This is a genomic window from Allobosea sp. P1_B10 (genome assembly GCF_056406735.1).
This window is the reverse complement of the sequence record NZ_JBFTZP010000010.1, coordinates 109,604-165,665: the sequence shown is the minus strand read 5'-3', so window position 1 is coordinate 165,665 and position 56,062 is coordinate 109,604. Positions and strand designations below refer to the sequence as shown.

Annotated in this window: 51 protein-coding genes and 1 pseudogene (1 of these 52 only partly in view); 26 read left to right on the top strand and 26 right to left on the bottom strand. The window is 65.3% G+C overall.

The features are described 5' to 3' along the window. The first annotated feature begins 20 nt into the window (after positions 1 to 20). From AC1D2L_RS20150 to AC1D2L_RS20120, 7 genes and pseudogenes are all read left to right on the top strand, one after another. Positions 21 to 789: pseudogene (locus AC1D2L_RS20150) on the top strand (IS5 family transposase). Positions 790 to 869: 80 nt separating this feature from the next. Continuing rightward, positions 870 to 1,112, top strand: a complete 243-nt coding sequence (locus AC1D2L_RS20145) for a hypothetical protein (protein ID WP_476847683.1) — start codon at positions 870 to 872, stop codon at positions 1,110 to 1,112. Beyond that, positions 1,040 to 1,528, top strand: coding sequence for a DEAD/DEAH box helicase (locus AC1D2L_RS20140; protein WP_476847678.1), 489 nt, complete (start codon positions 1,040 to 1,042; stop codon positions 1,526 to 1,528). The genes AC1D2L_RS20145 and AC1D2L_RS20140 overlap by 73 nt, the downstream gene beginning before the upstream one ends. Positions 1,529 to 1,673: 145 nt before the next feature. Beyond that, positions 1,674 to 2,195: a hypothetical protein gene (locus AC1D2L_RS20135; RefSeq protein WP_476847677.1), complete on the top strand. Its 522-nt coding sequence runs from the start codon at positions 1,674 to 1,676 to the stop codon at positions 2,193 to 2,195. Positions 2,196 to 2,210: 15 nt separating this feature from the next. Then, the gene (locus tag AC1D2L_RS20130) at positions 2,211 to 3,677 is read left to right on the top strand and encodes a hypothetical protein (RefSeq protein WP_476847682.1); all 1,467 of its coding nucleotides are present in this window, start codon (positions 2,211 to 2,213) and stop codon (positions 3,675 to 3,677) included. A 540-nt stretch (positions 3,678 to 4,217) separates the two neighbouring features. Further along, positions 4,218 to 5,246 carry a DmpA family aminopeptidase gene (locus AC1D2L_RS20125; protein ID WP_476847676.1) on the top strand — a complete coding sequence of 343 codons (1,029 nt, stop codon included), beginning with the start codon at positions 4,218 to 4,220 and terminating at the stop codon, positions 5,244 to 5,246. Between the two features lie 101 nt (positions 5,247 to 5,347). Continuing rightward, positions 5,348 to 6,640: an MFS transporter gene (locus AC1D2L_RS20120; protein WP_476847675.1), complete on the top strand. Its 1,293-nt coding sequence runs from the start codon at positions 5,348 to 5,350 to the stop codon at positions 6,638 to 6,640. Positions 6,641 to 6,817: 177 nt separating this feature from the next. Here AC1D2L_RS20120 and cckA read toward each other — a convergent pair whose 3' ends face one another. The 7 genes from cckA to flgB form a co-directional block, all read right to left on the bottom strand. After that, positions 6,818 to 9,325, bottom strand: a complete 2,508-nt coding sequence (gene cckA, locus AC1D2L_RS20115) for a cell cycle histidine kinase CckA (protein WP_476847674.1) — start codon at positions 9,323 to 9,325, stop codon at positions 6,818 to 6,820. A 77-nt stretch (positions 9,326 to 9,402) separates the two neighbouring features. Further along, a complete protein-coding gene (flhB, locus tag AC1D2L_RS20110) occupies positions 9,403 to 10,470 on the bottom strand; it encodes a flagellar biosynthesis protein FlhB (protein ID WP_476847673.1) in 1,068 nt (355 codons plus the stop codon). Between the two features lie 7 nt (positions 10,471 to 10,477). Beyond that, the gene (fliR, locus tag AC1D2L_RS20105; protein WP_476847681.1) at positions 10,478 to 11,236 is read right to left on the bottom strand and encodes a flagellar biosynthetic protein FliR; all 759 of its coding nucleotides are present in this window, start codon (positions 11,234 to 11,236) and stop codon (positions 10,478 to 10,480) included. An 80-nt stretch (positions 11,237 to 11,316) separates the two neighbouring features. After that, a complete protein-coding gene (gene fliQ, locus AC1D2L_RS20100) occupies positions 11,317 to 11,583 on the bottom strand; it encodes a flagellar biosynthesis protein FliQ (RefSeq protein ID WP_476847672.1) in 267 nt (88 codons plus the stop codon). Positions 11,584 to 11,620: 37 nt separating this feature from the next. Beyond that, positions 11,621 to 11,938 (bottom strand): flagellar hook-basal body complex protein FliE, encoded by a 318-nt coding sequence (fliE, locus tag AC1D2L_RS20095; protein WP_476847671.1) that lies wholly within the window; start codon positions 11,936 to 11,938, stop codon positions 11,621 to 11,623. 35 nt (positions 11,939 to 11,973) lie between these two features. Further along, positions 11,974 to 12,384, bottom strand: a complete 411-nt coding sequence (flgC, locus tag AC1D2L_RS20090) for a flagellar basal body rod protein FlgC (RefSeq protein ID WP_476847670.1) — start codon at positions 12,382 to 12,384, stop codon at positions 11,974 to 11,976. Positions 12,385 to 12,410: 26 nt separating this feature from the next. Beyond that, positions 12,411 to 12,809 (bottom strand): flagellar basal body rod protein FlgB, encoded by a 399-nt coding sequence (flgB, locus tag AC1D2L_RS20085; RefSeq protein ID WP_476847669.1) that lies wholly within the window; start codon positions 12,807 to 12,809, stop codon positions 12,411 to 12,413. 257 nt (positions 12,810 to 13,066) lie between these two features. Here flgB and AC1D2L_RS20080 point away from each other — a divergent pair, with 257 nt between their 5' ends. Both AC1D2L_RS20080 and fliP read left to right on the top strand, forming a co-directional pair. Further along, on the top strand, positions 13,067 to 14,437 hold the full coding sequence (locus AC1D2L_RS20080; RefSeq protein WP_476847668.1) for a hypothetical protein: 1,371 nt from the start codon (positions 13,067 to 13,069) through the stop codon (positions 14,435 to 14,437). A 225-nt stretch (positions 14,438 to 14,662) separates the two neighbouring features. Beyond that, positions 14,663 to 15,364 (top strand): flagellar type III secretion system pore protein FliP, encoded by a 702-nt coding sequence (gene fliP, locus AC1D2L_RS20075; RefSeq protein ID WP_476847667.1) that lies wholly within the window; start codon positions 14,663 to 14,665, stop codon positions 15,362 to 15,364. Between the two features lie 9 nt (positions 15,365 to 15,373). Here fliP and AC1D2L_RS20070 read toward each other — a convergent pair whose 3' ends face one another. Beyond that, a complete protein-coding gene (locus tag AC1D2L_RS20070; RefSeq protein WP_476847666.1) occupies positions 15,374 to 18,802 on the bottom strand; it encodes a tetratricopeptide repeat protein in 3,429 nt (1,142 codons plus the stop codon). Positions 18,803 to 19,072: 270 nt separating this feature from the next. Here AC1D2L_RS20070 and AC1D2L_RS20065 point away from each other — a divergent pair, with 270 nt between their 5' ends. Both AC1D2L_RS20065 and AC1D2L_RS20060 read left to right on the top strand, forming a co-directional pair. Further along, positions 19,073 to 20,479 carry a DUF1254 domain-containing protein gene (locus AC1D2L_RS20065; RefSeq protein WP_476847665.1) on the top strand — a complete coding sequence of 469 codons (1,407 nt, stop codon included), beginning with the start codon at positions 19,073 to 19,075 and terminating at the stop codon, positions 20,477 to 20,479. Positions 20,480 to 20,490: 11 nt separating this feature from the next. Further along, positions 20,491 to 21,528 carry a DUF1254 domain-containing protein gene (locus AC1D2L_RS20060; protein WP_476847664.1) on the top strand — a complete coding sequence of 346 codons (1,038 nt, stop codon included), beginning with the start codon at positions 20,491 to 20,493 and terminating at the stop codon, positions 21,526 to 21,528. Positions 21,529 to 21,624: 96 nt separating this feature from the next. Here the strand turns inward: AC1D2L_RS20060 and AC1D2L_RS20055 are convergent, their stop codons facing one another. Genes AC1D2L_RS20055 through fliL form a run of 4 tightly spaced genes read right to left on the bottom strand, consistent with a single transcriptional unit; the run spans position 21,625 to position 24,604 of the window. Beyond that, positions 21,625 to 22,440: a MotE family protein gene (locus AC1D2L_RS20055; RefSeq protein WP_476847663.1), complete on the bottom strand. Its 816-nt coding sequence runs from the start codon at positions 22,438 to 22,440 to the stop codon at positions 21,625 to 21,627. Next, entirely contained in the window at positions 22,437 to 22,889 is a 453-nt protein-coding gene (locus AC1D2L_RS20050) for a DUF6468 domain-containing protein (protein ID WP_476847662.1), read from the bottom strand. Before AC1D2L_RS20050 ends, AC1D2L_RS20055 begins: the two co-directional genes overlap by 4 nt. A gap of 20 nt (positions 22,890 to 22,909) precedes the next feature. Next, positions 22,910 to 24,046, bottom strand: a complete 1,137-nt coding sequence (gene fliM, locus AC1D2L_RS20045; RefSeq protein WP_476847661.1) for a flagellar motor switch protein FliM — start codon at positions 24,044 to 24,046, stop codon at positions 22,910 to 22,912. 54 nt (positions 24,047 to 24,100) lie between these two features. Next, on the bottom strand, positions 24,101 to 24,604 hold the full coding sequence (gene fliL / locus AC1D2L_RS20040) for a flagellar basal body-associated protein FliL (RefSeq protein WP_476847660.1): 504 nt from the start codon (positions 24,602 to 24,604) through the stop codon (positions 24,101 to 24,103). A 292-nt stretch (positions 24,605 to 24,896) separates the two neighbouring features. Between fliL and flgF the strand changes: the two genes are divergently transcribed. The 4 genes from flgF to flgH are packed head-to-tail and all read left to right on the top strand — an operon-like array spanning position 24,897 to position 28,292. After that, a complete protein-coding gene (gene flgF, locus AC1D2L_RS20035; RefSeq protein WP_476847659.1) occupies positions 24,897 to 25,640 on the top strand; it encodes a flagellar basal-body rod protein FlgF in 744 nt (247 codons plus the stop codon). A 20-nt stretch (positions 25,641 to 25,660) separates the two neighbouring features. After that, positions 25,661 to 26,449 (top strand): flagellar basal-body rod protein FlgG, encoded by a 789-nt coding sequence (flgG, locus tag AC1D2L_RS20030; RefSeq protein WP_476847658.1) that lies wholly within the window; start codon positions 25,661 to 25,663, stop codon positions 26,447 to 26,449. Positions 26,450 to 26,465: 16 nt separating this feature from the next. Further along, on the top strand, positions 26,466 to 27,518 hold the full coding sequence (gene flgA, locus AC1D2L_RS20025; protein WP_476847657.1) for a flagellar basal body P-ring formation chaperone FlgA: 1,053 nt from the start codon (positions 26,466 to 26,468) through the stop codon (positions 27,516 to 27,518). 21 nt (positions 27,519 to 27,539) lie between these two features. Further along, positions 27,540 to 28,292, top strand: coding sequence for a flagellar basal body L-ring protein FlgH (gene flgH / locus AC1D2L_RS20020; RefSeq protein ID WP_476847656.1), 753 nt, complete (start codon positions 27,540 to 27,542; stop codon positions 28,290 to 28,292). Between the two features lie 270 nt (positions 28,293 to 28,562). Here flgH and dksA read toward each other — a convergent pair whose 3' ends face one another. The 7 genes from dksA to AC1D2L_RS19985 form a co-directional block, all read right to left on the bottom strand. Further along, complete coding sequence (gene dksA / locus AC1D2L_RS20015; protein ID WP_476847655.1) at positions 28,563 to 28,985, bottom strand: RNA polymerase-binding protein DksA; 423 nt, start codon at positions 28,983 to 28,985, stop codon at positions 28,563 to 28,565. A 344-nt stretch (positions 28,986 to 29,329) separates the two neighbouring features. Then, the gene (locus AC1D2L_RS20010) at positions 29,330 to 30,703 is read right to left on the bottom strand and encodes an MBOAT family O-acyltransferase (RefSeq protein WP_476847654.1); all 1,374 of its coding nucleotides are present in this window, start codon (positions 30,701 to 30,703) and stop codon (positions 29,330 to 29,332) included. A 142-nt stretch (positions 30,704 to 30,845) separates the two neighbouring features. Continuing rightward, the gene (locus AC1D2L_RS20005; protein ID WP_476847653.1) at positions 30,846 to 31,895 is read right to left on the bottom strand and encodes a DUF1254 domain-containing protein; all 1,050 of its coding nucleotides are present in this window, start codon (positions 31,893 to 31,895) and stop codon (positions 30,846 to 30,848) included. A 175-nt stretch (positions 31,896 to 32,070) separates the two neighbouring features. Further along, positions 32,071 to 33,600: an acyl-CoA carboxylase subunit beta gene (locus AC1D2L_RS20000; RefSeq protein WP_476847652.1), complete on the bottom strand. Its 1,530-nt coding sequence runs from the start codon at positions 33,598 to 33,600 to the stop codon at positions 32,071 to 32,073. Positions 33,601 to 33,699: 99 nt separating this feature from the next. Then, positions 33,700 to 34,488, bottom strand: coding sequence for an ATP12 family chaperone protein (locus AC1D2L_RS19995; protein ID WP_476847651.1), 789 nt, complete (start codon positions 34,486 to 34,488; stop codon positions 33,700 to 33,702). 48 nt (positions 34,489 to 34,536) lie between these two features. Continuing rightward, positions 34,537 to 35,997, bottom strand: a complete 1,461-nt coding sequence (locus AC1D2L_RS19990) for a methyl-accepting chemotaxis protein (RefSeq protein ID WP_476847650.1) — start codon at positions 35,995 to 35,997, stop codon at positions 34,537 to 34,539. Then, positions 35,994 to 36,308: a hypothetical protein gene (locus AC1D2L_RS19985; protein WP_476847649.1), complete on the bottom strand. Its 315-nt coding sequence runs from the start codon at positions 36,306 to 36,308 to the stop codon at positions 35,994 to 35,996. Before AC1D2L_RS19985 ends, AC1D2L_RS19990 begins: the two co-directional genes overlap by 4 nt. A 339-nt stretch (positions 36,309 to 36,647) precedes the next feature. Here AC1D2L_RS19985 and AC1D2L_RS19980 point away from each other — a divergent pair, with 339 nt between their 5' ends. The 4 genes from AC1D2L_RS19980 to AC1D2L_RS19965 all read left to right on the top strand — a co-directional run bounded on the left by AC1D2L_RS19980 (position 36,648) and on the right by AC1D2L_RS19965 (position 39,354). Further along, positions 36,648 to 37,295, top strand: a complete 648-nt coding sequence (locus tag AC1D2L_RS19980; protein WP_476847648.1) for a hypothetical protein — start codon at positions 36,648 to 36,650, stop codon at positions 37,293 to 37,295. Between the two features lie 222 nt (positions 37,296 to 37,517). Then, entirely contained in the window at positions 37,518 to 37,670 is a 153-nt protein-coding gene (locus AC1D2L_RS19975; protein WP_476847647.1) for a hypothetical protein, read from the top strand. Positions 37,671 to 37,881: 211 nt separating this feature from the next. Next, positions 37,882 to 38,946 carry a DUF6538 domain-containing protein gene (locus AC1D2L_RS19970; protein WP_476847646.1) on the top strand — a complete coding sequence of 355 codons (1,065 nt, stop codon included), beginning with the start codon at positions 37,882 to 37,884 and terminating at the stop codon, positions 38,944 to 38,946. Positions 38,947 to 39,027: 81 nt separating this feature from the next. Beyond that, positions 39,028 to 39,354, top strand: a complete 327-nt coding sequence (locus AC1D2L_RS19965; RefSeq protein ID WP_476847645.1) for a hypothetical protein — start codon at positions 39,028 to 39,030, stop codon at positions 39,352 to 39,354. Positions 39,355 to 39,595: 241 nt separating this feature from the next. On the opposite strand, the gene AC1D2L_RS19960 is transcribed toward AC1D2L_RS19965, so the two are convergent. From AC1D2L_RS19960 to murI, 3 genes are all read right to left on the bottom strand, one after another. Further along, positions 39,596 to 40,528: a serine protease family protein gene (locus AC1D2L_RS19960; protein WP_476847644.1), complete on the bottom strand. Its 933-nt coding sequence runs from the start codon at positions 40,526 to 40,528 to the stop codon at positions 39,596 to 39,598. A gap of 640 nt (positions 40,529 to 41,168) precedes the next feature. Beyond that, positions 41,169 to 41,786, bottom strand: a complete 618-nt coding sequence (rpsD, locus tag AC1D2L_RS19955; protein WP_476847643.1) for a 30S ribosomal protein S4 — start codon at positions 41,784 to 41,786, stop codon at positions 41,169 to 41,171. Between the two features lie 223 nt (positions 41,787 to 42,009). Further along, positions 42,010 to 42,879, bottom strand: coding sequence for a glutamate racemase (murI, locus tag AC1D2L_RS19950; protein ID WP_476847642.1), 870 nt, complete (start codon positions 42,877 to 42,879; stop codon positions 42,010 to 42,012). 139 nt (positions 42,880 to 43,018) lie between these two features. Between murI and AC1D2L_RS19945 the strand changes: the two genes are divergently transcribed. Then, on the top strand, positions 43,019 to 43,948 hold the full coding sequence (locus AC1D2L_RS19945; protein WP_476847641.1) for a bifunctional helix-turn-helix transcriptional regulator/GNAT family N-acetyltransferase: 930 nt from the start codon (positions 43,019 to 43,021) through the stop codon (positions 43,946 to 43,948). A 30-nt stretch (positions 43,949 to 43,978) separates the two neighbouring features. On the opposite strand, the gene AC1D2L_RS19940 is transcribed toward AC1D2L_RS19945, so the two are convergent. Continuing rightward, positions 43,979 to 45,295: a flavin monoamine oxidase family protein gene (locus AC1D2L_RS19940; RefSeq protein WP_476847640.1), complete on the bottom strand. Its 1,317-nt coding sequence runs from the start codon at positions 45,293 to 45,295 to the stop codon at positions 43,979 to 43,981. Between the two features lie 307 nt (positions 45,296 to 45,602). Between AC1D2L_RS19940 and AC1D2L_RS19935 the strand changes: the two genes are divergently transcribed. Next, the gene (locus tag AC1D2L_RS19935) at positions 45,603 to 47,828 is read left to right on the top strand and encodes a TonB-dependent hemoglobin/transferrin/lactoferrin family receptor (protein ID WP_476847639.1); all 2,226 of its coding nucleotides are present in this window, start codon (positions 45,603 to 45,605) and stop codon (positions 47,826 to 47,828) included. 159 nt (positions 47,829 to 47,987) lie between these two features. On the opposite strand, the gene AC1D2L_RS19930 is transcribed toward AC1D2L_RS19935, so the two are convergent. The 3 genes from AC1D2L_RS19930 to AC1D2L_RS19920 all read right to left on the bottom strand — a co-directional run bounded on the left by AC1D2L_RS19930 (position 47,988) and on the right by AC1D2L_RS19920 (position 51,578). Further along, complete coding sequence (locus AC1D2L_RS19930; protein ID WP_476847638.1) at positions 47,988 to 48,797, bottom strand: RNA methyltransferase; 810 nt, start codon at positions 48,795 to 48,797, stop codon at positions 47,988 to 47,990. Between the two features lie 191 nt (positions 48,798 to 48,988). Continuing rightward, a complete protein-coding gene (locus tag AC1D2L_RS19925; protein ID WP_476847637.1) occupies positions 48,989 to 50,125 on the bottom strand; it encodes a dipeptidase in 1,137 nt (378 codons plus the stop codon). A 205-nt stretch (positions 50,126 to 50,330) separates the two neighbouring features. Further along, complete coding sequence (locus AC1D2L_RS19920; RefSeq protein WP_476847636.1) at positions 50,331 to 51,578, bottom strand: NAD(P)/FAD-dependent oxidoreductase; 1,248 nt, start codon at positions 51,576 to 51,578, stop codon at positions 50,331 to 50,333. A 260-nt stretch (positions 51,579 to 51,838) separates the two neighbouring features. Here AC1D2L_RS19920 and AC1D2L_RS19915 point away from each other — a divergent pair, with 260 nt between their 5' ends. From AC1D2L_RS19915 to AC1D2L_RS19895, 5 genes are all read left to right on the top strand, one after another. Continuing rightward, on the top strand, positions 51,839 to 52,816 hold the full coding sequence (locus AC1D2L_RS19915; RefSeq protein WP_476847635.1) for a hypothetical protein: 978 nt from the start codon (positions 51,839 to 51,841) through the stop codon (positions 52,814 to 52,816). A gap of 45 nt (positions 52,817 to 52,861) precedes the next feature. Next, positions 52,862 to 53,551, top strand: coding sequence for a glutathione S-transferase family protein (locus AC1D2L_RS19910; protein ID WP_476847634.1), 690 nt, complete (start codon positions 52,862 to 52,864; stop codon positions 53,549 to 53,551). 40 nt (positions 53,552 to 53,591) lie between these two features. After that, positions 53,592 to 54,275 (top strand): ribulose-phosphate 3-epimerase, encoded by a 684-nt coding sequence (gene rpe, locus AC1D2L_RS19905; RefSeq protein ID WP_476847633.1) that lies wholly within the window; start codon positions 53,592 to 53,594, stop codon positions 54,273 to 54,275. A 167-nt stretch (positions 54,276 to 54,442) separates the two neighbouring features. Then, positions 54,443 to 55,750, top strand: coding sequence for an adenylosuccinate lyase (gene purB / locus AC1D2L_RS19900; protein ID WP_476847632.1), 1,308 nt, complete (start codon positions 54,443 to 54,445; stop codon positions 55,748 to 55,750). Positions 55,751 to 55,793: 43 nt separating this feature from the next. Next, a protein-coding gene (locus tag AC1D2L_RS19895) for an RBBP9/YdeN family alpha/beta hydrolase (RefSeq protein WP_476847631.1) crosses the window boundary here: on the top strand, positions 55,794 to 56,062 show its 5' end (the start). It continues 286 nt past the right edge of the window; only the first 269 of its 555 coding nucleotides appear in the window; the start codon lies at positions 55,794 to 55,796; its stop codon lies beyond the right edge, outside the window.

Sequence of the window (56,062 nt, the reverse complement as noted above, 5' to 3'; positions counted from 1 at the left end):
TCTGAAAGGGGAGCTTGGCGATGGGACGCTACGAACTCAGTGATTTCGAATGGACTGCGATCGAGCCGCATCTTCCCAACAAGCCGCGCGGCGTGCCCSGTGTCGATGACCGCCGGGTTCTGAACGGCATCTTCTGGGTGCTGCGGTCGGGTGCGCCCTGGGCGGATGTGCCGGCTCGCTACGGCCCCCCGACGACGATCTACAATCGCTTCAACCGCTGGCGCAAAGCTGGCGTTTGGGATCGCTTGATGGACGCGATCACAAAGGCTTACGACGGCGGCGTCCAAATGATCGACACCTCGGTCGTACGGGTCCACCAACAGGGCGCGACCGGAAAAAAAGGGGGGGTCGAGATCGTTGTCTTGGTCGCTCGCGAGGCGGGCTCACCACCAAAATCCATGCCCTCGTCGATGCGCAGGCGTGCCCGATCCAGCTCAAGCTGACGGCGGGACAGGCCAGCGACATCGCTAGCGCCGCCGACCTGATCGGCCATCTCGCTCCCGGCGCGATGCTGATGGCCGCCAAAGGCTACGACGCCAACGCCTTGCGCGCCCTCGTCGGTGAACGCGGAGCCTGGTCCAACATCCCGCCCAAACGCAATCGGAACGACCCGATCTGCTTCAGCCGGCACCTCTACAGGACAGGAGCCTGATCGAGCGCTTCTTCAACAAGATCAAACAGCTCCGACGCGTCGCCACACGCTACGACAAGCTCGCGGAGAACTTCCTGGCAAGCCTTAAGCTCGCATGCGTCAGAATCTGGCTACGCGGTAATGAGTCGACGGCCTAGATAACGAATTTTCCCTGCTGTGCGCGGCGGCTTCCTACATCGCCGGGAATGTCGGCAGCGCAACCGTGATCATTCGGCACATGGCGGAGCCCAACCTCGACCTCGCGGGCGGGCTTGGTCACCTCGTTTTCAGCATCCTCAAAAACAGCGTCGCTCCCATTGAGGGGCCTCACGCTCATCAGACGATGACCAGCGAGCTTCTGCAGGCATTGGGCGGTTACCTCGGCTTTGAAGCTGACGCATTGCCGAGGTGTGCGGCGCACTCCGTAGGTATTTCCATCGATCTGGTTCGCCGCGCGAATTGCTCTATGCCGACATTGTGAGCGCTTTATGTGCGCTAAAGCTTAGAAATGCGGCACGGACCATCCTGCCAGCAGCATCAGGCTTGGAGCCTCACGTTTGGCGCCAAGCGCTCGCAAAGCCACATTTTCCGATTGAGCTTTGGCCCGCCCAGCAACGGATCGCGGATGCCGGCGTGTTCGCTGGACGCTCCATGGCCATCCAGATGCCGACGAGCGCGGGCAAGACCCGCGCCACCGAAATCATCATTCGATCGGCATTTCTATCGGGTCGAGCGCATCTTGCCGTCATCGTCGCCCCCTATCGTTCGCTCTGCCACGATGTCCGGGGCGACCTGGTGACTGCCTTTGCCGGCGAAAATGTGCGACTGGACGAGCATCGGACGCCTATCAATTCGATCTCGCTCTCGATGCGCTGTTCGCTGAAGATTCGGTGCTGATCGTCACGCCCAAAAAGCTTCTCTACATGCTGCGCCGGGCTCCAGACCTCGCCGAGCGGATCGGTCTGGTGATCTACGACGAGGGGCATCAATTTGACGGGATGACACGGGGCCCACCTATGAGCACCTTCTCACCTCGCTGCGCATGTCGCTCCCCGCCGAGACCCAGATCATTCTCATCTCTGCCGTGATCGGCAACGCGTCCGATGTCGCCGGATGGCTGATCGGCGATGCCGATGCGGTTGTCGGCGCCGCGGGCCTACTGCCGACGACCAAAAGCATCGCCTTCGCGAGCCGGCAAGACCAGCGTGGACGACTCGATTACGTGAAGCCCGAGGATCCGGCCGAGCGAGAATATTTCGTGCCTCGCATCATCGGCGATATCGCTCTGCCGCTCCGCGGCAAGGAAACTGCCCAGCGCAGATTTCCCGAGAAAGCCGGCGGTGACGTCGGTCTGTTCCTCGGCCTGCACGTCGTGCGCAACGGCAGCGTTGCGATCTTCTGCGGCCGAAAAGACAGCGTGACGAAGATCTGTTCGCGCGCCGTCGAAATCGTCGATCGCGGCGTCGCGCTCGAATGGCCGATCGCAACCTCGGACGCTGCCGAGGTGGAAAAGATCCGCGCGCTTTGCGAATTCGAGCTCGGAGCCGGCGCCTCGGCGACCTGAGCGGCGGCGCTTGGAATATTCGCCCATCACGCCGACACGCCGCATGGCATCCGGCTCGCGATCGAACACGCCATGAAAGAGGGATTGGCGAAATTCGTCGTTTGCACCTCGACCCTGGCACAAGGTGTTAACTCCCCGCTCAAATATCTGATCATCACATCGACGCGCCAAGGAGGCGAACAGATCCTGGTGCGCGACTTCCACAATCTGATGGGCCGTGCCGGTCGCGCTGTGATGCACACTGAGGGCAGTGTCATCTTCTCGACCCCGTCCATCTACTTTCAGCGGCAGCAGTTTCGCGGCCGATGGGCGTGGGACCGCGCAACAGAACTCCTTGACGCTCAAAACTCCGAGGCGTCTCGCAGCTCGATCCTTGCGCTGTTCGATGCGTATGAGCAGCGCAAGCCGCCGATCGTCCAAGAGATTAAGCCTGAGTGGCTCGATCTCGCCTTCGCCGATGCCGCCCGGATCGATGAGATAGTGGCCGCAGCGCTCGCAGCGCAACCTAATATCAGCGAACGAGAATTCCGCCGGTTCATCGAAGGCCGCGCCCGCGCTGTCGAGAATATCGCCGCCTTCCTCGTTGCCAACATGACCTTTGCCGAGGGAGAGGACGCCGCAGCGCGGACCGGTGAACTCGCGGCTAATACATTGGCTCATCACCTCGCTGACGAGGAGACCCGGGTTCGTCTCGTTGAAGTGTTTCAGTCGATCGGGGAGTCGATCGCAGCCAACACGGATGGCGACCAGCGCGCGCTCATTCGACTGTCGCCCCTACCACCGGCGGCGGTTGCCGAACTCAAAACCTGGCTGACCGAGAATCTTGCGACCCTGCAAACTGCAGTGCAGGAGAACAGATTGTTCGCCGAAATATCTCCGTTGGCGCTCCGTTTCACCACGTCTCGCGCGATCCAGGCGATCAGCGATCAGAATTTAGTTCCGCGCGCTCTTGAGGAGTGGGTTACTGGCAGATCCTATGCCGCGATCTTCGACACGTTGGCTGAGGCCAAAGTTCGGGTCGAGCGTGATCATGTCACCGTCGAAGATGCTGTTGCGCTGTGCGAGAGCGGCTTCGGCTACGATGTTGCGATGATCGCGGCATCGATAGCGGACCTGACCGAGGAACTGGACGACGCACTGCACATGGGCGTCAGCTTGCTGCAGAAGCAGATCAAGTACGGTTTGACCGATCCCGCAGCGATTGCGTTTTACGAGGCGGGTTCGCGGATCGGCATGTCGCCAGGCTTCTCGGTCTCGTCTGGGGAGATGTCGCCGACCGGGGCGGCGCACGCGCAGCCTGCCGGCAAGAGGATGTCGTACGCGCGGTGCTCGCGCATATTCCAAGCTATTTCGTCGAGGTTGCTGCCGAGCTTGGAGGATGGGCTAAGCCGCTGCAGAACAACTTCGTCGATTCCTGAGCGACCGCTTCCACGACGACAGCCTCGGCGCGCAAAGGCAAGCTGCAGACCTTCCGTGAGCTGATCGATGGACAGAGCACGGCTAAAGCGCATGGGCCGTGACCTGGAACCTTTTCTCCATGGGTTTTCTCAAGCTGCATCCTGGCGAGGATACAACCTTCGGCAATGGCGCAAGCCCCTCGTTAAGCTGCGGTCAGAATTGGCTCATAGCGTCCAGCTTCACTATACACCTTTTTGTTCTCACAGGCGTCTCGCGGTAGCAGGAGTACCTGACCTCTTCCGACCAACGTTGGCGCCGACCTGTTTGCCTGTCTTTCGGCATCGCAACCAGCCGCCGCTTCCGGCGCTTCGCCGGTGGCCAAGTGCATGGCGACGCGCGCTTCGGCTGCAGTCAGGCCGAATACGGCTTTGAGCTTTTCAGCAGAAGGAGCCGATTCTGCTCCAGGTCGCTCACGGTCGCACATTGCCGATCAGCAATCGTCAAGATTGGCCCATAAAGCCTGCTGACGCCATCCTCCGTCCTCCTCTCGTAAAAAGCACCTGTCCGCGCGCGCTGGAGATGGTAGCAGGAGCCATGCCTTCCAAACCAGCGAGACCTGTCGCAATGAGCAAGCGAGCACGTGATTTCGGCCTGACCTGCGGCACGCTGCCGACGGGGCCGCTCAATGCGATTACCGATGTCGCGGGCGTCCGGGTCGGGCATTTCAGCCTGCATAAGGGCGACCTGCTGACCGGCTTCACGGCGGTGCTTCCGCATGAGGGAGACCTGTTCCGGGAGAAGCTGCGGGCGGGAGCCGACGTGATCAACGGTTTTGGCAAGAGCGCGGGGCTCGTGCAGCTTTCCGAGCTCGGGCAGATCGAGACGCCGATCCTCCTCGGCAACACGCTCTCGGTGGGCACGGGATTCAATGCGCTGGTGAGCCGTGCGTTGGCTGCGAATGCCGATATCGGGCGGCAGACCGGTACGGTGAACCCGCTCGTGCTGGAGTGCAATGACGGCTATCTCTCCGATATCCGGGCGCGCGCGCTCAGCGAGGCTGATGCCGGGGCGGCGCTGGATGCGGCTGCCGGCGGGCTCGTGACGGAAGGGGCCGTGGGCGCAGGCTCCGGCATGAGCGCGTTCGGGTTCAAGGGTGGGATCGGCACGGCCTCGCGCCGGATCGTGCTGGACGGTGCCGAGTTCACGCTCGGGGTGCTCGTGCTCGCCAATTTCGGGAATGCGGGCGACCTCGTCCTGCCCGATGGGCGCAGGCCCGTGCCGCCTGCGGCCGGCCATGGCGTACCCGAGCGCGGCTCGGTGATCATCGTGCTGGCGACCGATATTCCGCTGGAATCGCGCCAGCTTGGACGGGTGGCCCGGCGCTGCGGTGCGGGACTGGCACGGCTCGGCGCATTCTGGGGAAATGGAAGTGGGGACATCGCGGTCGCGTTCAGTACGGCGGGACGCATCGCGCATCACGAGACCAGCGACCTGCTGCCGATGACGATGCTCAACGAGAACAGGATCGACCTGCCGTTCCGGGCCGCGGCGGAGGCGACCCAAGAGGCTGTTCTCAACGCCATGCTGGCCGCGCCCGCGGTAACGGGGCGAGATGGGCATTGGCGGCCCTCTCTCGCGGATGTACTGGCTTGAGGCTTGAGGCCCACTACCAAGTACCGGTGGGCGCTGTGGCTGCGCCCAGCAGCCCTTGAAACGAGCGCGGTCGCCAGTGTTGCGCCGCCAGGGACATCATCATGAGCCATCCGAGCCAGCCAGGGCCAAACGGAAATTCACCGGGCCGGATCCTGTTCGCCAGCCTTGTCGGAACGACAATCGAGTTCTTCGACTTCTATATCTACGCGACCGCTGCGGTCATCGTGTTCCCTCGGCTGTTCTTTCCCAGTGCCGATCCGGCATCGGCATTGCTGCAGTCATTCGCGACTTTCGCGATCGCATTCTTCGCGCGTCCGATCGGCGCGGCGTTGTTTGGCCATTTTGGCGATCGGATCGGCCGGAAGGCCACGCTCGTCGCGGCGCTCATGACCATGGGCCTGTCGACGATCGCGATCGGTCTGCTGCCGACCTATGCGACGGTCGGCGTTGCGGCGCCGCTCCTGCTGGCGTTGTGCCGGCTCGGACAGGGGCTCGGGCTCGGTGGCGAGTGGGGCGGGGCGGTGCTGCTCGCCACGGAGAACGCACCGCCGGGCAAGGAAGCCTGGTACGGCATGTTCCCGCAGTTGGGAGCGCCGATCGGCTTCATCTGCGCGACGGGGAGCTTCCTGCTCCTGACCGACATCCTCAGCGACGCCCAGTTCTTCGATTTCGGCTGGCGCATCCCCTTCATCGCCAGCGCGCTGCTGGTGTTCGTCGGGCTCTATGTCCGGCTGAAGATCAGCGAGACGCCCGCATTCAAGAAGACGCTCGACAAGCAGGAACGTGTGCGGCTGCCGCTTGCCTCCGTTCTGGCTGGCCACAAATGGGTCCTGCTGCTGGGCACGATCGCTGCGCTCGCGACATTCGTGCTGTTCTACATCATGACCGTATTCTCGCTGAGCTGGGGCACCACCGCGCTCGGCTTCGCGCGCGGCACATTCCTGCCGTTCCAGATGATCGGCGTCCTGTTCTTCGCCGCGACGATTCCGCTATCGGCCATTCTGGCCGACCGCTACGGGCGCCGTCTCACGCTGCTCTGGACGACGGCGGCGATCGCTGTCTTCGGCTTCATGCTGGCCCCGCTGTTCGGATCGGGCCATTCAGGGCTGGTGCTGCTCTTCCTCGTGCTCGGCTTTTCGCTGATGGGCTTCACCTACGGGCCGCTGGGCACGGCCTTGGCCGAGCTGTTTCCCACCGAGGTGCGCTACACCGGCGCGTCGCTGACCTTCAATCTCGGCGGGATCGTGGGCGCGTCGCTGGCACCCTACATCGCGATCTGGCTCGCCAGCCATCACGGCCTCGCCTATGTCGGCGGCTATCTGAGCGTCGCGGCCGTGCTGACATTCTTCGCGCTGCTGGCCATTCGTGCCGATGATATCGGCGGGGGCCGATAGGACGGTGTGAATTTTCACCGAAACTCGCCGTCATCCTGGGCGTCCAACGGGCGTCCCGGGATCCATCGGAGAGCTCGGCACCCTTGCGATCGATACTGGACCTGCGCCGCTTCGCCGCTTGTTCGGGCTGACGCAAGGCTTCTGTGAAAACGCGGCGCGCTCTGCGGCGCGGCGCCTTCAGCCCATCGCGGCTTTCACTGTCTCGACCAGCTGCTTCATCGTGAAGGGTTTTGGCAGGAACTGGAAATCCTCGCCTTCGGGCAGGTTCTTGCGGAAGGCTTCCTCGGCATAGCCGGAGACGAAGACGACCTTGGTGTTGGGGTTGCGCTGGCGCAATTCGCCCAGCAGCGTCGGGCCGTCCATCTCCGGCATCACCACGTCGGAGACGACGAGGTCGATCTTGCCGTCGTGGCGCAGGAAGGTGTCGAGCGCCTCGACGCCCGATGCCGCCTCATGGACCGTATAGCCGCGCGAGATCAGCATGCGGGCATTGAGCGCGCGCACCGCGTCCTCGTCCTCGACCAGCAGGATCACGCCGGCGCCGGTATGGTCTGCTGCGAGCTTCTTGGGCGCTTCCTTGGCGGCGGCTTCGGCGGCAATCTCCTCCGGAGTCGGGACATGGCGCGGCAGGAAGATGCGGAAGGTCGTGCCCTGGCCAATGACGGAGTCGCAGAAGACGAAGCCGCCTGTCTGCTTGACGATGCCATAGACCATGGAGAGGCCCAGGCCCGTGCCCTTGCCGACTTCCTTGGTGGTGAAGAAGGGCTCGAAGATCTTGTCGAGATGCTCTGCCGAGATGCCCGTGCCGGTGTCCTCGACATCGAGCAGGACATAGTCGTCGACCGGCAAGGCGGGGTAGGTGAAGCCCGCGCAGTCCTCGGCCGCGACATTGCGGGTGCGCACCGTCAGCGTGCCGCCATTGGGCATGGCGTCGCGCGCGTTCACCGCGAGATTGACGATGACCTGCTCGAGCTGGCCCAGATCGGCCTTGACCGGCCAGAGATCGCGGCCCTGGCGGACATCGAGCCCGACCTTGTCTGCGACGACGCGCTTCAGCATCAGCGAGAGGTCGGAGAGGACGTCGCCGAGTTCCAGCACCTGCGGGCGCAGTGTCTGGCGGCGCGAGAAGGCGAGCAATTGCCGCACCAGCGCCGCGGCGCGGTAGGCGTTCTGCTTGATCTGCATGATGTCGGGGAAGGACGGATCGGTTGGGCGATGGCTCGCCAGCAGGAATTCCGAGGCGTTGATGATGACCTGCAGCACGTTGTTGAAATCGTGCGCGATACCGCCTGCGAGCTGGCCGACGGCCTGCATCTTGCCGGCCTGGTCCATGTTGTCCTTGAGCTTGCGCTCGGCGGTGGTCTCGAGCGCATAGATGATGGCGCGCTCGCCATCGCTGTCCTCACCCGCCGCGACCGGTGAGAGATAGAGCCGGGCTGAACGGCCGTCCTCGCCGCTCAGAGCGACGTCGAGCGGGGCGACATCGGCACGGCCGTCCATTGCGGCGCCGAGGACGTGGTCGAGATCCGCCACGCCGGGCGCGACCAGGTCCTGGATCGCCGAGGGCTGCGGCCCCGACGGGGTGAGCCGGGTGAAGGCGGCGTTCGAGCGCAGGATTGTGCCGGTCTTGTCGACGGTCGCGATCGCCATCGGTGTCGAGTGGAAGAACCGCGCGAAGCGAGCCTCGGCGTCGCTGCGGCCATCGGAGCCCGCGGCGCCGGAGGTGCGGTTCAGGACGAGCGTGCGCGAAGGGCCGGCGCGGCCGTCGCTGCCGAAGGCGACCTGGTGGTGCAGCCTGACGGGCAGGGGCGCGCCGTTGCGCCGCTTCAGGTCGACATCGAGCACCTCGACGCGGACATCGCCGGGTTGGCCGCGAATGGCCTGGACCAGGGCGGCGGCGTTGGGCGTGGCGATGTCGTCGAGATGCAGCCCGCCCGAGCCGAAGCGCGCAAGGTCGAAATCGAGCCAGCCCGAGAGCGTAGCGTTGAGGTAGGAGACCTCGCCATCGGCGTCGATCGAGACGAAGCCGGCAGGCGCATGGTCGAGATAGTCTATCGCGTGCTGGAGTTCCTGGAAGGCGTTCTCCTGGCGCTCGCGCTCGGGCGTCACGTCCGAAACCGTCCAGAGCGTCGCAGGCTTGCCGTCGCGCTGCAGGCCGGAGACGCGGATGCGGTACCAGCCGACGGCGCCGCGCCCGTTGAGGGCCGGCTCGAGCCGGATCTCCTCGACCAGGCGGCGCCCTTCGCGTGCGGCGGTGGCAAGGCGGTAGATTGCTTCGGAGACCTCGGCACGGCCGGTGAAGAGCCGCTCGACGGGACGCATGTCGGTCGCGCCGCGCGCGCCGGCCAAGGCGAGATAGGCCTCGTTGGCGTAGACGATGCGGTTCTCGCTTTCGGTGACGACGACGCCGTCCTCGGCGCTGTCGACCACCGCCTTGGTGAGGTCGTTGCGGGCGGCGCGGCCCGAGAACTGGATCAGCCCGATCGCGAAGGCGAAGAGCCCGAAGACGCCGACCACCGAGAGCAGTGCCAGCAGTCCCAGGATCAGCGGCTGGGCCCATTCATGCGCGATGAAGCCGAGCGCGATCGCGGCGCCGACGAGCAGGCCCGCAACGAGCAGGATGATGCCGATATGGCCCGGCTTGTCCGAGCGGTCGATCGCGGTGGTCACCGTGGTTCCGCTCATTGTGGGTCGGGTCCGTTCCATTGGCCTCGTGCAAGCTCTCCCGGCGTAGTCCGGGATGCTTAAAAGATCCCTGCGAGTTAGGCGCGGCGGCCCTTCAGGCGCAAGACGTATCCGATCACTTCGGCCACTGCCTGATAGTGTTCGACAGGAATTTCTTCGTCGATGTCGACCGTGGCGTAAAGCGCACGCGCCAGAGGCCTGTTCTCGATGATCGGGACATCGTGCTGGCCGGCGACTTCGCGGATCTTCAGCGCGACCGCATCGACGCCCTTGGCCAGGCAGAGCGGAGCGCCCATGCCGGGTTCGTATTGCAGCGCGACGGCAAAGTGCGTCGGGTTGGTGATGATGACCGTGGCCTTTGGGACGGCCGCCATCATCCGGCGACGCACGCGCTGGGCGCGGATCTGGCGAAGCTTGGCCTTGACCTCGGGATTGCCTTCCGAGTTCTTGTGCTCGTCCTTTAGTTCCTGCTTGGTCATCTTCTGGCGCTGGTACCAGGAATAGCGCTGGTAGCCGAAATCGCCTATCGCGATCACCGCAAAGAGCGCCAGCGCGCTCCCCATCAGCTTGATCGACAGCGACAGCGCGGCGGGCAGCATCGCCGAGACGTTCATCTGGGCAAAGCTTTCCAGCCGGTCATGCTCGTTCCAGAGCGTGATCCAGAGCACGATGCCGACCAGTATCGTCTTGGCGAGGCCCTTGGCGAAATTGACCCAGGCCTCCTTGCCGAACATGCGCTTTGCGCCGGCCATCGGCGAGATCCGGCTGAACTTCGGCATCATCGGCTCGAAGGTCCAGAGCGGCTTGTGCTGGATCAGCGCGCCCACGAGGCCGGCGCAGAGGATGAAGCCCAGCGGCATGGCCATGGTGGCAAAGCCCGTCAGGATGCCCTGGCGGGTGATGGTGGTGAAGGCCGCGCCATCCGATGGCACCTGATGTGCGTTCATCAGGAAGCTGCGCAGCGAGAGCGCGGCCTCCTGCGCCGACCAGCCGGCGCCGACCAGCAAGGCCATGGTGAAGCCGCAGAGCACGAAGAAGGTGCCGATCTCCTGCGATTTGGGGACGTCGCCCTTCTCGATCGCCTGGTCGAGCTTTCGTTGGGTCGGGTCCTCTGTCCTGTCGTCCTTCTCGACATCGTCAGACATGGGCGGCTCAGCCTCCCGCCATTTGGCGCAGGAAAGCGCCGAGCTGGTCGATGAAGACGCTCATCATGACGCCGACGACGGCAAGCAGGATGAGGATGCCGCCCAGGATCGAGGCCGGCACCGCGAGGAAGAAGACCTGGAGCTGGGGCATCATGCGGGCGAGCACGCCCAGCCCCAGGTTGAAGAGCAGGCCGAAGACGATGAAGGGTGCCGAGATCTGCACCGCCAGCGAGAAGCCCTGCGAGGTTGCGCGCACGGCCAGTGCCAGCATGTCACCCATCGCGGGCAGGTTGCCGGGCGGCAGCATGCTGTAGCTCTCATGGATCCCGACGATCGCGATGTGATGCAGGTCGCTGGTCAGGATCAGCGTTATCCCGAGCATGGTCAGGAGGTTGCCGATCGAGGGGTTCTGCGCGCCTCCCGTCGGATCGACCGTCATCGCAAAGCCCAGCCCCATGCTCTGCGCAACGATGGTACCGGCGGTTTGCAGGCAGGCCATGACGAAGCGGGCACAGATGCCCAGGCCCAGGCCGATCAGGACCTCGCCGAGCAGCAGGCCGACGATACCAGCCGTATCCGCCGGGATCCGCAGCAGCGGGCGCATCAGAGGCGTCAGCAGCAGGGCGATGAAGAAGGCGAGCGACAGCCGGGCCCGCGAGAACACGAAGCGCTCGCCGATGCCCGGCATCAGCATCACCATCGTGCCGACCCGCGCGAAGACGAGCACGAAGACAGCGCTGATCTCTGGCAGGATAGCGATCTGCATTGTCCGGGCGGGGACCTTGCGCCAGTCGGGGCCGCGCCAGACACCGCCACGAGCCGTGGCGGGATGCTGGAGCGTCAGGCTCATTCGCCCGTGGCGATTCGGACGGCGACCCGTCCCATATAGCCTGCCAGGGCATCGCCCATGAACGGGAGAAACAGCATCAGCGCCACAAAGACCGCGACGATCTTGGGCACGAAGACGAGCGTCTGCTCCTGGATCTGCGTCAGCGCCTGAACCAGCGAGACGGCAAGGCCCACGGCGAGGGCCACGAGCATGACCGGGCCGCCGGCCTTGAGGAAGACGATGATGCCGTCGCGCGCGACGTCGATGACCGCTCCCGACGTCATGGCCGGCGCTCCGGTGCGCTTGTGAGGAGGAACTGCATCAGACCGGCATCCGCATGATTTCTTCGTACGCCGCGATGACGCGGTCGCGCACGGCCACCAGCGTCTCGATCGCGGCCTCGCTCTCGGCAACCGCCGTGACGACATCGACGACATCGGAGCGGCCGGTGGCGACGCTGGCTGTCTGCGCATCGGCCTTGCGGCCGGCGTCGGCGGTGTTCTCGAGCGCCTTCCCGATCAGGGCGGAGAAATCGGTGCCGCTGCCGCTGGCCGTGCCGAGCGGCTTCTTCATCAGCGTGCCGGCGCCCATCCCCTGGATGGATGCATAGGCTCCTGCGGCGAAACTCGGTGTGGCCATGGCGCGGACTTTCTGTCGTTGTCTGGTTCGCGCGCTCAGGCGCGCAGGATGTCGATGGTGCGCTGGATCATCCGGCGCGTGGACGAGATCAGGTTGAGGTTGGCCTCGTAGCTGCGCTGGGCCTCGCGCATGTCCATGGTCTCGATCAGCGAGTTGACGTTGGGCATGCGGACATTGCCCGAGGCGTCGGCGACCGGGTTGCCCGGCTCGAACTTGGTGCGGAAGGCGCTCGAGTCGCGCTGTACCCGGCCGAGGCCCACGACCTGGGCGTCGAGCTCGCGGTCGAACTTCTGCTGGAAGGTCGGGATCTTGCGACGATAAGGGTCGGCTCCGGCACGACTCGGGCCCGAATCGGCGTTGGCGAGGTTTTCCGCGATCACGCGCATGCGGCCGGACTGGCTGCGCAGTCCCGACGCCGCGACGGCGATGCTCTTGAGTAGATCCATGAGGTGCTCCTGCCGTGTTGTGACCGTCAGCGGCCCTTGCCGATGGCGATCTTCATCAGGCCGAGGCCCTTGCTGTAGAGCGATGCTGCCAGCTGGTAGTCGCTCTGGTTCTGGGCAACCTTGAGCATCTCGTCCTCGAGGTTGACCGCGTTGCCGTTGGGCGTGACCTCGAAGCGCTGCGCCTTGGTCGGGTCGAAGCCGCCTCGCTGGCCGCCGGCGCCCATATGGCCCGCGCTGGTCTGCGCCAGGGCGACGCCCTGTCCGGTGCCGATCGCAGGAGCCTTGAGGTCGCTGGGCTTGAAGCCGGGGCTGTCGGCGTTGGCGACGTTCTCGGCCAGCAGCTTCTGGCGCGACTGGTGCCACTGCATGCGCGTCTTCAGCGCCTGCATCAGGTTGCCGCCGCTGCCTAAGGCATTGCTGGACATGGCTCTTATCCCATCCGATCGGCCGCGCTTCGCATCTGTTCGCTCAACTGGCGACAGTCCGGCGAGACTCACTCGCTGGGCAATTATTGCCGGGTTCAGGGTTAATGACTGGTTAAGAACGGCGTCATTGATGAATGCGGTTAACCACGCGTTCACCATATCTCCCGAATGATGAGGCGCTATGCTATGACCACCGTGTTGAACCTTGGGCGGATACATCGGCCGCCGAAGGCTGGCGTCGCGCATGAGGCACAACTTTGCAGACTTTGTTCGGCTTGGATCTCTCGACCGCGCAGAAGGTGATCATCGCCTCTGTCGTGATTCTCATCCTCCTGGTCCTCCTCGGACTGTTCGTGCGTCAGATTCAAGGCGGCCGGCTTAAGCTCAAGGGACAGGGCGGCGGGCGCGCGCGCCAGCCCCGGCTCGGCGTGGTGGACGCCCATAACCTCGACCGCCAGCGCCAGCTCATCCTGATCAGGCGCGACAATGTCGAGCACCTGATCATGATCGGGGGCGCGTCCGACGTGGTCGTCGAGACCAATATCCTGCGCAGTGGCGCCCGGGCCGCGACGCAGCCGATCGACTACGCAAGCGCCGAGCGTCCGCAGGCCTTCGACAGCCTGGTTCCGCAGGAGCCGGGTCGTCACGAGCCGTCCCGCCAGGAGCCTTCCCGCCAGGACCCTGTGCGCCATGAGCCTATGCGCCATGAGCCGGTGCGCGCCGAACCCGTAGCGGTTGCACAGCCCAAGCCGGACCTGCTGCCGCCGCTGCCGACGCGTCCCGTCCAGGCAACGCCGCCGTCGCGCCCGGTCCAGAGCCAGACGCAGGCCGACGCTGCGCTTGCAGCCGTCGCCGCGGCGGCCGTTCCTGCGGCGCTGGCGGCAGGCAGCCACAGCACTTCTTATTCCGACGAGGCGGCGACGCCGACGCCGACCGTCAATCCCCCGAGCTTTGCGCGCGACCATGCACCGTCGCCCGCCGCGAGCGCAGTCGAACTCGACAGCATGGCGCGTCAGCTCGAAGAGGCGCTGAAGCGTCCGTTCTCCGCTGTCCGCTCGGCTCATTCGCAAAGCGACGCGCCCACTGCTGCCAAGCCCGTTCCGGCGCCCGAGGTGACGCCTGTGCCGGTCGTTCCGGTTGCGGCCGAGCCGGAGCCCGCTCCAGCGCCGCCTGCGCCGCCTGAGGTCAGCAGCCGCGCGTCCGCCTTCCCCGCCAATGTCGCTGCCGAACTCGAGATGGCTCTGGGGCTCAAGCCCGAGCGTGTCACGCCAGCACCCGAGGTCGAGAGACCTGCCTGGGCGCCGGAGCCGGAGCCGGAACCGGTCGCTGAGCCCGAGCCTAAGGCCGAGGAGCCAGCCGCCGAGGACCATGCGATGGATGCCGACGATCTTATCGCGCATCCCGACGAAGAGCCCGAGGCCGAGGCGAAGATCGAGCCGGCTCCCGAGCCCGAGCCCGAGATGCAGGAGCCGGAGCCGCATGCGGCGCTGGCCGTCAAGCCGGTCGAGCCGCCTGCGAAGGAGCCGGAACAGGCGCCGAAGCCTGCTGCGATCGATCCCTTCTCCGTGGACGCCATCGAGGCCGAGTTCGCCCGCCTGCTGGGTCGCGACCCCAAGCCCAAATCCTGAGGCGCGTGAGGGCGCGGGCGCGGGATGCTCGCGCCGCCATGGCGATCAACAGCTTTCTAGCTGTCGGTGATCGCCTCAGGCAGGGATCACGGTTGCCCCGCTCCAAGCGCAGGTCTTAGCGTTGCCGGGCCCGATCGATTGAGTCGGGCGCTTGGCGGCCACGCGATCTTGACAAGAATCTCCGAGAGATGGCGGCGGGGCCAGCGCGCCCTGGCTTGCGCCGCGATGCTGCTGCCGCTGCTTGCAGAGGCCGCATCGGCACAGACGCTCTCGCTGGATCTGGGGCAGGGCGGGGGCATCGCCGAACGGGCGCTGCAACTCATAGCCGTCATCACGGTGCTGTCGCTGGCGCCGTCGGTCCTGATCATGGTGACGTCGTTCACGCGCATCGCGGTGGTTCTGTCACTGCTGCGCTCGGCGATGGGCACGCAGACGGCGCCGCCCAATGCCGTGATCATCGGACTCGCCCTGTTCCTGACCGGCTTCGTGATGACGCCGACGCTGCGGGAGGCTTACACCAACGCGATCCAGCCTCTGGTGGCCGGGCAGATCCAGCCGCAGGAGGCCTATAATCGCGGCGTCGTGCCGTTCAAGACGTTCATGCTGCGCCATGTCCGCGAGAAGGACCTGCAGCTGTTCATGGAAATGTCGCGGGAGCCCATCCCGGCGACGCCGCAGGAGGTCCAGATCCAGGTCCTGGTGCCGGCCTTCATGATCTCGGAGCTGCGCCGGGCCTTCGAGATCGGCTTCCTGCTCTTCGTGCCGTTCCTGATCATCGACCTCGTGGTGGCGTCGATCCTGATGTCCGTGGGCATGATGATGCTGCCCCCTGTCACGGTGGCGCTGCCGTTCAAGCTGATCTTCTTCGTGCTCGTTGATGGCTGGGGGCTGGTCGCCGGCTCGCTGGTCAAGAGCTACGGCACCTAGCGGGGCTGGCTAGCCCCGGCCCGGTGCAGGCGGCGACGGCGCGGCCTCGCCAGTCTCGCCTTCGGCCGGCAGCGGCTCGGGCTTCGTGCGCTGGCGCACCGCCGCGGAGTAGTTCGGGTAGCGCTCGCGATAGGCGCTGAGGAAATCAGTCAGCGTGTCGGAGCCTGCCGCGGCCCTGGCCATCTCGCGGATGTCAGCGGCCTTGGCGCGGCTTGCGCCCGTGACGAAAGCGAAGGTCCGGGCGTCGCTGCTCTGCGCCATCGTGGCTGCGAACTTGCCGCGCAGCCGATCCAGCGACAGCGCCTCGTTCGACATGACATAGGATATCGCGCTGCGCATCACGTCCGCGCGCTCGCCCTCGCCGAGCGCCGCCGCACCGCGCCAGCTCTCGCCGAGCATGCGTTCATGGGCCTCGCCCGCCTCGCGCCAGCGCCGGCCGGTCCAGTATATGTCGGCACGCAGCCGGTCAACCTCGGGGCCGCGCTCGGATTCCAGGAGCTCCAGCGCCTGGTCGGTGCGCGACAGGTCGGAGAGCGCTTTCGCTTCGAGCAGAAGCCGCGCGCGCTGCACATCTGCCGGAAGCTCGACCAGCCGCGTCGTGGCGAGGGCGCGCAAAGCCTCGGCCGCCTTGCCGTTCATCAGGTTGATCATGGCGAGCTTGGTGGCAACCGTGGAGCGGGCTGCGCCGGTCAGGCGCTTGTCCATCTGGTAGCGCAGGATCTCGGCAGCCTGATCGAGCAGGTCGAGCTCGACGAGCCTGTCGGCGAGCAGGCGGGTGATCTCGTCGCCGCGCCGCCCGACAGGCAGGAACTCCTTGAAGTCGTAGAACAGCGCCAGCGCCTCGAGGCGGGACAGGCTGTCGTCGCCGGGCTTGCTGAACAGCTCTGCGAAGCGCTGCGCCGTCTCGTCATGCATGCGCCGGGTCAGAGGGTTCTCGGGGAAGATCTCGTTGGCGCGGCGGGCGACCATGAAGGCATCGCGCCAGCGCTGCTGGTCGACATAGAGCCGCCCGAGTTCCGCGAGCGCCTCGATCTCGAGCGTTCCCCCGCGCCAGATGATCGAGACCGTCTCGAGCCGTGCTATCGCCTCGTCGCGCGAGATATCGGGACGCTTCTCGGTCTGGACCAGCCGGATCGCGCGCAACTGCGCTTCGGCCGCGACCGGGCGATTGCTGGACTCGAAGAGCGGTTTGTAGCCGTTCAGCGCGGCCTCCGGGCGGCCGCTGGCGTCCTCAAGCATTGCCTGGAGCAACGCCAGCTGCGCGGGGTCGACGAGGTCTCCCTTGAGCTCCGAGAGCCTGGCTATCTCGCGCTCGGCGACGGTGAGGTCACGCATCTCGAGCGCAGCGCGCACCATGCCAGGGAGCAGTTCGGCCTGGAGATCGGGCGTATAGCGGCTGAGGACCGGCTCGCCGCGACGGAAGGCAAGCAGAGCCTGGGCATTGCGGCCCAGCCGCTGCTCGGCCAGGGCGCGCCACAGCCCGGTTTCCGGATCGGCCTTGATCGGGCCGGCGTCAAAGGCCTTCAGGGCTTCCTGGTGACGATGCATGCGCACCGCGATCATGCCTTTGAGGAACAGCGCCTCGCGGTTGCCGCGCATGGCAGGGTCGTCGGCCATCATCACCGAAAGGGGGCCGTTCGCCTCTGCCATGAGGTGATTGGCGGCATAGAAGCGCGCCAGGGCCAGCCGAGACTCGGATTTGCGGGAGCGGGAGGCATCGGTGACATCGCGCAGCATGCTGCGAGCTCCGTCCCGGACACCGCCGGCCTGAAGCCCTGCCCACTGCTCGGGATCGAGCAATGGGCGCGGGGCCGCGGCAGACTTCGGCGTGTCGTCCTCGCTCTCGACAGGCACATCGAGCGTGACGGTCAGCCCGGCCGAGCGGCCGATGCGGGCCTGGTCTGTTCCGGCGCGCACCACGAGGTCGTCGGAACGTGGGGCCACGGCAATGCCATGGGCCGTCTGAGGCAGGTCGAACTCGACGAATTGATAGGGTTTCGCGACCGTCCGGGCCGGCCCGGTCGCAGTTGCGACGGCGATAGGCATGCCGGAGGGGCCTGGTTCCAGCCAGTGAACGCCGGTCATGCCGGGCAGCGGAACGGCGACCACCGTCTGGCCGCGCTCATCCAGGCTGCGCTGTGGGGCGAGTGCCTCTGCAGGCTTGCCGAGGGGATCGCCGAGCCCAAGCGTCCAGCTCGGCCCGTCATCGACCAGCCGCGCCAACTGCTGGCGCGCGAGCCTCAGGCGCACCAGGGTGACCTTGCCCTCGCGCGTCACCGTGGTGTCATCGACGAGCCCGGGCAGGACCGCCCTGAGATCGGCGGGATTGATGGTGTCGCGGGTGTCGAAGACCAGTGTCACGACGCCGGCTTCGACAAAGGCCGCAGCCCCGGTCAAGCGCGGGAATTGGAATGCGATGCGTCCCGACTGGGCATCCCCGGTGGCAGAGACGGTGACGGCCTGGGGCGCGGGATCTACCGCCGGCGCCGCGGTGGCAGTGGCTTTGGCGGCACCCGGCGGGCCCGCCGTCTGAGGCTTGTCCTCGGCAGAGGCTTGCCGGGGCGGCGACGCCGGCGCATCCGGCGCCTGCGCGGGCTTTGCGGCGGGCGGTGCATCCTGCAGGCCCGACATCGTCAGGGCGCCCGGCTTGGCCGGCCGCAGCAGGTCGAGCGTCAGGCCATCCTCGTCGCGAAAGCTGCGGATCTGCCAGTCCTTCGGGATCGCCAGCGCAAGCTTCGTCGCGCCGCTTTCGGTGGCGTTCGAGACCAGCGTCACGCCGTCGGGCAGGCTGCGTCGGATCGCGCCAGCATCTACCGTCATCGGCTGGTCGAAGGTCAAAGCGAGGGCGCCCTCCGTGAGCTCCGGCGTCAGGGCGGTCTCGGACGGCGTCTGGAAGATAAGCCGCTCCAGCGTGGGCAGCTTTGCACTGCGCAGGCCGAGCGCCTTCAGCGGGGCAGGCGGCCGGCGCGCGGTATCACGGGCTCGCGCCTCGGCCAGTCTCAGCCGCTCGTTCATCTCGGCCAGGACCTCGGGCGGCGGCCCCGGAAGCATGCCGCGCCAATTCTCCGGAAGCAGGTCGATGAAGGCCTTGTCGGCGGTCTCGATCAGGTTGGCACGATAGGGCCGCGCCAGGGCAAAGCGCAGGCCACGCCGGTCCGGATCGACGCGCGAGATCGAGATGTAGTCCGGCAGGTCCTTCGCAAGCTTGGTCACATCGACCGAAACGGGGCTGCCGAAGGCGACCACGAGCACGCCGTTGGCGACACGGATGCGGGTGATGACGGGTTCGTCGAAGTTCAGTTGCAGGCGTCCGAAGCCGGGCGGCATGGCCTGGCCCTGCAGCGTCGCGCTCGCGGCGGAGGCAGGGGAGCGCAGATCCGCCGCGATGGCGAGCGCAGCCAACCCGATACCGAAGGCGAAGGAACGCGGGACACGCAAACCAGGAAACTCACGCAACGCGACACGAATGCGGCAGGCGCAGCCAAACAGGCGTGCCGGCCCCATGCTGGCGACGCTAGCGTGTCAAGGATAACGCCGGGTTAAGCGGCTGGGGGTGGCTGGCTCGGGCGGAGAGCGTCAGGGGAGTAGCGAGCGACCGCTGTGGCTCCGCTCCAGCCCGTCACCGCCAAGTTTGCAATCTGGAATTGCCAGGGCAGGCGAGCTAGCATCACGGGAGCGATCAGCAATCCCTTGGCATGAGGTGATGCGATGCAGCGGTGGATCATTTCGTCGATTGCAACATTTGCAGCGATTGCCGCAGCAGGCGCACAATCCCCGGCACCGGACCAGTTGACTCGACGAGCAATCGAGCGACGAGCCGTCGAGGCGGTCAACTGGGGCATGGCGGCCGTCAATACCGACCTGATGCTCCAGGAGATGCTGATCGAGACACCGGGAAAGGTCAATCAGGTCCTCCTGTGGTCCCGGCCGCTCGACTGGCGCAACCAGACGCTGACCCCCAATCCCGACGCCATCTATCTCCAGGGCTTCTACGACACGAGGAAAGGCCCGATCGTCCTGGAAATTCCGCCAGCAGGCCCGGATGGATCGCTGAACGCCAACATCGTGGATTTCTGGCAGGCACCGCTCGAAGACGCCGGCCCGTCCGGGGCCGACGCCGGCAAGGGAGGGAAATACCTCCTGTTACCTCCCGGCTTCAACAAGGCCGTACCAAGGGGCTACATCGTCCTCCGCTCAACGACCTTTGGCGGCTACGCGCTTTTGCGCTCCAACCTGAAAAGCCATGGCGCTGCCGACATCGCCAAATCCGTCGCCTACGGCAAGCGGGTCAGGGTCTATCCGCTGTCGCAAGCCGCCTCACCGCCACCCACCGTCTTTAGCGACGCGGCCGACGTCACATTCGACTCGACCATTCGCTATGATGCGAGCTTCTTCACCTCGCTCGACCGGATCGTCCAGAACGAGCCGTGGCTCGCGCGCGATCGCGCCATGATCGATGTGTTGCGTACGCTCGGTATCGAGAAGGGCAGGCCTTTCGCCCCCGATGCAGCCACCAAGGCTGCGCTGGAGGCGGGCATCCGGGAAGCGCAGGCCTGGCTCGAGGCGCGCTACGCCAGCGGCCTTCCGACCTTCTATCGCGACAGCCAATGGAAGTCCTTGGCATCGCCAGAGATGATCGCGGCGGTCCAGAAGGATTTCAACGATCCCGACAGATACCCGGTCGACGCACGCGGCATGACGTACACTTATGCGTTCGTCGGCATCAAACGCCTTGGCACCGGGCAGTTCTACCTGGTCGCCTTGAAGGACAAGGACGGAAATCCATTCGATGGCGGGAAGACCTACCGCCTGACGGTGCCGCCCAATCCGCCGGTCCGGCAATACTGGTCGTTGACCGCCTACGACCGCGTGACCCACGCCCTGATCCGAGACATGCCGCGCGCCAGTCGTTCGTCGCAAATTTCCGAGATCCAGAAAAACACCGACGGCTCGGTCGACGTGTTTTTCGGCCCCTCGGCACCCCCTGGAAAGGATAAGAACTGGGTGCCAACCAAGCCCCAGCACGGGTTCGAGATCATGTTCCGGGCCTATGCGCCGACCAAGGTGTTCTTCGATAAGACCTGGACACTCCCCGACGTCGAGATCGTCAACTGAGGAGAACGGCGATGAACGCGAAGCTTGTGATCGTGGCCACCGTTGCCGCCGGCCTGGTGGGGCTGGGCAGCGCGGCGAATGCGCAGTCCGATGGCGCGATCCCCGTGACGGTCGAGAACTTTATCCGCGCCGAGACGGACCTGTACTTCGGCACGGTGGCTTTAAAAGAGAATGGCTTCGGAAAGTTCGAGCATCACCGCGAACTCGCCTCGATCGATGTCCAGCCTATCATCCGCATGAACCGCGACACACTGTACTCGGCGATGGTCGTGGATCTCGACGCCGGGCCGGTCACCATCACGCTTCCCGACTCCGGCAAGCGCTTCATGGCCATGCAGGTCCTGGACGAGGACCAATACTCCCGCGCTGCCGTGTATGCCCCTGCCAAGCGCACCTACACCCGTAAGGAAGTCGGCACGCGCTACATGATCGCGGGCGTGCGGACTTTCGTCGATCCAACCGATACCGAGGATATCAAGCGGGTCCACGCATTGCAGGACGGCCTGAAGGTCGAGCAGCCCAAGGGACCCGGCAAGTTCGAAACACCGAAATGGGATCCTGTCAGCCAGAAGAAGGTCCGCGACGCGCTCATCGTCCTTGGCACGACCCTGACCGACACGAGCCGCTCCTTCGGCATGAAGAACGAGGTCGACCCCGTCCAGCGTCTTATCTCGGCTGCGACGACCTGGGGTGGCAACCCGCGCAAGGACGCGATGTACCTAAACTACACGCCTGCCAGGAACGATGGCACCACGATCTACAGGCTCAAGCTGGGCGACGTGCCTGTAGACGGCTTCTGGTCGATCAGCCTCTACAACGCCGATGGCTATTTCCAGAAGAACGACCTCAACGCCTATACGCTGAACAACGTCACCTCCAAGAAGAGCCCCGATGGCTCGGTGACCGTCCAGTTCGGCGGCTGCGACGGGAAGATCGTCAACTGCCTGCCGATCATGAAGGGCTGGAACTACACGGTGCGCCTCTATCGCGCCCGTTCCGAGATCCTGAACGGCAAGTGGAAGTTCCCGGAGGCTCAACCGGCGGCTTGATCCGCTTTCAGCCGATTGCGCTAGGCTGAAGGATGAGCTTGCCATCCACTTTCGCTGGGGCAGGCCGCACAACCGTCCTGCGTCCTCAGTCGCGCCTCACCGGCGCGGCGGCGGGGCGATCGCGGGCAGTTCGTTGCCGGCGAGGGCGGGGAGATCGTTTGCGACGCGGCGCTCGCGCGGGCCTGCGGCCAGGGCGACGGTGAGCTTTTCGGCGCGGTCTGGCGACATGGCCGCGAGCACGTCCGACATTTTTCTCGGGTTCATCTGCTGCACGACCGGGACCAGAACATCGAGGCCGAGCCGGTCGAAGACGCGCGCGGCGTCCTTCGGCTTCATGGTCTCGTACATGATCACCAGATTCTTGATCGCCTTGGCTTCCTCCTCGGCCGGCTTGGCCTTGGGGCTGTCGACCTTGTCCTCGAGCTGCTTGAGATCGCCGACGCGGCCATCGAGCTTCTTCTCCGCGGTGTCGAGCAAGCGCTCGCGCATGTCGAGTTCGCGCATGCGCGTCTCGATTTCCTCGCGCCGCTCGCCCAGCCGTTCGAGCAACGCCTTCTCGGCCGGCGAGACCGATTTCGCGGTGCCGTTGGCGATGCCGGCCTTGTTGGCGGGGTTGTTGGCGCGGGCTGCATCGGCCTCAGCTGTCTCCTTCTCCTTCTTGGGATCGGGAGTGGGGACCGAGCCCGTCGTTTCGGGGTCCATGAAGCTGTCGGGGGCATGGGCCCGCGCGATCACCTTGGCCAGGCCCCAGACTTCGGGCTTGGCCGGCTGCGCGGCCTGGGTCGCGAAGGCGGGGGGGCTGGCCGGCACCTTGCCGGGATAGGATTCCGCCGTCCAGGCAAGCAGCTTCAGCGCCAGGAGACCCATGGCGCCGAGGATGACTGCAGGAATAAGGCGGGGCTTCTCGATCACGCGGCCTGGCCCTCAAGGCGCCGGGCCGCGCGCATGCGGATCGCGGCGGCGGACTCGGCCGCGCTGGTCATGCGCGAGACCGAGGTCGGTTCGGGCGCGGGGGGCTCGGCAGTCTTGGCTGCGACGAGGGTGGCTGCGCTGACGATCTGGCCGATGCGGTCCATGACGGTCTGGCCGGCCTCGACCTGGGCGGCGAGGTCGGCGGCATAGCGCTCGGCCGTCCGCAGGCGCTCGGCCAGAGTGCGGTCGCAATCGCCCAGCGTCGCCTTGAGCCCGGAGATGGCCCGCTCGGCGGTGTCGGTGGCGGTGATGAGCGCGCCGATGGTCTGGCGCATGCCGGCCTCGTCGGCCTTCATGCGCTCGATGCGCTTGGCGAGGATGTAGCAGGTGATGATCGTGGCCACGAGCAGGCAGGCAACCAGGGCATCGGCGAAGAGTGTGATCGTCATGGCAGGCGAACTCGCGGGGCTCAGGAAGGATTGCCGAGATGGCTGGTGGCGCTGTCGAAGGCGGCGATGGTCGTCTTCGACCGGCGCAGCGGGCTGACGACCTGGACGGCGATCTTGTCGTCGACCCGGCCGATCCGACCCTCGCTGACGATGAAGTCGCCGCAGCGCAGGGCGACGACGGAGTCAGGACGGGCGTCGAACATCAGCGTGTCGCCGATCTCGAGCTTCATCACGCGCTTAAGCGGCATCTTGGCCTCGTGGAGAACGCATGTCACCGCGACGTCTGCCTGCCAGACTTCGGTCGCGAGGTGATTCTCCCAGATCGAGTCGCGCCCGAGCTTTTCGCCCATGAAGCTCTCGAGGAGCAACTCGCGAATGGGTTCGATCGTGGCATACGGCAGGAGCAGGTGCAGGCAGCCGCCGCGCCCTTCCATGTCGAAGCGCAGCTCGACGCGGATGGCGGCGTTCGCCGGGCGCGAGATCGAGACGAAGCGCGGGTTGGACTCGATGCGGTCGACCGTGAAGGTCACCGGCGAGAGCGGCTGGAAGGCGGCTTCGGCGTCGCTCAGGATCAGCGCGATGACGCGCTTGAGCAGGTTGATCTCGATCGAGGTGAAGGGGCGGCCGTCGACGCGTGGCGCGGGCTGGCCGCGCTTGCCTCCGAACATCGTGTCCAGCACCGAATAGATCAGCGAGGAGTCGATCGTGATCAGGCCGAAATTGTCCCACTCCTCGGCCTTGAACACCGAGAGCATAGAGGGCAGCGCGATCGAGTTGATGTAGTCGCCGAAGCGCACCGAGCGGATGCTCTCGAGGGTGACCTCGACATTGTCCGTGAAGAAGTTGCGCAGGCTGGTCGAAAGCAGGCGCACCATGCGCTCGAAGATGATCTCGAGCATCGGCAGGCGCTCATAGGCGACCGAGCCGGAGTCGACGATCGCCTGGATGCCGTTGCGGGCGCTGTTCTCGTCGCCGGGCGAGAAACCGAGCATCGCATCGATTTCGTCCTGCGACATCAGGCGGTCGGTACCGCCTTCCTGTTCGCCTTCCTCCTCGACGATGTCCGGCATGGTCGCCCATTCGGCCGCCATCCCTTCCGGGGAGAGGGGGGCGTCCTTGGGCAGCGTGCCGGTCTTGTCGAGGTCTTCGTTGCTCATTGTCTGTTCGTCATCTCGTATCTGTCGTGCTGGCCGGGAAAGAGGCCTGAGGGCTCACTGGACCAGCAGTTCCTTGAACAGGACCGCGTCGATCTTGGAGGGGTAGACCGTGACGTTGACGCGGCGCAGCAACTCTTCCTTCAGCCGGTACATGCCGGCCGAGCCCTCGAGATCCGAGGGCCTGAGCTCGCGCATGAAGACCTGGAAGGCGTCCTCGACGCGCGGCAGAAGCGGCTTGATGTCCTCGGAGACCTTCGCGTCCGCGATCTCAAGCACGACCTTGATCTTGATGATGGGTTGGCGCTCCTGCTGGCCGCCGCCGGAGATGCCGATCATCATGTCCTTCATCTCGACGAAGGTCGCGGGCTTCTTGGCGGCCTTTGCCGCCTCGGCGGCAAGCTGCTCGGCGGACGGCTTCTTCATGAAGAACCAGCCGCCGCCACCGAGCGCGAGCAGGGCCACGACCCCGCCGATCAGGATCAGCTTCTTCTTGCCGCCCTTGGACGCCTCTTCGCCGGCGCCGCCCTCGTCATCGGTCTTGGTCGGCTTCTTCGCCATTGCTCATGCGCCTTGGGCCCGGACGCGCGCGGTGATGCCCGAGTCCCTATGCAACACCCTGAGCAATCACGGTTAACGCCTCGTTAAGGACGGCAATTCTTGCCGGGCTGTTTCTGCCATGTGGTCGAGATTTGCCGAGGCGTCGCGCAGCAGAAACGTCTCTTATTATATAATGATAACAGTGCGTTGAGCTGATTTAACCATGTTGGCACGCCGTTTGCGGATGTCTGAGTGCGGTGACTGCGCTGGGGAGCGTCGAAGTTGTCGCGGGACACAATCGGGAGACCATGCCGTGGAGAACTCGCTTCTCGTCGGCCTGTCGCGTCAGATGGCTCTGGCGCGCGAGCTGGATGTCATCGCCAACAACATGGCGAACACCAACACCAACGGGTTCAAGTCGCGCTCGGCGCGCTTCAACGAATTCATCATGCCGGTTGCAAGCGGTGAGGCGTTCAGCCCCGCCGATCGGCCGATGTCCTATGTCATCGACAAGGGCACGCCGATCGACCTCAGCCAGGGCGCCGTGGAGCGTACCGGCAACCCCCTCGACGTTGCCCTGCGCGGCGACAACTACCTCGCCGTGCAGACCGCCAATGGCGAGCGCTACACCCGCGCAGGCTCGCTGGGGATCAATGCGCAGGGCCAGTTGGTGATGCAGACCGGTCAGCCGGTTCTCGGCGAAGGCGGCCCGATCCAGTTCGGCGCCGGCGAGACCGACGCCAAGATCGCGGCCGACGGCACCGTCTCTTCCGACCAGGGCATTCGCGGCAAGCTTCGGCAGGTCCGCTTCGACAATCCCCGTGCGCTGGTCAGCGACGGCAACAACCTGTTCTCCTCGGCCCAGCCGGCCCAGCCGGCCGGGCCGCTGGCCCAGCTCGAAACGGGCGCGATCGAGAGCTCCAACGTCAAGGCGGTGGTCGAGATGACCCGCCTGATGGAGGTCCAGCGCTCCTACCAGAGCACGGCCAACATGATGACCAAGATTGACGAGCTGCGCAGCAAGGCGATTTCCCGCCTGGCCGACCAGCAGGCCTGACCCGAACGAGGAGCAAGCCCATGCGCGCTTTGCAGACTGCCGCAACCGGCATGATGGCCCAGGAACTCAACGTCCAGGTCATCTCCAACAACATCGCCAACGTGCGCACCACCGGCTACAAGCGCCAGCGCGTCCATTTCCAGGATCTTCTCTACGAGAACTTCCGACGCGCCGGCTCGGCCACCTCCGAGCAGACGCAGGTTCCTGCCGGCACCTTCATCGGCTCCGGCGTCAAGACGGTCTCTACCGGCCGCGTCATGACCCAGGGCAACCTGACCCCGACCGAGAAGCAGTACGACGTCGCGATCCGGGGCGAGGGCTTCTTCAAGGTCCGGATGCCCGACGGCCGCACGACCTATTCGCGCGACGGCTCGTTCGATCTCGACGCGCAGGGCCAGCTGGTCACCCGCGACGGCTATCAGGTCGAGCCCGGCATCACGATCCCCAACAACGCCACCAGCGTCAGCATCAATTCGCAGGGCACAGTCGAGGTTACCATCCCCGGGCAGACCGCGCCGCAGCAGCTGGGCCAGCTCCAGCTGACACGCTTCATCAACAAGGTCGGCCTGGAGTCGATCGGGGACAACCTCTTCGTCGAAACCGCGGCGTCAGGCCCGGCAATCGACGGTGTCGGCGGCGGCGAGGGCTTCGGCACGCTGCAGCAGAACTACCTGGAAGAAGGCAACGTCCAGGCCGTGACCGAGCTGTCATCGCTGATCGCGGCGCAGCGCGCCTACGAGATGAACTCCAAGGTCATCACGGCCGCCGACCAGATGATGTCGGCGACGACGCAGATGTTCCGTGGCTGAGGCGGGACCAGACATCATGATCCGCACCCTTGCCCCCCTGGTCGCAGCGTTGCTCTCGACCGCAGCTCTCGCCGCCCAGCCCCATCCCGCCGCGGCGCCGGTCGTCGTGGCCACGCTTTCGACCGGTCCCGCCGTGGCGCCGCAGGGCTCCGGCAAGCTTGCACTGCGCCCCGAGCTGACGCTGTCTCGCGACCTCATCAGCTATGGCGACCTGATCTCGGGTCTGCCGGCGGATGTGGCGGCGATGCCGGCCTTCCGCGCCCCGGCGCTTGGCGAGACCGGCACGATCCAGGTCAGCCGGATCATCGAGGGTGCGCAAGCTGCTGGCGTCATCCGCGAGCCCGGCGATCTGCTGAGCCATGGCCTCGCGCAGGTCGTGGTGACGCGGGCGGCGCGCCGCATCGTGGCGACCGATCTCGAAATGGCGGTGAAGACCGGCCTGCAGGAGCGCTTCGGCGTCGATGCCCGTGCCTTCGCGCTGACCATCGATGGCGGCGCGCCGAGCGTTGCTGTCGAGCCCGAGCTGACTGGCGAGGTCGGCGTCGTCGATCTCGGCTACGATCCGCGCACAAGGCGCGTGCAGGCCCGTGTCTCGGTGCCCGGCAGCGTCGCGATGCGCCTGAAGCCGGTGCGGATTTCCGGCGTGCTGGTCGAGACCGTGGACGTCGTCGTACCGAGGCGCGCAATTGCGCGCGGCGAGACCCTGAGCCCGAACGACGTCATGGTGGAGCGCCGCCCGCGCGACGGCATGACCACCGACCTGCTGGCAGACGCCAGAGCTGCTGTCGACAAGGTGGCGCGCCGTTCGCTGGCCGTCGGCCTGCCCCTGCGGGCGGGCGACGTGCAGCGCGAGGAGATCGTCGGCAAGGGCGACCTCGTCACCATCGTCTACGAGACCCCCGGACTGTTCATCACCATGCGTGGCAAGGCCGGCGAGGCCGGCGCCATGGGCGATGTCATTTCCGTCACGAACCCCCAGTCGAAGCGCGTCCTGCAGGCGACCGTGAGCGGGCCCGGAAAGGTCTCCGTCCGGGCGACATCTGCCGGCCGTTTCGCTTCCGCCCGCTAATTCCGTCGTGGAATCCAGATTATGACCCTCAACACGATCATCAAGCTCACCAGCGTCCTCGCTCTCGGCGCCTCGCTCGGCGCCTGCGCCACGGCCGATCGTCTCGCACAGATCGGCCAGCCGCCGGCGCTTTCGCCCGTCGAGGACCCGACCGCCGTCAAGGGCTACAAGCCCGTCCAGATGCCGATGCCGGCGATGGAACACGCGTCCTTCGCGCCCAATTCGCTGTGGCGGACAGGCTCACGCGCCTTCTTCAAGGACCAGCGCGCCCGACTGGTCGGCGATCTCGTCACGGTCAAGGTCAAGATCACCGACCGCGCGCAGCTAGACAACACCACCAAGCGCTCGCGCAAGAACGGCGAGGATTTCGGAGCGGAGAACATCCTCGGCTTCGAGAACAAGCTCGGGTCGGTTCTTCCCAAGGGCGCCAATGCGGGCTCGCTGCTCAAACTCGATTCCGAGGGCTCGAGCGAGGGATCGGGTTCGGTGCGCCGCGCCGAGCAGCTGACCACGAATGTCGCCGCCGTAGTCACGCAGACCTTGCCCAACGGCAATCTGGTGATCGAGGGCAAGCAGGAGATCAGGGTCAACTTCGAGGTTCGCGAGCTCATCGTCGCCGGCGTCATCCGGCCCGAGGACATCGAGTCGGACAACACCATCGAATCCAGCAAGATCGCCCAGGCCCGCATCGCCTATGGAGGCCGCGGCCAGCTCACCGATGTCCAGCAGCCGCGCTATGGCCAGCAGGTGATGGACGTCCTGCTGCCCTTCTGATCGCGTACCGACCACGCTCCCCATTCCGAACGACGCGGAACGCTCCCCGCATTCCCCCGTGTCGTTCGGCAGGCGGTTCCTCCCGGGCCGCCGACACCTGCATCGGCTTTTCCCGAACGTCCCGGGCCGATGCTTCATCCCGGCCGCCCGCTACGCTCCCCAAGCCACCAGGCTGGCGGCCAAAAAAAGAAGCCCCGCGCCTCCCGCGCGGGGCTTCGGAATCTCCGCTCCCGGTATTCCAGTCAATGCAGCTTCAGGCGAGGCCCGGAGCTAGTCGTCGCGGAAGACCCGCTCATTGCGCTCGTGACGCTCCTGCGCTTCGAGAGACAGTGTCGCGATGGGGCGGGCTTCGAGGCGCTTCAGCGAGATCGGTTCGCCCGTATCTTCGCAATAGCCGTAGGAGCCTTCGTCGATCCGCGCGATCGCCGATTCGATCTTTGCGATCAACTTGCGCTGCCGGTCTCTGGCGCGCAGCTCGATGGCGCGATCCGTCTCGGATGAGGCGCGATCGGCGACGTCAGGATGATTCTCGCTTTCGCTCTGCAGCGTGACGAGGGTTTCCTTGGCCTCCTTGAGAATCTCGTTCTTCCAGGACATGAGCTTGCCGCGAAAATACTCGCGCTGCCGCTCGTTCATGAACGGCTCGTCGTCGGAGGGTTTATAGTCCGCGTCGAGGGTAATTTGCTTCGACATAGGCGCACTCTCTGAGTTGGTCTACCGGCCAGCGCCCGCCGGCTTTGCCGTTGGAGGCCCGCCGATTTCGCGCCCTTATAGCGAGGGACGTCTACGGTAACAATCGGCTTGGCTCGACTCGTCAACCGGTTGTGATGACGCTTGGTCGCTTTCCAGTGAATTGCGTTTAGATTCAGCTGGTTGCGGTGCGCCAATATGAGGCTAAACCATGGTCTGAGGCGCTTAAAACAGCGGTCTGGAGGGTGAAGAGCCGCAGAATCGAACCGGTGACGGGTGACGCTGAGTGATTCTGCGAGGCGGAAAGTGCCCAGCGCGTCTGTGTCAGGTCTCGCATCGGCTCGACTTCAGAACTGGAAGTAGATGAACTCGTAATTGGCGTCTTCGCCGATCTTCAGCAGCACGATGACCATCAGCATTCCGGCCAGCACTGCGATCCAGCGCGAGGGCGGGGCCTTCTGTACCAGAACCCAGGCCGTGGGACCGAGGATGGCAAAGGCTGCGGCTGGTACCAACGCCCGCCATTTCATGCCCGAGCCGAGCGGAGCGAATCCGAGCAGCCCCTTGTAGATCAGCAGGGCGGCTTCGAAGTTCGGGGCGCGGAACAACACCCAGCAGAGGGCCACGAACAGGAAGGTCAGGAGCCATCCGAGCGGGCGCGGCATCGACAGTCCGGCACGGCGCCAGAACAGCGCCGCGATCAGCGCGAGGCCATGCGCAACGCCCCAGGCGATGAACGTCAAGCCGGCGCCATGCCAGAGCCCGCCCAACGCCATTGTCGCAAACAGCGCCCAAACCTGCGTCGGTAGGCCATGCCGGGAGCCGCCGAGGCCGATGTAGAGGTAGTCGCGCAGGAAGCGCGACAACGTCATGTGCCAGCGGCGCCAGAAGTCCTGGATGCCGAGCGAGCGATAGGGGGCCTCGAAATTCTGGGGCAGCACGATGCCGAAGAGCAGCGCCAGGCCCAGAGCCATGTCGGTGTAGCCCGAGAAGTCGAAATAGATCTGGAATGTGAACGCCAGCGTCGCCTGCCAGGCGTCCGCGACGCTGACCAGTTTCCCCGCCGCCGCCGCCGCGAAGACCGGATTGGCGTATTCGGCCAGTGGGTCTCCCAGCAGCACCTTCTTGCCCAGGCCCAGGGTCAGTAGCAGGAGGCCACGTCCAAAACGCTCGGCGACATCGGGGCGCTGATAGGGGCGCTCGTCGAACTGGTGCATGATCTCGCGCCAGCGCACCAGCGGCCCCGCCAGCACCTGCGGGAAGAAGGCGATGTAGAGGGCGTAGCGAACCAGATCGTAGCGCGGAGCCTGCCCGCGCCTGAGATCGGTGAGATACATCACGTGATGGAAGGTGAAGAACGAGATCCCGAGCGGCAGCGCCAGATCGAACTTCACCGCAGGCAAGCCGGGAATCATCCCGGCAAGGTCGGCGAAGAAGTTGAGGTATTTGAACAGGCCCAGCACCGCGAGGTTGGCGATGATCGCCAGCGTGATCAGCCCGCCCGCCCGGGTCTTCTGGAAGGCCTCCGCAACCAGCCAGTTCAGCACGATCGACAGCGCGAGCAACGGCACGAAACGCCAGTCCCAATAGCCGTAGAAGGCGAAGGAGAGGGCGACGAGCACGGGCAGCCTGGCTCGCGGCGCAAAGCGCTCGGCGAGCCAGTGCAGGCCAAGCGCCAAAGGCAGGAAGGCCAGCAGGAAGGCAAAGGAGTTGAACAGCATCAGGTGTGGCGCAATCTCATGTCGCGCGTCGGCTTAGAGGATTGCGCAGCGGCTGTCATGCCGGAGCGCGTGGCAGGCGCTCCGGCAGCGAGCTGGTTCTTATTGCCGGGAGGAAGCCGGCCGTGAGCTGTCGGCCCAGCGCCTACTGTAAAACCTTGGCCTCCGGGAACGTCCACTTCCCATCGAGAATGGGTTGGTCCGGGCGATAGAGCCTCGCTGTGTAATTCCAGCCCTCGACGATGGGCAGGCAGTTGGGGATCTTGCCGTCGCAGCCGCCGAACTGGATCGTGGTCGAGCCATCCCCGTTCTTCTTCGCGGTGATGTCGTTGATGGAATACGCGTTGTAGGCGTTCTTCTCGAAGAAGCCCTTTGGATTGTAGACGCTGACGGACCAGAACGACTTCACGGGGACGTTGCGTGGCACGGTGACGGAGTAGGTCGTTTTGCCATCGTTCTTCGCAGGGGTGAAACTCGCATAGCTGGCGTCCTTGTCAGGATTTCCGCCCCATCCGGCTGCCGTACCGATCAAGTGCTGGACCGGGTCGACCTGGCCGCGGGCTCCGAAGGCTCCCCGGAAAGAGGTCTGATGCTTCGCCAGCGCGAGCAGCGCGTTGCGGACCTCTGTGAGGCTGCCTCCATCCCAGTTGGGAAGATCGAGTTTGCCGATGTCCTTCTGGCTGACCTTGATGCCGTCCTGAAGCCGATGCACCTCGGCCATGTCCTTGGGATCATTCGGATCGACCAGCGTCCGGACCGCCGCGAAGGCATAGCGCGTTCCGACAGACTTCTGCGACAGCATGATCGGCTTGGTGCCGTATGCGACAATCGGCACATAGTGATCCTGGTCGACGATCATCATCGACATGAAGCGTTTGCCCGCATTGGGCAGCGACAGCGTGACCGGGCCACCGCTGAGATCGAAGACGGCGAACGAATAGAGGGTGTCGCGGTTCATGCGAATGACGGTCTGATCATCGATCGAGGCAGGCTCGCGGGCGTGATAAAACTTGCCCAGTCCACCTGCGACCTTCGCGTTGGTCGCGAGATAATGATCGGTCTCGGCCCTGGGAAAATTGCTGACCGTGACCGGTATCTTGCCGCCGCCCGCCTGAGCGTATGCGCTCCCGGACAATGCGGTCGAGGCAAGTGCAAGCGAGGCGAATGCGAAGCTGATAGCGAACGAGCGAACCATGGAAATTCCCCCCCACTCAAGGTTGCGCGTGGCAACGAGGGGGATCATTTCGCAGGACTTGGCGCGAGGCAACTAAAACGGCATCGGCCCACCCCGATCACTGCCGTAATCGTGTCGGAAACGCAGTAAGCGGGCCTTGGCAGGCCGCTTACTGCCGGCAGGCTCCGGGATGACGCTAGAGCGGGATGTTGTCGTGCTTGCGCCAGGGCCGCTCGACGTTCTTGGTGCGCAGCATGGCGAGCGCGCGTGCGATGCGGCGGCGCGTGCCGTGCGGCATGATGACCTCGTCGATATAGCCGCGCTCGGCCGCCACGAAGGGCGACATGAAGCGGTCCTCATATTCCTTGGTCTGCCGCGCGATCGTCTCCGCATCGCCACCGCGGAAAATGATCTCGACCGCCCCCTTGGCGCCCATCACCGCGATCTGCGCGGTCGGCCAGGCATAGTTCACATCCGCGCCGATATGCTTGGAGGCCATCACGTCATAGGCGCCGCCGAAAGCTTTGCGGGTGATCACGGTGACCAGCGGCACCGTGCATTCGCTATAGGCGTAGAGCAGTTTCGCGCCGTGCTTGATCAGGCCGCCATACTCCTGCGCCGTGCCGGGCAGGAAGCCGGGCACGTCGACCAGCGTCACGATCGGGATCTCGAAGGCGTCGCAATAGCGCACGAAACGAGCGGCCTTCCGCGAGGCGTCGGAATCGAGCACGCCGGCCAGCACCATCGGCTGGTTGGCGACGACACCGACAGTGCGGCCTTCTATGCGACCGAAACCCGTGACGATGTTCTTGGCGTAAGCCTGCTGGATCTCGAAGAAATCGCCCTCGTCGAGCGTCTTCAGGATCAGTTCCTTGATGTCGTAGGGCTTGTTGGGATTGTCCGGGACCAGCGTGTCCAGGCTCATGTCGACACGGTCGGGCACGTCGAAGCTCGGCCATTCCGGCACGCCGGCGGTGTTGTTGGCCGGCAGGAAGTCGATCAGGCGGCGCACCTGCAGCAGCGCCTCGACATCGTTCTCGAAGGAGCCGTCGGCAACCGAGGACTTTGAGGTGTGAACCTTGGCGCCGCCGAGCTCTTCGGAGGTCACCGTCTCGTTGGTGACGGTCTTCACCACGTCCGGCCCGGTCACGAACATGTAGGAGGTGTCGCGGACCATGAAGATGAAGTCGGTCATCGCTGGCGAATAGACGTCGCCGCCGGCGCAGGGGCCCATGATCACCGAGATCTGCGGGATGACGCCGGACGCCTGGACGTTGCGCTTGAAGACCTCGCCATAGCCGCCGAGCGCCGCGACGCCCTCCTGGATGCGGGCGCCGCCGGCATCGAACAGGCCGACAATCGGGGCGCGCATCTTCAGCGCCATGTCCTGGATCTTGATGATCTTCTGGGCATGGGTTTCCGACAGCGAGCCGCCGAACACCGTGAAATCCTTGGAGAAGACGAAGACGGTGCGGCCATTGACCGTGCCCCAGCCGGTGACGACGCCGTCGCCGGGGATCTTTTCCGCCTTGTCCATGCCGAAGTCGACGCAGCGATGCTGCACGAACATGTCGAACTCCTCGAAGGAGTCGCGGTCGAGCAGGAGTTCGATGCGTTCGCGCGCTGTCAGCTTGCCGCGCTTGTGCTGGGCGTCGATGCGGCGGGCGCCGCCGCCCTGCCGCGCGCCTTCGCGACGATCTTCGAGCTGGTCGAGTATGTCTTTCATGGCGAAGCCCCGGAAGCGGACGAAATGCTCGTTCCGGATTAAGCGGAGGAACGCGGGCTGTCCATCACCGTCATCCGTCGATGAAGGCCGAGGGATCGCTCAGCCGTGCTTCAGCAGCAGCGCCGCAGCATCGAACTCGGTGCGCCGGATCGCGCGGCGCTCCGCGGCTTCCTCGTCCTGGCCCCAGATCGCGATCTGGAAATCCTCGTCGAGATGGGCTGCATCCCAGATGGCGTCGGCGTCACAAAGGCCGTCGGCGAGGGCCAGCGTCAGGATCGTCGAGCCGGTCAGCGTCATGACGTTATGGGCGCCCGCAAGGGCAAGCGGGGCGGGGATGGCTTGGACGCGGCTGGCAACGGCGTCCAACGTGGCGGCCGGCTGCTCGGCATAGGTCACGCCCTGCGCGAGAACGAAACGGGCGCCAAGGCGCTGCGAGACCTCGTCCAGGATCGGGTCCCAGACCTCGGACTGGCGCGCGACGAGCGTGTCGGGCTCGGCGGCACGATAACAGAGCGCGTCGCTGCCGGCATAGCGCACGATCTCGGCGCGCACCGCGATGTGCTGGTCGACGACGCCGTCGAGCGCCGAGTTGACCAGCCGCGTCAGCGGCATTCTCGCAGGATCGATCTTCTCGCTCGGCGCGTGCCATTCGGCGGCGAGCGCCTCGGCGACAGGGCGCGAGGTCACGGCAAGCGGGTTGCGCGCCGGGGTGCGGGCCGTGCGGCCGTCGAGTGCGACATGGAACAGGCCATCACGCTCGAGCACCGAGGCCTTCTCATAGAAGCGCTTGGGCAGGGCGTTGCGCATGCCCGACTGCGCGGCGGCCACGGGGTCGGGCTGGCGTTGGCCGGAAGCGCCGAAGCGCGCGAGGAAATCATCGGTCGACATCGCCCGGCCATAGCGCGCTTTGGCTCATGCGGGCAATGGGCGGTCGTCTCAGGCGGCGCGGATGCGACCCAGGAAATCGTCGACGGCGCCCTGAAGCTCGGTCGCTTTCGTCGCGAGGTTGTCTGCAGACAAGGCGACGAAGTCGGCGACCTGGCCGGCCTCGGAGGCGAACTGGCTGACGAGGCGGATGTTGCCGGAGGCCGTCACTGTCTGGTGGGCGGCCTCGCCGACATTGGCGGCAATGCCCTGGGTCGCCGCGTTCTGCTGCTCGACGACGCAGGACACGGCGTTCGCGATCTCGCGAAGCGTCGCTATTGTCCGGTTCATGGCGTCGATCGCCTCGACGGCCTCTCCGCTCGAGCTGCGGATGGCCTGGATCTGGTCCTGGATTTCGCCCGTCGCCGCTGCGGTCTGGCCGGCCAGCGCCTTGACCTCGCCTGCGACCACGGCAAAGCCGCGACCATATTCACCGGCACGGGCGGCCTCGATCGATGCGTTCAGCGCCAGCAGGTTGGTGCGGCCCGCGATCTCGGAGATGGTGTCGGCGATGAGGCCGACGCCCTGGGCCTTCAGCGAGAGCCTGTCGACCGTGGAGAGCACGTCGTCGACCCGGCGCGATGCGGCCTCGACGGTCGCGACGGTCTCCAGGACGCGCCTTTCGATTTCGCCGATCGATCCCGCAAGGTCGCCGGTTGCCTCGTTGACGGCGATGACATTCGAGGATGCCTGCTGGGACGAGGCCGCGGCGGCCTCGGAATGCTCGGAGACGAGCCGGGCGCCCGTCGTCATCTGGCCAGCGGAGCAGCGCAGGGCATCAATCGACGACAGCACATCGTTCGCGATCGACGCGATCTCGGTCTCGAATGCGTCAGCCACGATGGTCAGCGTAGCCTTGCGGATTTCGGTCGCTTCGGCTGTGGCTTTCACCAGATCGGCCTTGGCCTGCTCCGCGACGGCGCGCGCGTGGTCAGCCTGCTCCCGTTCAGCCTCTGACCGCTCCAGCGCGTCCTTGAAATGCACCGCGATCCAGCCGAGCGCCGCAGCCTCCACGATGACGATGCCCGCGTGGATCAGGACGCGGTTCAGGTCGTTGCCGCCGGGGAAGACCGCGGCCGAGTTCAAAAGGCTCAGGCCAGCATGGTGGATCGCGATGGCGATCGTGCCCGACAGGAAGATGCGCCAGTCGAGCCAGCCCGACAAAATCGCCAGGACAGCCAGGAAATAGAGATGCATCTCGACCTGGTAGGGATGGCCGGCCAGGGCAGCGACCAGCATCATCACCTGGCCGATCACGATGATCGACGACAGCTGCCGGTTGCGCCAGTCGGACCCTAGCAGCAACCAACTGGTCGTCGCGACAATGGCGAGGGTGCTGCCGGAGACGACGGCGGCGAAGGTGTTGGTCGACTCACGAAGCAAGCCTACACCCGCAAGCAGTGCGGCATTGGCCCAGATCCACGCGACCAGGAATGCGCCGAAGCGGGCACGCAGGATCTCGACATGTCTCATGCTGTCGTCTTGCCTCTATTTCCGAAACAGAGGATGGCCATCCGCGCGTCGATGACCAGCCAGGCTCCGAGCCGATAAAGCGACGACGCATAGTCGCGGTGCGGGCTCACGCTGATGATCCAGGAGGGGCTGCCGACCACATCCAGCAGTCGGCCATCCGCCTGGGCGATGGTGGAGATGCCGGCACGCGAGCCGGTGTCGTCCGGAAACAGCGCGGCGACCGGGCGGCCTGCGACTGGCCAGGCTGCGATCGCAAGGGCGGTTCCCGCCATCACAATCGCCATGCAGGTTCCGAATAGGACTTCGCGCATTGCGAGCAATCCCTTGGCCCCTCCCGGCGAGGCTTCGATCGATATCTGCCAATAGGACTAGGCCATTCGGGTAAAGGCTTCCTTTCGAGCCATTGCGCAAACAGCGAACTGGCACATTCGGGCGAAGGATCGGCGTGCCGGCGCTGCGACGCCCCAAGGCGGGCGGCCTATCTCACAAGGGGCCAAGAACCCACTGGCCCGCACGGCCGCGGCACATTACGATTCTTTCATGCTTGCGCCATCGAAGGGTCACGGTGGACCCCTCATCGTGACGTCATCGCGAACCGGCCTCGAGACCCTCTCAATGACGGTTGGTTTGCATTTTTGGGAGACCCCCGCATGAAAAGCATTGCCCTGATTGCCGCTTCGTCGGTTGCCGCGCTGGCCGCGACCTTCGCGATCGCCCAGCCGCAGCCTCTGCCGCAGGCAGGTGGCGGAGACCGCGATGCGACCCGGCAGGAGCGCTCCGAGACCCGCGATCAGCGCCGGACCGAAGCGCGTGAACGCCGTGCGGAACAGGCGCAGGCCCGGATGACAGAGCGCCTCGCCAAGCTGCGCGAGGACATGAAGCTCAAGCCCGAGCAGGTGCCGCTGTTCGACAAGGTCGAGGGCTTGATCAAGCAGCGGGCGCAGCAGCGCAGCGAGCGCGCCACCGCGATGCGCGAGCAGCGCGAGTCCCTGCGCCATGCCGACCTGATGGAGCGGCTCGATGCGATCTCGACCAGCCAGGGCGAGCGCGCGGCGCGGTCCAAGGAAATGGCCGATGCGGTCCGTCCGCTCTGGCAGACGCTGAGCGACCAGCAGAAGACGGTCGCCCGTCGTGCGGTGCGCGAGACGATGGCTGAAGGGCGTGAGCGCTTCCGCGAAATGCACGAGCGCTGGGAAGAGCGCCGTGGCGGTGGTCGGGACTGGCGCGGCGATGGCGAGCGCGGTTCGCAGCGCTGGCGCGACGGAGACCGCGAGCGCGACCGCGACCGTCGCGACTGACCGCAGCCTTTTGCATGTCACCCAAGGGGCGGCTCTCCGGAGCCGCCCTTTTTGTCATCCGGGCGGCAGTACCTGGGGTTTATCTGCGGTCAAATTGAGGTGGTCCGGAGGCGTGGTAAACGCTGAAAATCGAATGATAACAAACGTTTACTATAGTCGTTCAAATTGAGTTCATCCCGCGCTCCCTAGGCTAGACTGACGTTCTCGCAAAGGAGGTGAGCCATGAAGGCACCCTGGTCCATCTGGCTGATGCGAGGCTTCATTGCATCAGTCTTCCTCTTCTGCCTGTTCGGCCCCTATGGGATCTCGATCCTGATCGGCGGCTTGAGCCTCGGCTGCTATCTCTTCCGCGATGAGGCCGGCTCGCATCTGTGAAGGCTAGACCATCGCGCGTAGGCAAAGAAAAAGGGCGGCTCCTGCGAGCCGCCCTTTCTTGATTCCGATCAGTGCCTTGCAGGAAGAACCTGCCAGGTTGGATCAGCGCGAGTAGAACTCGATTTGCGGCCCACCTAACCCATTGAACCTATTGACGCATAAAGGCTTTTTGATATGCGTGTGGGGTGAAACGTGTGGGGGAGCGTGTGGGGTGGCGACGGTCGCTGGATACCTTGAACTGCGTCGGCAGGGGTTCTCTGCGGTGGTGGATGTGCCGGCTTCTAAGCGTGAGGCGGTCGGAGCGAAGCGCCTGAAAAAGGGCCTCGGAACGCGAGACAAACACGTTGCGAAGGCGCGGCTGCCGAAGGCGCTGCTGGAGCTTCATGCCCGGATTGATGCTGCTTGCCGCCGCAACGCTGACACCGACCCCGTAACGGCGGAAGCCTTGGCCTATCGGGAGCAGATGGAAAGCGTTCGGAAACCGGGCGGATCGGTCTATCGGCCGGAAACCGTTTGGGACCCCGCCACGGGCGCCGAGCTTGTCGTCGAGGTAGACCTTGCGGAGGACATCGTCCGCGAGACGGTAGAGGCGCGGGGCGAAGAGATTGCTGCCGAGGAGGGCAGGGACCGGGCGAAGGCGTTTGCCGACATCGCGATGGGCCGAGCAACGCCGCTGAAGCTGAATGTGGAGACTTGGCTGTCCGAGCCGGGCAAGAGGGGCACGGTACGTGCTCCGCGCACGGTCATGGAATACAGAGCCATCCTCGATACGTTCGCGTTGTGGCTCGGGGGCGAAGGGCTTGGCTCGACGGTGCAGAGCGTCACGCGGGTTGTGGCGGGGCGCTATGTCAGTTCCCTCCACAAGCAGAAGCTCAGCCCAGCCCGTATGCGGGACATCTTGGCCGCCCTCTCGACCTATTGGGATTGGCTAGCGGGCAAGGGTTTCGCCCCGAAAGGCGGCAATCCGTGGAAGGAGCAGGACATCCCGAAGGTCCAGAAAGGGCAAGCACTCAAGGCGGTGTTCGATGACGAGACTGACGATGACGAGCCGCGCCCCTTCACGGATGACGAGTTGGTCACGCTTTTCACTAAAGCGCCGGATGCGGGGATACGGGACCTTATGGCGCTAGCTGCCCTCTCGGGAATGCGTATCACCACGTCACCGACAGAACCGCAGGCATCGCAAGATGCGGCCCGGCGACACTTCGCGGAGATCGCAGAGCGGGCGGGCGTCACCCCTGCCGAGCTCCTTACAGCAATCGGCGTCGCCGCTTAGCGACCGGACGCCCCCGCTCATCACCCTATCATCATGACCTCAATCTCGGCGTCTCGCTGCGCCGGGGGAAAGAACACGTCTATGTCTCTTCACATCACCATCTCGCTCACCAAGACCACCGCGAAAGGCCAACGCTACGAGGCCCGCCTAGACGGCGAGGTCGTCACCACCTCCCGCACTCCATTCCTCTCTGCCGCCCGTGTCCTCTTGGAGCGCGGGCATTCTTCCGACACCATCCTGATGATGAGCCATGCGGGTTCCGACACGGTCGCGCTACGGGCCACGCTGGGGGCCGCCGCGAAGTTGACCGTCATAGAGAGCGAGACCGTTGGCCCAAGGTTCGGCCGCTACCGTCCCCCTCCGGCTGCGATGCCGTTTACCGTGGTGACGGGGCTGTCCTTGCGGTAGTCTACGCAATTAGGCGCAACAGGTGCTGCGCAACGCCTCTGGTGCAGTGACTGCACCGACAATACCAATGCCCGCTGAGCACCACACTCGGCGGGCGATCTGTTGTTTTTCACCTTCGATTTCCCCGTCAGGCTGTCGTGATGTTGGCCTACAGGAAAATGCGAGGGGGCCACGGGGGGGCGGGAAGCGGCCGGAGAGGGAAAGGCTTTCAGATTTTCGGCCAAATAGTCGGCGGCAATGGTTACAAAGTAGGAGAAGAGTTCATCTCCGCAGTTGGAGGCGGGAAGTTATATTGATCGAGCGCGACGTCGATCATGGTCCGATGCCAGCCATAGCCGAGGCCCACAACAGCCAAATCTGAACTTTCGAGGCGACCAGCGTACACGCCTACCAACTCGTAGGTTGAAAACTCTTGTATTGCGCCGATGTCCTTGTTGTCGGCGGTGATCGTTATAGCTTTGCGGATGATCGGTGAGCCGGACATCCCCTCGGTTGTCGCAGCATCCACTAGAAAGATGGGGCGCCCATCAACGCCGATGACCGTCTCCGATGCGATTGAGCCACGTTTCCAGATTGGAGGCATGAGCCCGTCATAGTTTTTCAATGGATATCCAAGGACAAAGCAATCATCTCCGACATTGGTCACGATGCGTTGTCCGTCGTGATCGCTAAGAAAACAGGTAGCCTCTTCAGCCCCCTTGAAACCTGTCCTTGTTGGTTCCTTGCCAAACACTGCCTCTGGGGGGATCGGTGTCCCCCATATGTCAATGCTTTGTCCTGCGTATTGCGGTGGCTTCGATAGCAGCTCCACCATATTCTCGTCCCACCGGAGTTCCCATCGAACGCGCTTGAAAGTAACCACTCCGGAGCTTGTTGCGACGGAAAAGCCGTAAAACCTCAGCTTCCTCGGAATAAAGCCTTTTGGGTTAAGTTCCTCGGTGAATGAGTTGCGGCCCGAAACAACATGCCAGTTCGTAACAAGGAACGGCTGAGCGTTGCGTTTCCAAAAGAAACCCGTCGCAGTCCCGATGACCACGTCATTGCCGTCATTGGAAAGCAGTTCAATCGGGGTGCAGCCAAGCGACAGCATGTTCATGCCAGCGCCAACGAAGTTGGCCCCGACGGGCATCACGGGGGAGGATGCGCTGCCTCCGTATCTGAGAACACCGTTCATCGAAGTCACCAGCTCCTTGGTTGATCTGCCTACGAACACCAGTTGGACACCAAGAAGCACCTACTCAGTGCCGCGAGCCCTTTGCACCCTGCATCCTTACCTCAAACCCCAGCAACTGCCCGAATAGCTCGCCCTTCCGGAAATCCTCGTCGGACCACCAGCCCGACTTCCTCTTCTCCTTCCGGCTCTTCAAAAGCCCCAACCAAGTCAGCGGCCGGAGAGCCCGCGACACCATGGCGAACTCCGGCAGGTAGGGTCAGGGCTCCGGCAGGAGTGAGCGCAAGCCCGTACTTTCTCCACGGAAAGGGCTAGCAAGAGCCTCGCGGCATGGACCATGGGGACCTGAACGCAGCCTCCACGGGGGCGTTGCAGGGGGGGGGCGTAGAGCCTGCGGGACACTGCCGGGCGGCTCTAGGAGCGCCTTGAGAGAGGCGGGGTGAAAGTGCGTCCAAGCGGGCGGGATAGAGGTCACGCTGGGAAGCGTAGGCGGGTTGGAGCGAAGGCTCAACAACCGGGCCGAAGATGCGCCCACAAAAACGTGAGGGGGGAAACGTGTGGGGTGGCGTGTGGGGGAGGGCAATTTATCGCCATCCCCCAAGTATTTGATATGTAACGGATATTTCTGCCCGCTTCGAGCTACTTACCGAGAGTAGAACTCGATGACCAGGTTCGGTTCCATCTGCACCGCGTAGGGCACGTCCGTCAGCGTCGGGGTGCGGGTGTAGGTGGCGGTCGACTTGTTGTGGTCGGTGTCGAGATAGTCGGGCACGTCACGCTCGGCGAGCTGGGCCGACTCGATGACGATGGCGAGCTGGCGCGAGCTCTCCTTGACCGCGATCACGTCGCCCGGCTTCACCTGGTACGACGCGATGTTGACGCGCTTGCCGTTGACGGTGATGTGGCCGTGGTTGACGAACTGGCGGGCAGCGAAGACCGTCGGGACGAACTTGGCGCGGTAGATCACGGCGTCCAGGCGACGCTCGAGCAGGCCGATCAGGTTCTCGCCCGAATCGCCCTTGAGACGGATGGCCTCGGCGTAGTAGCGGCGGAACTGCTTCTCGGAGATCGAGCCGTAGTAGCCCTTGAGCTTCTGCTTGGCGCGCAGCTGCGTGCCGAAGTCGGAAGGCTTGCCCTTGCGGCGCTGGCCGTGCTGGCCGGGGCCATATTCACGACGGTTGACCGGGGACTTCGGGCGGCCCCAGATGTTCTGACCGAGACGGCGGTCAATCTTGTATTTCGCCTCGTGGCGCTTTGACATATCGCGTGTCCTCTTGAGTTCGCGAGTGAGGACCGCGCCCTCCTGTTCCCCGTTTCCGGGGCGACAGATCCGGCTCTTACGAGTGGATCACGGGTGCGGAAAAAGCCGCGCGGGCCTTTTGGGCCCGCGCGACGGATGCCTAGAACCATGTGCGGCACGGTTTGTCAAACCGGAAGCGTCGTTTCCCGGTCCATGTCGCGCGAAGATTGCCGGGATTTCTTGGTCAGTTCGCGATCGGCATCGATTCGATCGCCACCTGGGCCAGGCCGTAGCCCGCCAGCGCTATGCGCAACGGGCCGGTGATTCCCGCGCCGCTGGTGAAGACCGCGACGGCCCCGCCGGCGATCTCCGTGTTCTCGCGCAGGTCGGGCTCCAGCAACTGCCTGACGCGACGCGCGATCGCCGGCGCGGGGTCGATCCAATCGACGGACCAGGGCGCCAGCCGCTTCATGCGCTCGAGCAGCAGGGGATAATGTGTGCAGGACAGCGTGACCACGTCGGTGCGGGCGCCATTGCGCGCGACGAAGCAGGGCATGATTTCGGCCAGGATCGCAGAGTCGTCGACGGGCTCGCCCTTCAGCGCCGCCTCGGCGAGGCCGGCCAGCTTCGTGGAGCCGACCAGGGTGACCTCGCAATGGCCGGCATAGGTCTCGATCAGCCCGCGCGTGTAGTCGCGCGCGACGGTGCCCGGTGTCGCCAGCACTGAGATCAGGCCCGAGCGGGTCGAGGCCGCGGCCGGCTTGATGGCCGGGACGGTGCCGACGAAAGGGATGGCGAAGCGGGCGCGCAAGGCTGGGAGTACGAGCGTCGAGGCCGTATTGCAGGCAATCACGACGAGATCGGGATGGAAGCGAGCGACGAGACGCTCCATCACGGCCAGCACGCGCGAGACGAGCGCCTCCTCGCTCAGGCGGCCATAGGGAAAGCCGGCATCATCGGCCGCGTAGACAATATGCGCGCCGGGCTGGGCGCGCGTTGTCTGCTGGAGAACGCTGAGGCCGCCGAGCCCGGAATCGAAGACGAGGATGGTGGGCCTGCGGGGCGCCATGGCGACGGTGTGATAGGCAGTTCCGGCCAGAAGATCGACCTGCATGGCTGAGCCTGAAGAAGAGGACCAAGCGCCGATTGCGCCAGATGGCGGTTAAGACACCGTCAACGAAGTGCATTTGGGATGTCGTCAAATTAGTTGACTCCGTCCATTAATGGCGCTGTGCTGAGGTTCTGGAGGCACCATGCATGAAGCGATCGACACGCAGGCCGTCGCAGCGATCCGCGGCTTCAATCGTTTCCATACGCGCTGGGTCGGCGCCCTGGGCGGCAGTCTGCATGGATCGGGCTTTGCGCTGACGGAGGCGCGGGTTCTCTATGAGTTGGCCCAACGCGATGGCTGGCTTGCGGGCGAACTGGCGAAAGCGCTCGATCTCGATCCCGCCTATCTCTCGCGCATCCTGAGACGTTTCGAGGGACAGGGCTGGCTCGCGCGCCAGCGCAGCCCGGAGGACGGGCGCGCGCTCAGCCTGCGCCTGACTGCGGAGGGGCAGGCGGCGTTTGCGCCGCTGGATGCCGCTTCGCGCGATCAAGCCGCGGCGGTCCTTACCCGGCTGAGCCGGGCCGAACAGGCGCGGCTCGTCGGCGCGCTGGGGAGCGCGCAGGCGCTGCTCTCCGGCGCCAGGCCGCCGGCTCCCATCATCCGTGAACACAGGCCCGGTGACATCGGCTGGGTGATATCGGCCCATGGCCGGCTCTATGCTGAGGACTATGGCTGGGATGGCAGCTTCGAGGCGTTTGTCGCCGAGATCGCCGGAAAATTCCTTCGGGAGTTTCAGCCGGGCAGGGAACGCTGCCTGATCGCCGAACTCGATGGAGCCCCTGCAGGCTCGGCCCTCGTGGTCGCGGAGACCAATGCCGTGGCAAAGCTCAGGCTGGTGCTGGTCGAAAAGCGTGCGCAGGGACTTGGCCTGGGCAAGGCGCTGGTCGCGCAGGCGATCTCATTCGCGCGCGACGCCGGCTATGCCCGCATGGTGCTCTGGACCAACGATATCCTGCACGCCGCTCGCGGCATTTATGTCGCCGAAGGTTTTCGGCTGGTCGCGGAAGAGAAGCATCACTCCTTCGGGAAGGATCTGGTCGGGCAGAACTGGGAGCTGGACCTGCGGGCGTGAACCAGGCGCCTCTCGCCGCCGCTCGCCCGGTCAGGCTTTCAGCCTTGCCACCGCAGCGGCGGCAGCGCGTCCTGCCAGAGTTGCGCCACCCACGGTCATCGCTCCGCCGCCCGCCGTAGCCTCGCCCGCGATGAAGATCTTGCCGCCGATCGGGCGGGAGAGCGCTTCGCGCGCGGCCTCCTGGCCGGGCAGGCAGACCGAATAGGAGCCGTGTGAAAAAGGATCTGTCCACCACGCCGGGAAGGAGCAGCCCGTCGCGGCCTTGCGGACGTCGCCGCCGAGCATGCGAACCAGCAGGTCGGTGACATGGGCGCGAGCCTCGGCGATGCCGGCGACAGAGAGTTCGCGGGCATAGTCGCCGCCGCAATACCCGATGATCAGGTCCTTATCGTCGGGGAACAGGTCGAAATTCATCAGCCGCCGGGACGATCCGGCCTCGAGAAAGCTCGCGCCAGACGGGATGCCGAACCGATCGCCCTCGACCTTGAGCGCGATCTTGGTCAGCGCGCCCATCCCCAGGCCCGCCAACGCATCGCGCGTCGCTGCAGGCAGGCTTGGCGTGAAGCGTATCGCCTCGGCCTTGAGAACGCCGACCGGCGCCGTGACGATGCAGGCATTGGCGCGAAGCTTGCCGGTCCGCGAGGTCACCGTGACGCCCGAGCCCTCCCAGTTGATGGCGCTGACCGGCTCGTTCAGGCGGATGTCCAGTCCGGCTCCATGACGCGCGACGAGGTTGCCGTAGCCCGAGGGTACGACGAGATCGTCCCCGGCCCAGAGGCGCTGATAATCGCGCGCCGAGATGCGGGCGGATTCCTCGCCGATAGACAGAAGCAGGCCCGATGATGCGATCGGTGCCATGTCGGGGCCGAGATCGCCGAGCAGTTCGGCGATCGAGAGATCCCGCTTCGACAGGTCCACGGTCTCGAGCCGACGGTCGATCTGTCCGAAGGCACCGCGCCGCCGCTGCCGGTCGGCGTCCTCCATGGGCTTGCCGTCCGCGAAGACCTTGAAGCCACTTCCCCTCGGCTCGTTCGGCGTTTCGATGCCGAGCTTCCTGGCGATCGGGACCCAGGGGTTGCGCTCGGCCCAATGGATGAACATCGCGCCCGCATCATAGGCGGGGCCAAGAGAGGCATCCGTGAAGGCGCGGCCGCCCACGCGTCCCCGGGCCTCGAGAATGACCGCCTTGCGGCCGGCATCGCGCAAGGCATGCGCCGCTTCGATGCCGGCGGCGCCGGCGCCGACGATGATCACATCGACATCGGCCGCACTCGCCGGCCGGCGCGTGCCGGCCAGGCCAGCGGCAAACGCGGCGGAGCCCGTGATGAAGCTGCGGCGGTCGGGCATGGGTCAAAACTCGAAGCAGGACGGACGCCAGCTTCATGCCGGCGCGGCCGTCTCGCAACATGGAATGGCGATGCGGCGGCGCTGTGGCGATCACGAGATCGGGAGCAGTTCGGTTGCCGCTGAGGTGGTTGCTATGAGTTTAGCCTGAATTCAGAATAACTCTAATGTTATCTCGCTTTAGCGAAATAAATTGACATCGAAATGTGTAGAAAATACGCCCAATGCAAGAAGCTCAAGTAGCTTCGGCTTACTTTATTCTAAATCTAAACTGCGAAATATTTCGCGGGGCGCTCGGGGACAGTTGGGCATGAGTCATTATCGAAACACGCTGCGCTTCGGCGTCGCGCTTGGATCACTCGTCGGTGCGCTGGTCGCGTCACAAGCGCACGCGCAGGACGCGATCACGCTCGACCAGATCAATGTTCAGGGTGTCGCCGAGCCCGGCTCCGCTCTCGTGGCCGGGCCGACGACCACACGGACGACGCGCGAGCAGCTCGACGCCCAACAGGTGCAGAGCATCGCCGAGCTGTCCAACAGGGTCGAGGCGGGCATCTCCTTCAATCGCATCAACAACAGCATCAATATCCGCGGCCTCGACGGCGCCCGCGTGCTGACCACGGTCGACGGCATCCGCCAGCCCTTCATGACCGATACCCGCATCGACCGCGGCTCATCCAACGCGTTCGACTTCGACGCGCTCTCGACGCTGGACCTGCTGCGTGGCAGCAGCGGCTCGGCCACGCTTGGCGGTGGTGTACTGGGTGGCGCACTGGCCGTGCGCACGCTCGACCCCAAGGACCTGATCAAGGGCGACCGCAATTTCGGTGCCCTCGCCAAGACCGGCTATGACAGCACCGACAACGCCTGGTTCGGCAGCGCTGCCGTCGCGGCGCGCATGCAGCAGACCTACTTCCTGCTCCAGGGCGGCTTCCGCAATGGCCACGAGATCGAGAACAAGGGCAGCAACGACACGATCGGCGCCGCCCGCACGACGCCTAATCCGACTGATTTCAACCAGTACAGCTTCCTGGCCAAGGCGCAGCATTACTCGCCCGACGAGGTGCATCGCTTCGGTATCACGGGCGAGTTCTTCAAGCGCGAAGACAAGGTCAACGTGCTGACCAGCACGGTCTCGACGACCGGCAACTTCCGTCCCGGCAGCTATGACACGGGCGAGGACGTCGAGCGCAAGCGCGTCTCGCTGAACTACGATTTCAAGCTGCCCGGCGGCTTTATCGACGAGGCGCATGCCACGCTCTACTGGCAGAACGTCAAGCGCAACTCGAAGATCGACGGCTATCGCTATACCAGCGTCGTCGGCCCCTATGGCCGCAACAACGAAACCGAGCAGGACGCCTTCGGCTTCAACGGCCACGCCATCAAGAACTTCCAGACCGGGATGTTCTCGCACAGCCTGCTCGCCGGCATGGAACTGCGCACGACGCAGCTGGACCAGTATTCGGCCGGCTATGACAACTGCCAGCGGCCCTACACCGGCGCGTTCTCGGCCTGCAACAACCTGCATACGAACCAGGCCGACCAGCCCCGCATCGATGGCCGCATGGTCGGTCTCTATGTGCAGGACGAGATCGGGATGCTGGACAACCGCCTGCGCCTGACCCCGGGCGTGCGCTTCGACTGRTATGAGGAGAAGCCGCAGAACACTCCGGCCTATACCAGCGGTGGCACCCAGCCCGTCGGCCTGCCGCCGTCCTCCAGTGACTCCGCCTGGTCGCCGAAGGTCCGGCTCGAATACGACATCGTCAAGAATGCGCCCTTCGTGAAGGACGTCACCGCCTTCGCGCAGTGGTCGAAGGGCTTCCGCGCTCCGGCCGCCAACGAACTCTATGGCCGCTTCGGCGCCGTCGGCACCTATCTGCGCATCGGCGATCCCACCCTGCGGCCCGAGACCAGCAATGGCATCGACCTCGGCGTGCGCTTCGGCGACAAGGCGCTGGGTGCCTCGATCACCTACTTCCACACCAACTACCGCAACTTCATCGACTACGTGCAGGTCGCGGCTCCCGGCGGGCTCTATCCGCAGGGTGGCATCACCCAGTACCAGAACGTCGCACAGGTCGAGATCCAGGGTATCGAGGCCAGCGCCCAGTGGGCCTTCGCGCCGAACTGGCTGGCTCGCGGTTCGTTCGCCTATACCCGTGGCACCAACAAGCAGACCGGCGCGTTCCTGAACTCGATCCCGCCGATGCAGGGCATCGTCGCCGTCGCCTACGGCACCGATGTCTGGGGTGCCGAAGTCTCGGCCAAGTTCGCGGCAGCGCGCGACGACGTTGCGGCGACCACAGGCACGGCGCAGGGCTTCCAGGCCCCGGGCTATGCGGTCTTCAACGCCTCGGCCTGGTGGAAGCCGACGCAGCTTGCCGACCTCCAGTTCCAGGTCGGCGTCTACAACATCTTCGATCGCAAGTATTTCGACGCCGTGAGCATTCCTGTCGGCGTGCTGGCTCAGTCCCGCGACTACTACAGCGAGCCCGGCCGCACCGTGAAGGCGACGATGAAGTACCAGTTCTGAGGCCCGAGACCCCCGGAACGAAAAAAGGCCGGCCCTTCGGGGTCGGCCTTTTTGTTCGCCCTGAGATGTCATTGCGAGCGAGCGAAGCAATCCAGGAGACATAGAGCGGCCCATTCTGGATTGCTTCGCTTCGCTCGCAATGACGGGTATGGCTGTGGCCTACTTGTCCGTGTCGGGCTTGGGCACGCGCAACCGGCGCGGGCCCTCGGCCAGGGACTTGAAGACGCCGCGCAGCGTGCGGGCCTCCTGCTCGGTCATGGCAAGCCGATGCAGGATGTCGCGCAGGTTGGCGGTCATCACCGCCTTCTTGCCGGGCGGAAAGAATCCGCAGGTGTCGAGTTCGCCCTCGAGATAGTCGAACATCGACAGGATGGTCGCGCGCGTCGCCGGCGGGGAGAGCAGGCTTTCGCGGAAAGGGGGCTCGCCGCCCGTCGCCTTGAACCACTCGTAGCTGGCCAGCAGCACGGCCTGGGCCAGGTTCAGCGAGGCGAAAGCGGGGTCGACCGGAAAGGTCAGGATCGCGTCGGCGAAGCTGATTTCCTCGTTGGTCAGTCCGATGCGCTCGCGACCGAACAGGATGCCAACTCGCTCGCCCGTGCCGATGCGTTCCGCGATCGGCGGCATGGCCTCGGCCGGCGTTACAACGCGCTTCATCTGGCCGCGCTCGCGGGCGGTGGTCGCGAGCACATGGTTGAGGTCGGCGATCGCTTCGGCGGCGGTCTCGTAGAGCCGGGCGTTCTCGAGGATATGGGTGGCGCCCGAGGCCGCCGAGGTGGCGCCCTTCTTCAGGCCGCCGCCGGTCGGCCAGCCGTCGCGCGGGGCGACGAGGCGCATCTCGGAAAGGCCGAAATTAGCCATGGCGCGGGCGCACATGCCGATATTCTCGGCCATCTGTGGCTCGACGAGAATGATGACCGGGGCAGGAGCCTCGGAGGGCGGACGGGTGTGGTCGGTGCCGGATCCGGGCATGGGCAGTAAACTCGTCATTCCCGGGCAAAGCGCGGCGGAAGCCGGGGAATCACAGGAAGCAGGCGCCAGGTCAAGCCAATTTGGCCATGGCCGCCCGCCTTGCTGGCGAGCGTCCATGACCTGATCGGGGCCTTCGAGAGTCGAAGGCGGTAACGATCGGGGCGAGCCCGATCATTACGTCAGGGGGCTGGTCAGGCCGCGGCCTTCTCGACGGCGCGCATCACGCGCAGCAGGTTGCCGCCGGCGAGCTTCTCCAGGTTTTCCTCCGACCAGCCGCGGCGGATCAGCTCGGCGATCAGGGAGGGGAAGGTCGTGGCGTCCTCGAGCCCATCGGGATTGATCCAGCCGAAGAAGTCCGAGCCGATGCCGATGTGGTCGTAGCCGACCCGCTTGGCGAGGTAGTCGAGATGCTCGCAATATTCCGGCAGGGTCGCCTTCGGCCGGGGGCCGGCAACGCGGGTGATTTCGGCCTCGGCCTTGCCGGAATCGACGCCTTCCGGGGTCTTGCCGTACTGGTCCTTGGCCGGGCGGTGCCAGTCGCGCGAGGCCTGGCTGATGAAGTCGGGCACGAAGGTCGCCATGACGATGCCGCCATTGCCGGCGACGCGGTCGAGTACGTCGTCGGGGACGTTGCGCGGGTGGTCGCAGAGCGTGAAGGAGTTCGAGTGCGACCAGACCAGCGGCGTGCTGCTGACGTCGAGCGCATCATGCATCACCTTCGGCGAGACATGGGCGAGATCGACGATCATGCCGAGCTTGTTCATGCGCCGCACGACATCCTTGCCGAAGTCCGTGAGGCCGTTATGGCGCGGGGCGTCGGTCGCGGAATCGCACCAGTCGTGGGTGTCGTTGTGGCAGAGCGTCATCAGGCGCACGCCGAGGCCGTAATAGGCGTCGAGCGCATCGAGTTCGAGGTCGAGCGCAGAGCCGTTCTCGATCGTCATGATCAGGGCGATGCGCCCCTCGGCCTTCGCAGCCGTCACGTCGTCGGCCGAGAGGCCAGGACGGAACACATCGGCATGGCGCTTCAGGATGTCGCGCATCAGCGCGATCTGGGCGAGCGCGAAACCGGCGGGCTTGGGGTAGTTCGGCGGCACATAGGCCGCGAAGAACTGCCCGGCGAGCTTGCCTGCCTTCATGCGCGGGATGTCGGTGTCGCCCTCGGCATGCACGGCCGTGAGATCATAGGCGCCGACATCGCCCTTCGCCGCAGCCTTGCGGATCACATAGGGCAGGTCGTTATGGCCGTCGATGAGCGGGGCGCGATCGAGCAGCGCCAGGGCGGCTGCATAGGCATTGTCTTTGACGGGCGGTTTGGCGAGGGCCATGGGACGGAAACCTTAAGCTGGAATCGAAAGCGGCCGGGATCGTGGCAGGTCGCGAGGCGGGAGGCGAGGGCGCGTGATGCAGGGCTGACCATCGCTATGCGTCATTGCGAATAGCCGTCATTGCGAGCGAAGCGAAGCAATCCAAGGAGACGTAGAGCTCTACGATACTGGATTGCTTCGCTTCGCTCGCAATGACGAGAGGGCTTCAGCCGAAGCGGGCGGCCGAGAACGGGGTCGGGTCGACGAAGACCTTCTGGCCGGTCACCATCTCGGCGATCATGCGGCCGGTGACGGCTGCCAGCGTCAGGCCGTGATGGGCATGGCCGAAGGAGAACCAGAGGTTCCGGTGCTTCGGCGCAGGGCCGATGATCGGCATCATGTCTGGCGTGCAGGGGCGGCGGCCGAGCCAGGGTTCGGCATCGACACGCTCGCCGAGCGGGAAGAGCGTGCGCGCGATCGGCTCTGCGCGGGCAAGCTGGACCGGCGTCCTGGGCGCATCGCGTTCAGCGAATTCCGCACCCGTTGTCAGCCTCACGCCCTGAAGCATCGGGGCCAGGAAATAGCCGCGCTCCGTGTCGAGGACCGGGTGGTTCAGCACTGCATTGCCCTGCGGCTTGTAGTGCATGTGATAGCCGCGCTTGACCGCGAGCGGAAGGCTGTAGCCGAGCTTGTTGGTCAGCACATCGGCCCAGGGTCCGAGCGCGACGACGACGTCCTTCGCCTGTGCCTTGGTGCCGTCGGCGAGCGTGACGCTCCAGTCGGCGCCTTCCTGCACGAGCGTGGAGGCATCGCCGATTGCCAGCTTGCCGCCGAGTTCCTCGAGGCGCGCGACATAGGCCTTCGACAGTCCCAGCGGATCGACCACCGTCGTCGGGTCGGTCCAGTGCAGGCCGCCGATCAGGCTCTGGTCGAGATGCGGCTCGGCCGCCCGCAGGGCGGCTACGTCGAGTGGCTTGTAGTTCAGGCCGAAGTCGCGGTTCCAGCGCGCGGCCTCGGCGAGGCGCTCATCCTGCTGGGCCGCGGTGCGGAAGACCTTCATCCAGCCATTGCGGCGGATCAGGTTGGTTGCGCCGGCTTCGGCGGCGAGCGCGTCATGCTCGGTGACGCAGTGCTCGATCAGCGTGGCGTATTTGTGCGCGATCTTCTCGTGCTGCGAGGCGCGCGAATGCATCCAGTATGACCACAGGAAGGGCGCGAGCTTGGGGATCGCGCTCCAGTGGTAGGACGCGTCGATGGTGTTGTTCATCGCGTAGCGGATGAGCGCACCGAAATCATGCGGGAAGCCGTAGGGGTAGACGCCCTCGCGCTGGATCAGCCCGGCATTGCCGTAGCTCGTCTCCATGCCCGGAGCGCGCTTGTCGATCAGGATGACGGAACGGCCCGCCTTCTGGAGATGCAACGCCACCGAAATGCCGACGATGCCTGCGCCGAGAACGATCGTATCCGCCCGCATAACCAACTCCTGCCAGTCAACTCCGAGCAAAATAGCGCGTTGCCCGGTAAAGTCAGCGCCGCTACGCCTTTATTGCGTGCTCGGACGAAAGTTTCGCAAGATTTGCGCCGTGCCGGTCGATCGGGGCGTTGTGGTGGATAATCGTCGCGTTCTCGCGCAATTTCCTGCTGGTGCAGGGCGTGTCGGCGTCGATGGCGGGTGACGCCGGTTGGACGATCGGCCAGTGTGCGCGCCATTTCCGGGTTCGACTCAAGGCTTCCATGCTTACGCGCTTCGCAGCTTTCCTCGCCGCCGGCCTTGCTTGGCTGGGCCGCTACGGCACGCAAGGTTTTGCGCTTTCGATCTTTCTGGGGCTGGCGCTGCCGCAATTTTCGGCGGCGGCGCGGCCATTGCTGCCCGTGACCATCTTCTGCTTCACCACCGTCGTGTTCATGCGGCTCGACATCGGCATTACGCTGGGACTGCTGCGCCGCCCGGCCAGGCTGATCCTGACCTGCCTCTGGCTGATAGCGGCGCCTGCCGTGATCATCGGCGGCGCGGTCATGCTGGTCGGGCGCGACGCACTCGATCCGGGGCTACTGCTCGGGCTCGCGATCATGGCGGCGGCGCCGCCGATCATGTCCTCGCCGGCTGTCGCCATTCTCTATGGTTTCGAGCCCTCGCTGCTCATCGCCAGCGTCATCACCGCGACCGTCATCAGCCCGCTGGTCGCGCCGATCCTGGTCGAGTTGCTCGCGGTAGCCGCCGTTCCGCTGGACCGCTGGGCGCTGATGCTGCGCCTGCTGCTGTTCGTCGGCGGCGGCATGGTACTGGCGACCGTGCTGCGGCGCTGGCTCGGGTTGGCACGTATTCGCGCCATGAAGCCCAATCTCGATGGCTTTGGCGTGCTGATGTATTTCGTCTTCGCGATCGCGGCGATGGACGGGGTGACGCGCGCGGCGATCGCCGACCCCAGGCAGGTGCTGATCGTGCTGGGCTGCGTCTTCGCGGTCGCGGCGGCCGGGATCGCCGCGAGCTGGCTCGTGCTTCAGCCGTGGCGGCGCTCCGAGCGCTTCATGATCGGCTACGGCTCGGGACAGCGCAACATGGGGCTGCTCGTTGCGGCGCTGGGCGCGGGCGTGCCGCAATCGACCTTCCTGTTCTTCGCGCTGGCGCAGTTCCCGATCTATCTGCTGCCCTGGCTGCTGCGCGGGATCGCTGCCCGCATCCGTCGCCGGGAGGCTGCTGACGGAGCCTGACGACGGTTGCTGCGAAGCTCCGGTTATGAAAACTGGAGCCGCAGCATGATCACCTTGTATTCCGGGCCGCTCAGCCTCTTCGCCCGCAAGGTCGAGATCGCCCTGCGCGAGAAGGGCTTGCCCTTCCAGCGCATCATGGTGCCGTTCAACCAGACCACCGGCTACGACCCGCGGCATCCCGAGGTGATGGCGCTCAACCCCAAAGGGCAGGTACCGATCCTCACCGATTGCGGCCTCGTGCTCTACGATTCCACCGTCATCCTGGAATATCTCGAAGAGGCCTATCCGCAGCCGCCGCTGTTACCCGCCACGCCGGTCGAGCGCGCGCGCTGCCGGCTCAACGAACTCTATGCCGACGAGATCCTGCTGGCGGCGCTGAAGCCGCTGATGCACCGCACGGGCCCGCCATCGCCGGACCGCAGTCGCCGCGCGGCGCAGGAGGCCGATGCGCTGATTGCCGAGGACCTGCTCGCTGGCCACTACGCGGTGCTGGACCAGCGTCTCGCTGGCCGCGAGTATTTCGGCGGGATGGTGTCCAGCGCCGACATCGCGCTGTTCATGGCCGTGCTGTTCTCGCTGCGCCTCGGTGGTCCCACGCTCGATGACCATCGCGACCTCTCCGACTGGTTTGCGCGGCTGAAGTCTCGTCCGGCCTTCGCCCAGGCAGCCGAGGAGATCGCGGAAGCCGACAGGCGCCTGTCATTTCCCGTGAAACCGCACCGAAAAGCAGGCTGATGCGATTGCAGTAGGCGCGCGCGGGGGGTAAACCGCCCGCATGAGCGCCCCCATCCGTATCGCCCCCTCGATCCTCTCGGCCGATTTCTCGAAGCTTGGCGAGGAAATCCGCGCCATCGACGCGGCCGGCGCCGACTGGATCCATTGCGATGTCATGGACGGGCATTTCGTTCCCAACATCACCTTCGGGCCCGATGTGCTGAAGGCGATCCGCCCGCACACAAAGAAGCCCTTCGACGTTCATCTGATGATTGCGCCGGTCGACCCTTATGTCGAAGCCTTCGCCAAGGCGGGTGCCGACCTCATCACCTTCCATGTCGAGGCCGGGCCGCATCCGCATCGGACGCTGCAGGCCATTCGCGGTCACGGCAAGAAGGCCGGCATCGTGCTGAACCCCGGCACGCATGAGAGTGCCATCGAGCCGCTGCTCGATTCCGTCGACATGATCCTGCTGATGACGGTCAATCCGGGTTTCGGAGGGCAGAGCTTCATCCATTCTGTGGTCGACAAGATCGCCCGCGTCCGCGCCATGATCGGCGACCGGCCGATCGAGCTCGAGATCGACGGCGGGGCTACGACCGAGACCGCGCCTCTGGCTACCAAGGCCGGTGCCAATGTGCTGGTTGCTGGATCTGCCGTCTTCAAGGGCGGGCCTGCCGCCTATGCCGACAACATCTCCGCGATCCGCAAGGCGGCTGAAGCCGCCCGCGGTGACTGGGTCTGACACGACGCTGGAACCTCCAGCCCTCATCCTGAGGAGCCGCGCAGGCGGCGTCTCGAAGGATGATTCAGTGCGTTCTGGAGCATCCTTCGAGACGCAGGGCTGGTGCCTTGCTCCTCAGGATGAGGGCTTCAAGGTTCGAATGAACGCTTGAGAGCAAGGACAAGACAATGATCCCGCGCTATTCCCGCCCCGAGATGGTCTCCATCTGGGAGCCGCAGACCCGCTTCCGGATCTGGTTCGAGATCGAGGCGCACGCCACGGACAAGCTCGCCGAACTCGGCGTGGTGCCCAAAGAGGCCGCCGCGACGATCTGGGCCAAGGCCAAGGACGCGACCTTCGACGTCGCGCGCATCGACGAGATCGAGCGCGTCACCAAGCATGACGTCATCGCCTTCCTGACGCATCTGGCGGAGATCGTCGGCCCCGAGGCGCGCTTCGTGCACCAGGGCATGACCTCCTCGGACATCCTCGACACCACGCTGTCGGTCCAGCTTGCCCGCGCCACCGACCTGCTGATCGCCGATGTCGATGCGCTGCTGGCCGCGCTCAAGCGCCGCGCATTCGAGCACAAGCTGACGCCGACGATCGGCCGCTCGCATGGTATTCATGCCGAGCCCGTGACCTTCGGCCTCAAGCTGGCCCAGGCCTACGCCGAGTTCGACCGCTGCCGCGACCGCCTGGTCGCTGCTCGCGCCGAGATAGCGACCTGCGCCATCTCGGGCGCGGTGGGCACCTTCGCCAATATCGACCCGAGCGTCGAAGCCTATGTCGCCGAGAAGATGGGCCTGACTGTCGAGCCAGTCTCGACGCAGGTGATCCCGCGCGACCGCCATGCGATGTTCTTCGCCACGCTGGGTGTCGTCGCGTCGAGCGTCGAGCGCCTCGCGACCGAGATCCGGCATCTGCAGCGCACCGAAGTCTACGAGGCCGAGGAGTTCTTCTCGCCCGGCCAGAAGGGCTCGTCGGCGATGCCGCACAAGCGCAACCCGGTGCTGACAGAGAACCTGACGGGTCTGGCGCGCCTGGTGCGCGGCATGGTCGTACCGGCCATGGAGAACGTGGCGCTCTGGCATGAGCGCGACATCTCGCATTCCTCGGTGGAGCGCATGATCGGCCCCGACGCCACCGTGACCCTCGATTTCGCCCTGGCGCGCCTGACCGGCGTCATCGACAAGCTGCTGATCTACCCGCAGAACATGCGCAAGAACCTCGACCGGCTTGGCGGCCTGCACAATTCGCAGCGCGTCCTGCTGGCGCTCACCCAGGCCGGCGCGAGCCGCGAGGAGAGCTACAGCCTGGTGCAGCGCAATGCGATGCGGACCTGGGAGCATGGCGAGGACTTCCTCACCAACCTCAAGAAGGATGCCGAGGTCACCGCCAAGCTCTCGGCGGCTGAGCTGGAGGCGATGTTCGACGAGGGCTACCACTTCAAGCATGTCGACACGATCTTCGCGCGCGTGTTCGGCAAGGCCTGAGCGGGCCGCTGGCGTCGACGACCTAACTGGAATGCCCTGAGCCATGAAATCCTCCGAAGCCGATATCCTCATCGTCCCCGGCTGGTCGGGCTCCGGGCCCGACCATTGGCAGAGCCGGTGGGTCGCCAAGCTGTCGACCGCCCAGCTCGTCGAGCAGGACGACTGGTACAAGCCGGCCCGCGATGCCTGGTCGAACCGCATCATCGCGGCTGTCCGCGCTGCGACGCGGCCGGTGGTGCTGGTGGGGCATTCGGCCGGGTGCAGCGCGATCGCTCACGCGGCCGAGCACCTGAAGCCCGGCGAGGTCGCTGG

Coding starts and splice junctions, on each gene's coding strand:
- AC1D2L_RS20145 (WP_476847683.1), top strand. CDS start 870: ATGGCGGAGCCCAACCTCGACCTCGCGGGCGGGCTTGGTCACCTCGTT.
- AC1D2L_RS20135 (WP_476847677.1), top strand. CDS start 1,674: ATGTCGCTCCCCGCCGAGACCCAGATCATTCTCATCTCTGCCGTGATC.
- AC1D2L_RS20125 (WP_476847676.1), top strand. CDS start 4,218: ATGAGCAAGCGAGCACGTGATTTCGGCCTGACCTGCGGCACGCTGCCG.
- AC1D2L_RS20120 (WP_476847675.1), top strand. CDS start 5,348: ATGAGCCATCCGAGCCAGCCAGGGCCAAACGGAAATTCACCGGGCCGG.
- cckA (WP_476847674.1), bottom strand. CDS start 9,325: ATGAGCGGAACCACGGTGACCACCGCGATCGACCGCTCGGACAAGCCG.
- flhB (WP_476847673.1), bottom strand. CDS start 10,470: ATGTCTGACGATGTCGAGAAGGACGACAGGACAGAGGACCCGACCCAA.
- fliR (WP_476847681.1), bottom strand. CDS start 11,236: ATGCAGATCGCTATCCTGCCAGAGATCAGCGCTGTCTTCGTGCTCGTC.
- fliQ (WP_476847672.1), bottom strand. CDS start 11,583: ATGACGTCGGGAGCGGTCATCGACGTCGCGCGCGACGGCATCATCGTC.
- fliE (WP_476847671.1), bottom strand. CDS start 11,938: ATGGCCACACCGAGTTTCGCCGCAGGAGCCTATGCATCCATCCAGGGG.
- flgC (WP_476847670.1), bottom strand. CDS start 12,384: ATGGATCTACTCAAGAGCATCGCCGTCGCGGCGTCGGGACTGCGCAGC.
- flgB (WP_476847669.1), bottom strand. CDS start 12,809: ATGTCCAGCAATGCCTTAGGCAGCGGCGGCAACCTGATGCAGGCGCTG.
- fliP (WP_476847667.1), top strand. CDS start 14,663: ATGCTGCTGCCGCTGCTTGCAGAGGCCGCATCGGCACAGACGCTCTCG.
- AC1D2L_RS20065 (WP_476847665.1), top strand. CDS start 19,073: ATGCAGCGGTGGATCATTTCGTCGATTGCAACATTTGCAGCGATTGCC.
- AC1D2L_RS20060 (WP_476847664.1), top strand. CDS start 20,491: ATGAACGCGAAGCTTGTGATCGTGGCCACCGTTGCCGCCGGCCTGGTG.
- AC1D2L_RS20050 (WP_476847662.1), bottom strand. CDS start 22,889: ATGACGATCACACTCTTCGCCGATGCCCTGGTTGCCTGCCTGCTCGTG.
- fliM (WP_476847661.1), bottom strand. CDS start 24,046: ATGAGCAACGAAGACCTCGACAAGACCGGCACGCTGCCCAAGGACGCC.
- fliL (WP_476847660.1), bottom strand. CDS start 24,604: ATGGCGAAGAAGCCGACCAAGACCGATGACGAGGGCGGCGCCGGCGAA.
- flgG (WP_476847658.1), top strand. CDS start 25,661: ATGCGCGCTTTGCAGACTGCCGCAACCGGCATGATGGCCCAGGAACTC.
- flgA (WP_476847657.1), top strand. CDS start 26,466: ATGATCCGCACCCTTGCCCCCCTGGTCGCAGCGTTGCTCTCGACCGCA.
- flgH (WP_476847656.1), top strand. CDS start 27,540: ATGACCCTCAACACGATCATCAAGCTCACCAGCGTCCTCGCTCTCGGC.
- dksA (WP_476847655.1), bottom strand. CDS start 28,985: ATGTCGAAGCAAATTACCCTCGACGCGGACTATAAACCCTCCGACGAC.
- AC1D2L_RS20010 (WP_476847654.1), bottom strand. CDS start 30,703: ATGCTGTTCAACTCCTTTGCCTTCCTGCTGGCCTTCCTGCCTTTGGCG.
- AC1D2L_RS20005 (WP_476847653.1), bottom strand. CDS start 31,895: ATGGTTCGCTCGTTCGCTATCAGCTTCGCATTCGCCTCGCTTGCACTT.
- AC1D2L_RS20000 (WP_476847652.1), bottom strand. CDS start 33,600: ATGAAAGACATACTCGACCAGCTCGAAGATCGTCGCGAAGGCGCGCGG.
- AC1D2L_RS19995 (WP_476847651.1), bottom strand. CDS start 34,488: ATGTCGACCGATGATTTCCTCGCGCGCTTCGGCGCTTCCGGCCAACGC.
- AC1D2L_RS19990 (WP_476847650.1), bottom strand. CDS start 35,997: ATGAGACATGTCGAGATCCTGCGTGCCCGCTTCGGCGCATTCCTGGTC.
- AC1D2L_RS19985 (WP_476847649.1), bottom strand. CDS start 36,308: ATGCGCGAAGTCCTATTCGGAACCTGCATGGCGATTGTGATGGCGGGA.
- AC1D2L_RS19980 (WP_476847648.1), top strand. CDS start 36,648: ATGAAAAGCATTGCCCTGATTGCCGCTTCGTCGGTTGCCGCGCTGGCC.
- AC1D2L_RS19975 (WP_476847647.1), top strand. CDS start 37,518: ATGAAGGCACCCTGGTCCATCTGGCTGATGCGAGGCTTCATTGCATCA.
- AC1D2L_RS19965 (WP_476847645.1), top strand. CDS start 39,028: ATGTCTCTTCACATCACCATCTCGCTCACCAAGACCACCGCGAAAGGC.
- AC1D2L_RS19960 (WP_476847644.1), bottom strand. CDS start 40,528: ATGAACGGTGTTCTCAGATACGGAGGCAGCGCATCCTCCCCCGTGATG.
- rpsD (WP_476847643.1), bottom strand. CDS start 41,786: ATGTCAAAGCGCCACGAGGCGAAATACAAGATTGACCGCCGTCTCGGT.
- murI (WP_476847642.1), bottom strand. CDS start 42,879: ATGCAGGTCGATCTTCTGGCCGGAACTGCCTATCACACCGTCGCCATG.
- AC1D2L_RS19945 (WP_476847641.1), top strand. CDS start 43,019: ATGCATGAAGCGATCGACACGCAGGCCGTCGCAGCGATCCGCGGCTTC.
- AC1D2L_RS19940 (WP_476847640.1), bottom strand. CDS start 45,295: ATGCCCGACCGCCGCAGCTTCATCACGGGCTCCGCCGCGTTTGCCGCT.
- AC1D2L_RS19930 (WP_476847638.1), bottom strand. CDS start 48,797: ATGCCCGGATCCGGCACCGACCACACCCGTCCGCCCTCCGAGGCTCCT.
- AC1D2L_RS19925 (WP_476847637.1), bottom strand. CDS start 50,125: ATGGCCCTCGCCAAACCGCCCGTCAAAGACAATGCCTATGCAGCCGCC.
- AC1D2L_RS19920 (WP_476847636.1), bottom strand. CDS start 51,578: ATGCGGGCGGATACGATCGTTCTCGGCGCAGGCATCGTCGGCATTTCG.
- AC1D2L_RS19915 (WP_476847635.1), top strand. CDS start 51,839: ATGCTTACGCGCTTCGCAGCTTTCCTCGCCGCCGGCCTTGCTTGGCTG.
- AC1D2L_RS19910 (WP_476847634.1), top strand. CDS start 52,862: ATGATCACCTTGTATTCCGGGCCGCTCAGCCTCTTCGCCCGCAAGGTC.
- rpe (WP_476847633.1), top strand. CDS start 53,592: ATGAGCGCCCCCATCCGTATCGCCCCCTCGATCCTCTCGGCCGATTTC.
- purB (WP_476847632.1), top strand. CDS start 54,443: ATGATCCCGCGCTATTCCCGCCCCGAGATGGTCTCCATCTGGGAGCCG.